This window comes from Ruegeria sp. YKSD163 (genome assembly GCF_059612905.1).
Window position 1 is genome coordinate 1 of record NZ_JBXWRM010000023.1, and the last position, 55320, is coordinate 55320.

57 protein-coding genes (1 of these 57 only partly in view) are annotated in these 55320 nt (G+C 63.2%); 28 read left to right on the forward strand and 29 right to left on the reverse strand.

Features of this window, described 5'->3' with window-relative positions:
* Nucleotides 1–611: 611 nt before the first annotated feature.
* Complete coding sequence (locus AC2FNA_RS20895; RefSeq protein ID WP_496829887.1) at nt 612–1121, forward strand: GAF domain-containing protein; 510 nt, start codon at nt 612–614, stop codon at nt 1119–1121.
* On the opposite strand, the gene AC2FNA_RS20900 is transcribed toward AC2FNA_RS20895, so the two are convergent.
* Nucleotides 1085–2119 (reverse strand): AraC family transcriptional regulator, encoded by a 1035-nt coding sequence (locus AC2FNA_RS20900; protein ID WP_496829889.1) that lies wholly within the window; start codon nt 2117–2119, stop codon nt 1085–1087. The two genes, AC2FNA_RS20895 and AC2FNA_RS20900, sit on opposite strands and share 37 nt — an antisense overlap.
* A 116-nt stretch (nt 2120–2235) precedes the next feature.
* Between AC2FNA_RS20900 and dmdC the strand changes: the two genes are divergently transcribed.
* The 3 genes from dmdC to smpB all read left to right on the forward strand — a co-directional run bounded on the left by dmdC (nt 2236) and on the right by smpB (nt 5406).
* On the forward strand, nt 2236–4002 hold the full coding sequence (gene dmdC / locus AC2FNA_RS20905; RefSeq protein ID WP_496829891.1) for a 3-methylmercaptopropionyl-CoA dehydrogenase: 1767 nt from the start codon (nt 2236–2238) through the stop codon (nt 4000–4002).
* A 58-nt stretch (nt 4003–4060) separates the two neighbouring features.
* The gene (dmdD, locus tag AC2FNA_RS20910; protein WP_496829893.1) at nt 4061–4864 is read left to right on the forward strand and encodes a methylthioacryloyl-CoA hydratase; all 804 of its coding nucleotides are present in this window, start codon (nt 4061–4063) and stop codon (nt 4862–4864) included.
* A 65-nt stretch (nt 4865–4929) separates the two neighbouring features.
* On the forward strand, nt 4930–5406 hold the full coding sequence (gene smpB, locus AC2FNA_RS20915) for an SsrA-binding protein SmpB (protein WP_496829895.1): 477 nt from the start codon (nt 4930–4932) through the stop codon (nt 5404–5406).
* Between the two features lie 84 nt (nt 5407–5490).
* Here the strand turns inward: smpB and AC2FNA_RS20920 are convergent, their stop codons facing one another.
* From AC2FNA_RS20920 to AC2FNA_RS20930, 3 genes are read right to left on the reverse strand one after another with little or no spacing between them, the layout of a single operon-like run.
* A complete protein-coding gene (locus AC2FNA_RS20920) occupies nt 5491–5841 on the reverse strand; it encodes a DUF2794 domain-containing protein (RefSeq protein WP_496829897.1) in 351 nt (116 codons plus the stop codon).
* A 30-nt stretch (nt 5842–5871) separates the two neighbouring features.
* A complete protein-coding gene (locus AC2FNA_RS20925; protein ID WP_496829899.1) occupies nt 5872–6360 on the reverse strand; it encodes a YqfO family protein in 489 nt (162 codons plus the stop codon).
* The gene (locus AC2FNA_RS20930; RefSeq protein ID WP_496829901.1) at nt 6345–7040 is read right to left on the reverse strand and encodes an ArsR/SmtB family transcription factor; all 696 of its coding nucleotides are present in this window, start codon (nt 7038–7040) and stop codon (nt 6345–6347) included. The genes AC2FNA_RS20925 and AC2FNA_RS20930 overlap by 16 nt, the downstream gene beginning before the upstream one ends.
* Nucleotides 7041–7242: 202 nt before the next feature.
* Between AC2FNA_RS20930 and AC2FNA_RS20935 the strand changes: the two genes are divergently transcribed.
* The 4 genes from AC2FNA_RS20935 to AC2FNA_RS20950 all read left to right on the forward strand — a co-directional run bounded on the left by AC2FNA_RS20935 (nt 7243) and on the right by AC2FNA_RS20950 (nt 11756).
* Nucleotides 7243–7683, forward strand: a complete 441-nt coding sequence (locus AC2FNA_RS20935) for a c-type cytochrome (RefSeq protein ID WP_496829903.1) — start codon at nt 7243–7245, stop codon at nt 7681–7683.
* An 84-nt stretch (nt 7684–7767) separates the two neighbouring features.
* On the forward strand, nt 7768–9285 hold the full coding sequence (gene gpmI, locus AC2FNA_RS20940; RefSeq protein ID WP_496829905.1) for a 2,3-bisphosphoglycerate-independent phosphoglycerate mutase: 1518 nt from the start codon (nt 7768–7770) through the stop codon (nt 9283–9285).
* Nucleotides 9282–10418: a murein hydrolase activator EnvC family protein gene (locus AC2FNA_RS20945; RefSeq protein ID WP_496829907.1), complete on the forward strand. Its 1137-nt coding sequence runs from the start codon at nt 9282–9284 to the stop codon at nt 10416–10418. The genes gpmI and AC2FNA_RS20945 overlap by 4 nt, the downstream gene beginning before the upstream one ends.
* A 6-nt stretch (nt 10419–10424) precedes the next feature.
* A complete protein-coding gene (locus AC2FNA_RS20950) occupies nt 10425–11756 on the forward strand; it encodes a S41 family peptidase (RefSeq protein WP_234139067.1) in 1332 nt (443 codons plus the stop codon).
* A gap of 94 nt (nt 11757–11850) precedes the next feature.
* Here AC2FNA_RS20950 and AC2FNA_RS20955 read toward each other — a convergent pair whose 3' ends face one another.
* Both AC2FNA_RS20955 and AC2FNA_RS20960 read right to left on the reverse strand, forming a co-directional pair.
* Nucleotides 11851–12228 carry a hypothetical protein gene (locus tag AC2FNA_RS20955; protein WP_496829909.1) on the reverse strand — a complete coding sequence of 126 codons (378 nt, stop codon included), beginning with the start codon at nt 12226–12228 and terminating at the stop codon, nt 11851–11853.
* A gap of 11 nt (nt 12229–12239) precedes the next feature.
* On the reverse strand, nt 12240–13001 hold the full coding sequence (locus tag AC2FNA_RS20960) for a DUF6478 family protein (protein ID WP_234139069.1): 762 nt from the start codon (nt 12999–13001) through the stop codon (nt 12240–12242).
* A 251-nt stretch (nt 13002–13252) separates the two neighbouring features.
* Between AC2FNA_RS20960 and AC2FNA_RS20965 the strand changes: the two genes are divergently transcribed.
* The 4 genes from AC2FNA_RS20965 to AC2FNA_RS20980 are packed head-to-tail and all read left to right on the forward strand — an operon-like array spanning nt 13253 to nt 19526.
* Nucleotides 13253–16369 (forward strand): ABC transporter transmembrane domain-containing protein, encoded by a 3117-nt coding sequence (locus AC2FNA_RS20965; RefSeq protein ID WP_496829911.1) that lies wholly within the window; start codon nt 13253–13255, stop codon nt 16367–16369.
* Nucleotides 16362–17252, forward strand: coding sequence for a CPBP family intramembrane glutamic endopeptidase (locus tag AC2FNA_RS20970; RefSeq protein ID WP_496829913.1), 891 nt, complete (start codon nt 16362–16364; stop codon nt 17250–17252). The genes AC2FNA_RS20965 and AC2FNA_RS20970 overlap by 8 nt, the downstream gene beginning before the upstream one ends.
* 58 nt (nt 17253–17310) lie before the next feature.
* Complete coding sequence (gene accD, locus AC2FNA_RS20975) at nt 17311–18255, forward strand: acetyl-CoA carboxylase, carboxyltransferase subunit beta (protein WP_234145806.1); 945 nt, start codon at nt 17311–17313, stop codon at nt 18253–18255.
* Nucleotides 18252–19526 carry a bifunctional folylpolyglutamate synthase/dihydrofolate synthase gene (locus AC2FNA_RS20980; RefSeq protein WP_496829916.1) on the forward strand — a complete coding sequence of 425 codons (1275 nt, stop codon included), beginning with the start codon at nt 18252–18254 and terminating at the stop codon, nt 19524–19526. The genes accD and AC2FNA_RS20980 overlap by 4 nt, the downstream gene beginning before the upstream one ends.
* A 79-nt stretch (nt 19527–19605) precedes the next feature.
* On the opposite strand, the gene AC2FNA_RS20985 is transcribed toward AC2FNA_RS20980, so the two are convergent.
* Together AC2FNA_RS20985 and zapE are read right to left on the reverse strand one after the other, a co-directional pair.
* A complete protein-coding gene (locus tag AC2FNA_RS20985; RefSeq protein ID WP_496829918.1) occupies nt 19606–20511 on the reverse strand; it encodes a bestrophin family protein in 906 nt (301 codons plus the stop codon).
* Nucleotides 20498–21577 (reverse strand): cell division protein ZapE, encoded by a 1080-nt coding sequence (gene zapE, locus AC2FNA_RS20990; RefSeq protein WP_496829920.1) that lies wholly within the window; start codon nt 21575–21577, stop codon nt 20498–20500. Before zapE ends, AC2FNA_RS20985 begins: the two co-directional genes overlap by 14 nt.
* A gap of 148 nt (nt 21578–21725) precedes the next feature.
* Between zapE and AC2FNA_RS20995 the strand changes: the two genes are divergently transcribed.
* Entirely contained in the window at nt 21726–22961 is a 1236-nt protein-coding gene (locus AC2FNA_RS20995; RefSeq protein WP_496829922.1) for an MFS transporter, read from the forward strand.
* 15 nt (nt 22962–22976) lie between these two features.
* Here AC2FNA_RS20995 and AC2FNA_RS21000 read toward each other — a convergent pair whose 3' ends face one another.
* The 9 genes from AC2FNA_RS21000 to fghA all read right to left on the reverse strand — a co-directional run bounded on the left by AC2FNA_RS21000 (nt 22977) and on the right by fghA (nt 29631).
* On the reverse strand, nt 22977–23885 hold the full coding sequence (locus AC2FNA_RS21000) for an ornithine cyclodeaminase family protein (RefSeq protein ID WP_496829924.1): 909 nt from the start codon (nt 23883–23885) through the stop codon (nt 22977–22979).
* Nucleotides 23882–24502, reverse strand: a complete 621-nt coding sequence (locus AC2FNA_RS21005; protein WP_496829926.1) for an HAD family hydrolase — start codon at nt 24500–24502, stop codon at nt 23882–23884. Before AC2FNA_RS21005 ends, AC2FNA_RS21000 begins: the two co-directional genes overlap by 4 nt.
* A 166-nt stretch (nt 24503–24668) precedes the next feature.
* On the reverse strand, nt 24669–24965 hold the full coding sequence (locus AC2FNA_RS21010; RefSeq protein WP_496829928.1) for a 50S ribosomal protein L23: 297 nt from the start codon (nt 24963–24965) through the stop codon (nt 24669–24671).
* Nucleotides 24962–25579 carry a 50S ribosomal protein L4 gene (rplD, locus tag AC2FNA_RS21015; RefSeq protein WP_496829930.1) on the reverse strand — a complete coding sequence of 206 codons (618 nt, stop codon included), beginning with the start codon at nt 25577–25579 and terminating at the stop codon, nt 24962–24964. Before rplD ends, AC2FNA_RS21010 begins: the two co-directional genes overlap by 4 nt.
* A complete protein-coding gene (gene rplC, locus AC2FNA_RS21020) occupies nt 25576–26301 on the reverse strand; it encodes a 50S ribosomal protein L3 (protein ID WP_011049497.1) in 726 nt (241 codons plus the stop codon). The genes rplD and rplC overlap by 4 nt, the downstream gene beginning before the upstream one ends.
* A gap of 16 nt (nt 26302–26317) precedes the next feature.
* Nucleotides 26318–26632, reverse strand: a complete 315-nt coding sequence (rpsJ, locus tag AC2FNA_RS21025) for a 30S ribosomal protein S10 (protein ID WP_005621947.1) — start codon at nt 26630–26632, stop codon at nt 26318–26320.
* A gap of 226 nt (nt 26633–26858) precedes the next feature.
* Nucleotides 26859–27323, reverse strand: coding sequence for a YaiI/YqxD family protein (locus tag AC2FNA_RS21030; protein WP_496829932.1), 465 nt, complete (start codon nt 27321–27323; stop codon nt 26859–26861).
* Nucleotides 27320–28789 (reverse strand): Si-specific NAD(P)(+) transhydrogenase, encoded by a 1470-nt coding sequence (sthA, locus tag AC2FNA_RS21035; protein WP_496829934.1) that lies wholly within the window; start codon nt 28787–28789, stop codon nt 27320–27322. The genes AC2FNA_RS21030 and sthA overlap by 4 nt, the downstream gene beginning before the upstream one ends.
* Nucleotides 28790–28797: 8 nt before the next feature.
* Nucleotides 28798–29631: an S-formylglutathione hydrolase gene (gene fghA / locus AC2FNA_RS21040; RefSeq protein WP_496829984.1), complete on the reverse strand. Its 834-nt coding sequence runs from the start codon at nt 29629–29631 to the stop codon at nt 28798–28800.
* Nucleotides 29632–29805: 174 nt separating this feature from the next.
* Here fghA and pepT point away from each other — a divergent pair, with 174 nt between their 5' ends.
* From pepT to AC2FNA_RS21060, 4 genes are all read left to right on the forward strand, one after another.
* Nucleotides 29806–31044 carry a peptidase T gene (gene pepT / locus AC2FNA_RS21045; protein ID WP_496829936.1) on the forward strand — a complete coding sequence of 413 codons (1239 nt, stop codon included), beginning with the start codon at nt 29806–29808 and terminating at the stop codon, nt 31042–31044.
* Nucleotides 31045–31053: 9 nt separating this feature from the next.
* The gene (locus tag AC2FNA_RS21050; RefSeq protein WP_496829938.1) at nt 31054–31908 is read left to right on the forward strand and encodes an alpha/beta fold hydrolase; all 855 of its coding nucleotides are present in this window, start codon (nt 31054–31056) and stop codon (nt 31906–31908) included.
* Nucleotides 31905–32852, forward strand: a complete 948-nt coding sequence (locus tag AC2FNA_RS21055; protein WP_496829940.1) for an ornithine cyclodeaminase family protein — start codon at nt 31905–31907, stop codon at nt 32850–32852. The genes AC2FNA_RS21050 and AC2FNA_RS21055 overlap by 4 nt, the downstream gene beginning before the upstream one ends.
* Nucleotides 32853–32989: 137 nt before the next feature.
* Nucleotides 32990–35221, forward strand: coding sequence for a DEAD/DEAH box helicase (locus AC2FNA_RS21060; RefSeq protein WP_496829942.1), 2232 nt, complete (start codon nt 32990–32992; stop codon nt 35219–35221).
* A gap of 33 nt (nt 35222–35254) precedes the next feature.
* On the opposite strand, the gene AC2FNA_RS21065 is transcribed toward AC2FNA_RS21060, so the two are convergent.
* From AC2FNA_RS21065 to dapB, 5 genes are all read right to left on the reverse strand, one after another.
* A complete protein-coding gene (locus AC2FNA_RS21065; protein ID WP_496829944.1) occupies nt 35255–35986 on the reverse strand; it encodes a proteasome-type protease in 732 nt (243 codons plus the stop codon).
* A 9-nt stretch (nt 35987–35995) separates the two neighbouring features.
* Nucleotides 35996–36796, reverse strand: a complete 801-nt coding sequence (locus tag AC2FNA_RS21070; RefSeq protein WP_234145796.1) for a transglutaminase family protein — start codon at nt 36794–36796, stop codon at nt 35996–35998.
* 3 nt (nt 36797–36799) lie between these two features.
* Nucleotides 36800–37744, reverse strand: a complete 945-nt coding sequence (locus AC2FNA_RS21075) for an alpha-E domain-containing protein (protein WP_496829946.1) — start codon at nt 37742–37744, stop codon at nt 36800–36802.
* A gap of 3 nt (nt 37745–37747) precedes the next feature.
* Nucleotides 37748–39169: a circularly permuted type 2 ATP-grasp protein gene (locus tag AC2FNA_RS21080; RefSeq protein WP_496829948.1), complete on the reverse strand. Its 1422-nt coding sequence runs from the start codon at nt 39167–39169 to the stop codon at nt 37748–37750.
* A gap of 107 nt (nt 39170–39276) precedes the next feature.
* Nucleotides 39277–40086 (reverse strand): 4-hydroxy-tetrahydrodipicolinate reductase, encoded by an 810-nt coding sequence (gene dapB, locus AC2FNA_RS21085; RefSeq protein ID WP_496829950.1) that lies wholly within the window; start codon nt 40084–40086, stop codon nt 39277–39279.
* A gap of 88 nt (nt 40087–40174) precedes the next feature.
* On the opposite strand from dapB, the gene rbfA reads away from it, so the two are divergent.
* From rbfA to rpsO, 6 genes are all read left to right on the forward strand, one after another.
* Nucleotides 40175–40570, forward strand: coding sequence for a 30S ribosome-binding factor RbfA (gene rbfA, locus AC2FNA_RS21090; protein ID WP_496829951.1), 396 nt, complete (start codon nt 40175–40177; stop codon nt 40568–40570).
* Nucleotides 40567–41304, forward strand: coding sequence for a phosphodiester glycosidase family protein (locus AC2FNA_RS21095; RefSeq protein ID WP_496829953.1), 738 nt, complete (start codon nt 40567–40569; stop codon nt 41302–41304). Before rbfA ends, AC2FNA_RS21095 begins: the two co-directional genes overlap by 4 nt.
* 78 nt (nt 41305–41382) lie before the next feature.
* A complete protein-coding gene (gene truB / locus AC2FNA_RS21100) occupies nt 41383–42294 on the forward strand; it encodes a tRNA pseudouridine(55) synthase TruB (protein WP_496829955.1) in 912 nt (303 codons plus the stop codon).
* Nucleotides 42295–42339: 45 nt separating this feature from the next.
* On the forward strand, nt 42340–42861 hold the full coding sequence (locus AC2FNA_RS21105; RefSeq protein ID WP_496829957.1) for a DUF1643 domain-containing protein: 522 nt from the start codon (nt 42340–42342) through the stop codon (nt 42859–42861).
* 84 nt (nt 42862–42945) lie between these two features.
* Nucleotides 42946–43974 carry a calcium-binding protein gene (locus AC2FNA_RS21110; protein WP_496829959.1) on the forward strand — a complete coding sequence of 343 codons (1029 nt, stop codon included), beginning with the start codon at nt 42946–42948 and terminating at the stop codon, nt 43972–43974.
* Nucleotides 43975–44128: 154 nt separating this feature from the next.
* Nucleotides 44129–44398: a 30S ribosomal protein S15 gene (gene rpsO, locus AC2FNA_RS21115; RefSeq protein WP_234145791.1), complete on the forward strand. Its 270-nt coding sequence runs from the start codon at nt 44129–44131 to the stop codon at nt 44396–44398.
* A gap of 72 nt (nt 44399–44470) precedes the next feature.
* Here the strand turns inward: rpsO and AC2FNA_RS21120 are convergent, their stop codons facing one another.
* Nucleotides 44471–45088 carry a TetR/AcrR family transcriptional regulator gene (locus tag AC2FNA_RS21120; RefSeq protein ID WP_496829962.1) on the reverse strand — a complete coding sequence of 206 codons (618 nt, stop codon included), beginning with the start codon at nt 45086–45088 and terminating at the stop codon, nt 44471–44473.
* Nucleotides 45089–45218: 130 nt separating this feature from the next.
* Between AC2FNA_RS21120 and mbfA the strand changes: the two genes are divergently transcribed.
* The 3 genes from mbfA to AC2FNA_RS21135 all read left to right on the forward strand — a co-directional run bounded on the left by mbfA (nt 45219) and on the right by AC2FNA_RS21135 (nt 47459).
* Complete coding sequence (gene mbfA, locus AC2FNA_RS21125) at nt 45219–46193, forward strand: iron exporter MbfA (protein WP_496829964.1); 975 nt, start codon at nt 45219–45221, stop codon at nt 46191–46193.
* 39 nt (nt 46194–46232) lie between these two features.
* Nucleotides 46233–47162, forward strand: coding sequence for an AEC family transporter (locus tag AC2FNA_RS21130; protein WP_234221965.1), 930 nt, complete (start codon nt 46233–46235; stop codon nt 47160–47162).
* Between the two features lie 66 nt (nt 47163–47228).
* Nucleotides 47229–47459: a DUF2798 domain-containing protein gene (locus AC2FNA_RS21135; RefSeq protein WP_234145787.1), complete on the forward strand. Its 231-nt coding sequence runs from the start codon at nt 47229–47231 to the stop codon at nt 47457–47459.
* A 52-nt stretch (nt 47460–47511) separates the two neighbouring features.
* On the opposite strand, the gene polA is transcribed toward AC2FNA_RS21135, so the two are convergent.
* From polA to AC2FNA_RS21150, 3 genes are read right to left on the reverse strand one after another with little or no spacing between them, the layout of a single operon-like run.
* Entirely contained in the window at nt 47512–50313 is a 2802-nt protein-coding gene (polA, locus tag AC2FNA_RS21140; RefSeq protein ID WP_496829967.1) for a DNA polymerase I, read from the reverse strand.
* 13 nt (nt 50314–50326) lie between these two features.
* Nucleotides 50327–50476, reverse strand: coding sequence for a hypothetical protein (locus AC2FNA_RS21145; protein WP_496829969.1), 150 nt, complete (start codon nt 50474–50476; stop codon nt 50327–50329).
* A 28-nt stretch (nt 50477–50504) separates the two neighbouring features.
* Entirely contained in the window at nt 50505–50681 is a 177-nt protein-coding gene (locus AC2FNA_RS21150; protein ID WP_496829971.1) for a zinc-finger domain-containing protein, read from the reverse strand.
* Between the two features lie 89 nt (nt 50682–50770).
* Here AC2FNA_RS21150 and AC2FNA_RS21155 point away from each other — a divergent pair, with 89 nt between their 5' ends.
* Nucleotides 50771–51700, forward strand: a complete 930-nt coding sequence (locus AC2FNA_RS21155) for an ABC transporter ATP-binding protein (RefSeq protein ID WP_496829973.1) — start codon at nt 50771–50773, stop codon at nt 51698–51700.
* Between the two features lie 10 nt (nt 51701–51710).
* Here AC2FNA_RS21155 and AC2FNA_RS21160 read toward each other — a convergent pair whose 3' ends face one another.
* The gene (locus tag AC2FNA_RS21160) at nt 51711–52178 is read right to left on the reverse strand and encodes a DUF1203 domain-containing protein (protein ID WP_496829975.1); all 468 of its coding nucleotides are present in this window, start codon (nt 52176–52178) and stop codon (nt 51711–51713) included.
* Nucleotides 52179–52250: 72 nt separating this feature from the next.
* Nucleotides 52251–52529, reverse strand: a complete 279-nt coding sequence (locus AC2FNA_RS21165) for an I78 family peptidase inhibitor (protein ID WP_496829977.1) — start codon at nt 52527–52529, stop codon at nt 52251–52253.
* A gap of 128 nt (nt 52530–52657) precedes the next feature.
* Here AC2FNA_RS21165 and AC2FNA_RS21170 point away from each other — a divergent pair, with 128 nt between their 5' ends.
* Entirely contained in the window at nt 52658–53770 is a 1113-nt protein-coding gene (locus AC2FNA_RS21170; protein WP_496829979.1) for an S-(hydroxymethyl)glutathione dehydrogenase/class III alcohol dehydrogenase, read from the forward strand.
* A gap of 90 nt (nt 53771–53860) precedes the next feature.
* On the opposite strand, the gene AC2FNA_RS21175 is transcribed toward AC2FNA_RS21170, so the two are convergent.
* Nucleotides 53861–55320 carry the 3' portion of a heme biosynthesis protein HemY gene (locus AC2FNA_RS21175; protein ID WP_496829981.1) on the reverse strand. 34 nt of this gene lie beyond the right edge of the window, so 1460 of the gene's 1494 nt are visible here — the last part of the coding sequence; its start codon lies beyond the right edge, outside the window — the gene reads right to left on this strand; the stop codon is at nt 53861–53863.

A 55320-nucleotide genomic window follows, 5' to 3' on the forward strand; every position in this document is an offset into this window, starting at 1 on the left:
CAACCCAAATACGAAACACAGCGCTAAGAGCGCGATATACAGACTTTCAATCCGTCGAAACGAACCAAACCGCCCACATATCTCTTCAGTCATCCATCAATGTCAAAGAGCGCGAGACAAAAAACCAACACGTAGCGCCAAATCCTTCTGGCGCAAACCGCGTCGACCTCATCTCATTTTTTTGTTCCGAAGTCAGTGGCCGAGGCCGCTCGCTCCGCCCAACCCTGCCTCAGCAGCGCCGGTGAAGGGCTATCTACGTTCTCCTCCCGGGACCCGCAACCCCAATTTCACAAAAATCTCACAAAACAGGCAAAAATCTTCATTTTTCATTTATTATCAATTATTTATATATTGGATTTGCAAGCTTGAAAGGAAGGTTGAACACGATCGCGAAGCCGCGAAGCCGCGGAAAACCGATCAAATTTTCAGGGCACCCCCTACATATAGTAGCCCTTTATGCGAGCGCCACCATTCACCTGCTGATCGACAGTGAATCGAGTCACCGCTTCCATTGGCCAAGCCGCGTGACTGGCGAAGGAATCGCACCTAACGTCGACACGGACACCAGCATTCCGCCCCACGAGGGAACACAGCAGACGGGATCGACCGACATGACAGACACGCCCCTGCTGACCTTTGCCAATCGGCTCGCCGTGGCCCTTGATGGGTCCCAGGCTCTGGACGCTCTTTGTGCTCTTGCGCGTGCGAGCGTTCCCGCCCGCCTGTTTACGGTCACGCTGATCGACCTCGATGCGGGGCAGGCGTTGCGTGTCTATTCCAACATGCCGGACAGCTACCCGGTTTCGGGTCGCAAGTCCGTGACGCGGGATAGCTGGTTCCGGCAGGTGATCGAGGAACAGCGCAGCTTTGTCGCCAACACTGCCACCGAGATTGCCGCTGTCTTCCCCGATCAGCCGTTGATTGCCCGCCTTGGATGCGACGCGGTGGTCAATCTGCCCATCGTGTTGGGTGGGCAGACGGTTGCAACGGTGAACCTGCTCGACCGGGCACGCAGCTATCCCGCCAAGGTACTGGATCGGATCGAAGGCACACTGCGCCTGCCGGCCATGGCGGCGCTTGCCGTCTATACCGTGTTGGAAGGTTCCGCCCCCGATTGGTAAGAGCGGGGGGTCGAACCGGTCCAGCGCCGAAAGGCCCGATGAAAATTCGCCGCCGAGGAAAACCCCACATCCTGCGATATCTCTTCGATGCTCTTGCGGCCCTCGCGCAGGTCTCGGATGGCAATGTCGCGACGCAGCGCGTCCTTGATCGCCTGAAAGCTGGTTCCGTCCTCTTCCATCCGCCGGGTCAGGGTACGCCTGCTCATCCCCAACGCCTGCGCCGTGTCGGACAGGGAACAGCCGACCCAGTCGGAACGAAACAGAAAGGCGCGCACCCGCAACGACTGGCTGTGCTCGTGATAGCTGGTAAAGATCCAGTCGCGCGGCGCCCGCGCCAGGAAGGCATCCATCTCGGCGCTGCTGCGTGTCTGTGGCGGCGACAGTTGCGCCAGATCAAAGGACAGGCCCGAGGCCGAAGCGTCGAAATGCACCGGTGCGGGAAAGATCACCGAATAATCCTGGGCAAAGGTGGGACGATCAAAGGCGAAATGCACCGCCCGCACCGGCACCTCATGCCCGGCCAGCCACGATAGCAGCCCGTGCGCCAGTTTCAGGATCAGCATGTGACCAAAGCGCTGCACTTGGTCATCGCCCTGCGGCAGCAACATCAGGTCGATCCGCTCACCCTCAGTGCGCAATTCGAACTGGAAATCATCCAGAAGCAGGTTCCAGAAGGTCGAAAACCGGTGCAGTGCCGAGGGCAGCGAGCCGCTTTCCCGCACCGTGGCCAGCAGATGCTGCAAGGTGCGATGGCGGATCGGGCGACTCCATAATCCGGTCATCTCATCGCCGGTCTCAACCGCAGCGATTTTATAAAGCCGCACGATCTGGTCCAGCGTCACCCGCGCGCCGGGCTGGTTATGGATCGCCCCCAGCCCCGACCGCTCCAGAAAACCGGCCATCTCGGCCTCGGCCGAGCAGCGGCGCAGCGCCGACAGCCAATCCTCGATAAACGGTTGCGAGACGGTCGCCAGGCTGGCGGTATCCGGTCTGCGCATGCTCCGGCCCCCTCATTGGTTTGGCGCGATTGGAAAGGAATTTGTCTCACAATGACGTTGATCGCAAGTTTCGGCTCCTCTAGCTGGCACATTGAAACAGGAATGGAGAATTGGGAATGACCTATCAGGCGCCGGTCCGTGACATCATGTTCGCCATCGAACACCTCTCGCAATGGCCGCAGGTCGAAGCGCTGCAACCCTATTCCGAGATCCAGCTGGACGATGCCCGCGCCGCGCTGGAGGAATTCGGCCGTTTCTGCGGCGAGATGATCGCCCCCCTTTCCACCATCGGCGACACCGAGGGCGCCCGGCTGGAAAACGGCCGGGTCGTCCTGCCCGAGGGCTACAAGACCGCCTATGACCAGTTCGTCGAAATGGGCTGGCAAAGCCTCAGCCACCCGACCGAACATGGCGGCATGGGCCTGCCCAAGGTGGTTGGCGCCGCCGCGACCGAGATTGTCAACAGCGCCGACATGAGCTTTGGCCTCTGCCCGCTGCTGACCAACGGCGCCATCGACGCGTTGTCGATCACCGGGTCCGAGGCACAAAAGGCATTCTATCTCGACAAGCTGATCACCGGGCGCTGGTCGGGTACCATGAACCTGACCGAGCCGCAGGCGGGCAGTGACCTGAGCCGGGTGCGCTGCAAGGCGGTGCCGCAAGATGATGGCACCTATGCAATCAGCGGCACCAAGATCTTCATCACCTTTGGCGAACATGACCTGTCGGAAAACATCGTGCATCTGGTACTGGCCCGCACCCCTGACGCGCCCGAAGGGGTGCGTGGGCTGAGCCTGTTCGTGGTGCCCAAACTGCTCGAAGGTGAGGGCGGCGAGACCGCACTGCGCAACACGCTGGGCTGCGTCAGCCTGGAGCACAAGCTGGGTGTGCGCGCCAGCCCGACGGCCGTGATGGAATACAACAACGCCACCGGCTATCTGGTGGGCGAGGAAAACAGCGGCCTGCGCTACATGTTTATCATGATGACCTCGGCCCGCTATGCGGTGGGCGTGCAGGGTGTGGCGATTGCCGAACGCGCCTATCAGCATGCGCTGTCCTATGCCCGTGACCGGGTACAAAGCCGACCCGTAGACGGATCGGTCCAGGATGCGGTGCCGATCATCCAGCACCCCGATGTGCGCCGGATGCTTCTGAGGATGCGCGCGCTGACCGAAGGCGGGCGGGCGCTTGCCATCGCCACGGGCGGTTGGCTCGACCTGGCCGAACATGGACCCGAAGAGGCGCGTGCCGAGGCGCAGTCCATGGCCGAATTCCTTGTGCCGCTGGTCAAGGGGTTCTGCACCGAGCGCGCGGTCGAGGTCGCCTCGCTGGGTGTCCAGATCCACGGCGGCATGGGTTTCATCGAGGAAACCGGCGTGGCGCAATTCTATCGCGATGCCCGCATCCTGCCGATCTACGAGGGTACCACCGCCATTCAGGCCAATGACCTGCTGGGTCGCAAGGTGCTGCGCGATGGCGGCCGTACCGCGCGCCGCTTTGCCGAGATGATCGCCGCAACCGAGGGTGAGCTGTCGAACGGTGGCGCGGCAGCACAACAGATCGCCCAGCGCCTAGCCGAGGCTCGCGTAGCCTTTACCACCAGCCTCGACCATCTGTTGGCAACCGCCGGGCAGGACCCCAACCGCGCCTATGCCGGCAGCGTGCCCTTCCTGATGCTGACCGGCAATCTGGCCACAGGCTGGCAGCTTGGCCTGTCGGCGCTGGCCGCCGAGGCCGAACTGGCCAAGGGCGGCGATGCCGAATTCCTACAGGCCAAGATCGCCACCGCCGATATCTTTGCCCAGCAGGTGCTGGTCGAATGCACGGCCGAGCACAGCCGTATCACCGATACCGGCGACAGCCTGCTGACCGCAACACTCTGATCCTGAACCCGATACCGGCCCGCAAATCGGGCCAGCCCCCATTCGAAAGGACATGCCCGTGACCCAGGATGTAACCTCTGGCTATACCAACCTCGATCTCGACCTGCGCGACAATGGCGTCTGCATCGTGACGCTGAACCGCCCGACCAAGCGCAACGCACTGGATGTCGCCACCATCGAGGAGCTGGTCACCTTCTTCAGCACGGCCCATCGCAAGGGCGTGCGCGCCGTGGTGCTGACCGGTGCAGGCGAACATTTCTGCGCGGGTCTCGACTTGGTCGAACACTGGAAGGCCGACCGCAGCGCGGACGATTTCATGCATGTCTGCCTGCGCTGGCACGAGGCGTTCAACAAGATGGAATATGGTGGCGTGCCGATCATCGCCGCGCTTCAGGGGGCGGTTGTCGGCGGCGGTCTTGAACTGGCCAGCGCCGCCCATATCCGGGTGATGGACCAGAGCACCTATTTCGCCCTGCCAGAGGGCCAGCGCGGTATCTTCACCGGAGGCGGCGCCACGATCCGCGTGTCGGACATGATCGGCAAATACCGGATGATCGACATGATCCTGACCGGCCGTGTCTATCAGGGACAAGAGGCCGCCGATCTGGGCCTGGCACAATACATTACCGAAGGGTCGAGCTTCGACATGGCGATGGAACTGGCCGACAAGATCGCCAGCAACCTGCCGCTGACCAACTTCGCCATCTGTTCGGCCATCAGCCATATGCAGAACATGTCGGGTCTGGACGCTGCCTATGCCGAAGCCTTTGTCGGCGGCATCGTCAACACCCAGCCCGCCGCCCGCGAACGGCTGGAGGCATTCGCCAACAAGACCGCTGCCCGCGTTCGCCCCAACAGCTGAAACCAGCCGCCCTTGCACACAGGCGTGCTTGCAAGGGCGGCGCAAGGCGCCTACATCTGCGCCCCATGGCCAAGAAGAACTCAGACCCCAATTACAAGGTGATCGCCGAAAACCGGCGGGCACGGTTCGATTACGCGATCGAGTCCGATCTGGAATGTGGCATCATTCTGGAGGGGTCCGAGGTCAAGGCGCTGCGCGCCGGTGGCAGCAATATCGCCGACAGCTATGCCGCTGTGGAAAACGGCGAACTGTGGCTGGTGAACGCCTATATCCCGCCCTACGAGCAGGCCAAAATGTTCAAGCACGAGGAACGGCGACGGCGCAAGCTGCTGGTCTCGCGCAAGGAACTGGCCAATCTGTGGAACGCCACCCAGCGCAAGGGCATGACGCTGGTGCCGCTGGTGCTCTATTTCAATCACAAGGGCATCGCCAAGATGAAGCTTGGCATCGCCAAGGGCAAGAAGATCCACGACAAGCGCGAGACCGAGGCCAAGCGCGATTGGAACCGCCAGAAACAGCGCCTGCTCAAAGACAACGCCTAGGCGCCACGCAGGCAAAAGCTGAGACACTTCTTTCTGGTCGCAAATACTCCCGCCGGAGGCATCCCCGGCTAGAATGCAGAATAATCAGTCCGGGTTGACCACCCGGATCAGCTTGCGCTCCAGCACCCGCAGTACCGATTTCAGGTCCTGCCCCCGTTTCAGCACCTGCCCGTCCATTCCGACCACCGCGTACATGCCCTGACGGTTGCGCAGGCGCGGACGTTTTTCGATCCGGTAAAGGGGATGTTCGGCAGTACGTCGAAAGACAGAGAATACGGCCATGTCGCTCAGCATCGAAATGCCGTAGTCGCGCCATTCTCCCGCAGCAACCATGCGCCCGTATAGACCAAGGATGACGGCCATTTCACGTCTGTCAAAGGCAACCTGCGCCGGGGCCTGACCGGCAGAGAACGGGCTGGGAGGCAACATGTTCATACTCCCAGCTTGCCGGAAATCGCGGGCAAATCAAGCCTGTCGCGATACAGTTCCGTGTGATTGGGGTGGCCCGGCCACATCGCGGCGATGTGTGTCCGGCACCCAGTCAGCCGCCTCGCGGTTCCAGAACCGGTTCGGATTATCCTCGTCCAAGCCCCGGATATGACAGGTTCGCAGAGCCGGCAACACCAGAACCACAGGCTCCTCATAGGGGTGGACATGATAGATCGCGTTCAGCACTGCGTCGAGCCGCGCGGCATCCTCCGACAGAAAGAACGAAAGCTCCAGACAGGGCACGCTCACCGCATCGGTGGTGGGCGCATTGACGCCGCCGGTCAGCGAGCGGAAGCGCTGTTGCCCTGGGGCGGCAAAGGTCACCCGGTCATAGTCGCCCCAGACCAGCGGGTCCTGGGCGATCACCGCCGCGATCACTCTAGGGCAATCCGGCTCGGGCACCTGCACCAGCACCCGCCAGCCTGTCTGGGTCGTGAAGCGGTCGGATGTCAGTACGGGCAGCATGTCCCACCCTCCCATCTGATGCCGAGGATCTGGCGCAACGCTGCTGCACCGGCGGGGGTCACATCCAACCCGCGCTCACCCCGGAGACGCCGAAGCCAATTCGCCGCCAGCGCATGAGACAGCATTTCGCGTCCCACCGGCCCTGCCACATGCGACAGCCGCTCGGTCCAGTCCAGACAGGGCCGCGCCAGCGGCGCGCGCCCGGTCAGGGTCACCCCTAGTTTGGCCCAGCGTTCGGAAGGAACCACCCGGTATTGCACCCCGTCCGGCACAAGATAGCCCTGATCCAGCAACGCCTGGGCGATGGCCACCCCCAGCCGTCCGGCCAAGTGGTCATAACAGCTGCGTGCCTCGAGCATCTTGAGCCGCGCTCCCTTGCGCTGCTGCGCGCGATAAAGGTGATCGCTGGGTGCCAGTGCCGAAAGGGTTTCCAGCGCTTCGGCCACGTCGGGCCCGGCGATGCGGTGATACAGGCAGCGCCCGCTGCGGGTGGCCTGGATCAGCCCCGACTGCTCCAGCCGGCGCAGATGCGCGGTGGCGGTCTGCGCGGTGACTCCGGCGGCGCTGGCCAGTTCCTTGTTGGTATAGGCGCGGCCATCCATAAGCTCGCACAACATCCGCGCGCGGCTGGAATCGGCAAGGGCAGCGCCAAGGATATCGAGACGGGGTGTAAGGGTCATGCGAGCAGACTAGCCGCAAGCACAGCAGGCCCAACAGCGAAAACGCTTCGCTGATGGGCTGAGTGAATTCGCCAGATTTAACCGCCCGGTAACCTGCTTCACAGATGCTGGACCAGCGAAAGAGCCAACCTCCAGAAAGGGCAGGCGCGTGCCCCGACCGATCCAGACCGACATGATACGCAGTCTTTTCACGCGGTTTTGCTTGCTGGGCGCTCTGCTGGTCTGCCTGACCGCTCTTTCAGCTTCGCCGCCTTTGGACGCCGATGAACCGGTGGTCCGGGACGAGGCGGTACTGGCGCGTCAGGCCACCATGCGCCAGGCCAAGGCTGCGCTAGGGGTGCTGATGGACATGATCGCCCAGCGCCGCCGTTTTGACCGGCCTACGGCCCGCTCGGCGCAGGCGGATCTGGTCGAAGTGCTCGATACGCTGCCCGAACGATTTTCGGAACCTCATATGGACAGGCACAGCCGCGCGCGCAGCCTGATCTGGCAGGACTGGGGCCAGTTTTCCGCCTTGGCCCAGGCCGCCGCCCGCGCCGCGCGCGATTTGCGCCCAAACACTCTTCCGGCGCTGCGCCGCAGCCTGCCGGATCTGATGGCCACCTGTCTGGCCTGCCACCGGCACTATCGCCGTGAACGCTAACGTCCCGCCTGCGCGGAAAAAGACGGTTCACCCCCCGCCGGGCACAGGATAGAAGGCAGCCAGAGCAGTTGCCGGAGTCCGAACATGAGCGCCCCCAAACCCGTCGTCCTGTGCATTCTCGATGGCTGGGGCCTTTCAGACGACAAGACCGCAAACGCGCCCTACCTGGCAAAGACCCCGACATTCGACACGATCATGACCGGGGGGCCTCATGCCCGGCTGATAACCCATGGGCCGGATGTGGGCCTGCCCAGCGGCCAGATGGGCAATTCCGAAGTGGGACACACCAATATCGGCGCGGGCCGGGTGGTAGCCATGGACCTTGGACAGATCGACCTGGCAATCGAGGATGGCTCGTTTTTTGACAATACCTCGCTGCGGGACTTCATCGCCAGGACCAAGGCCGCGGGCGGCACCGCGCATCTGATGGGGCTGGTTTCGGATGGCGGTGTACACGGACATCTGAACCATATCGTGGCCGCCGCGCAGGCGATTACCGAGGCCGGGGTACCGGTTGCGCTGCACGCCATCACGGACGGGCGCGACGTGGCCCCGAAATCTGCCTACGGCTATATGGCCGAACTGGAAGACCGCCTGCCCCAGGGCGCCCGCATCGTCACTGTTACCGGGCGCTATTTCGCGATGGATCGCGACAATCGCTGGGAGCGCGTGCAAGAAGCTTATGATGCCATCATCAAAGGCAAGGGGCGCCGCGTCACCTCTGCCCATTCGGCCATCGACCACGCCTATAACCAGTCGGAAACCGACGAATTTATCACCGCATCGATTCTAACCGGCTATGAGGGGGTACGGGATGGCGACAGCCTGTTCTGCCTCAATTTTCGCGCTGATCGGGCTCGCGAGATCCTGCGTGCCATCGGCGAGCCGGGCTTTGCCGATTTCGACACCGGCCCCCGCCCCGCCCTGTCGGCGCTGCTGGGGATGGTCGAGTATTCGGACGGCCACAATGCCTATATGACCACCGTGTTTCCCAAGCGCGACATCGTCAACACGCTGGGCGCCTGGGTGGCGCAACACGGCTTGCGCCAGTTCCGTCTGGCAGAAACCGAGAAATATCCGCATGTCACCTTCTTCCTCAACGGTGGAAAGGAAGAGGCCGAGCCGGGCGAGGACCGTTTCATGCCGAAATCGCCCAAGGTGGCGACCTATGACCTGCAACCCGAGATGAGCGCCCCCGAGGTGACCGAAAAATTCGTCGAGGCGATCGGCGCGGGCTATGACCTGATCGTCACCAATTACGCAAACCCCGACATGGTCGGCCATACCGGCGACCTGAAGGCCGCGATCAAGGCCTGCGAGGCGGTGGACCAGGGTCTGGCCCGGGTCATCGCCGCGCTGGAACAGGCCGGCGGCGCCATGATCGTCACCGCCGATCACGGCAATTGCGAGATGATGATCGACCCCGAAACCGGTGGACCCCATACGGCGCACACACTGAACCCGGTGCCGGTGGCACTGGTCGGCGGCCCGGAGGGCGCGACCCTGCGCGATGGGCGGCTGAGCGATCTGGCGCCCACAATCCTGGCGCTGATGGGCCTGCCGAAACCGCCCGAGATGACCGGAGAGAGCCTGATCACATGATCCGCCGAACCGCGCTTTTGCTGTCTCTAATGATCTGGTCCACCATGGCCCAGGCCGAAGGTGACCCAGCCGAGGCGGCGCAGGAGGCGGCGCGGATGCTCGAAGAGGCCTCGGTCGCGCTGGCCGAGGCGGAGAGCGCGCGCGACCGCGTACGCGCCCTGACCGGCACCGTGCAGGCATACGAGGCGGGGCTGGCCGCGATGCGCGACGGGTTGCGCCGAGCGTCGGTCCGCGAGGGGCAACTGGCCGCGGAACTGAATGCGCGCGAGGGCGAGGTGGCGCAGCTTCTCGGGGTACTCCAGACCATCGAAACCGCGCCGCCACCAGTGCTGATGCTGCACCCGTCGGGTCCTTTGGGTGCCGCGCGATCGGCGATGACCCTGGCCGAGATGACACCGGAATTGCAGGCCCGCGCGAACGCGCTGGCTCGTGATCTGACCGAGGTGCGGACCCTGCGCACACTGCAACAGAACGCCGCGCGCACCCTGCAAGAAGGGTTGACCGGCATTCAGCAGGCGCGGGCAGAGCTGAGCCAGGCCATCGCCGACCGCACCGATCTGCCGCGCCGGTTCACAGAGGATCCGGTTCGCACCGCCATCCTTGTCTCGTCCACCGAAACGCTCGAAGGATTCGCCAGCGGGCTGTCCGAGATCGCCGAAGGCGAGATCGCCGCCTCTTCGGCTGATATCTCGGCCCTGAAGGGCCAGCTTCCCTTGCCGGTGCAGGGGGTTTTGCTGCGCCGCGCCGGGCAGGCAGATGCAGCCGGTATCACGCGAGAGGGAATCATCGTGGCGGCCCGGCCCCGCGCTCTGGTCGCTGCGCCCACCGCCGCGACGATCCGCTATCGTGGCCCGCTTCTTGATCTCGGCAATGTCGTGATCCTTGAACCGCAGCCCGATCTGCTGATCGTGCTGTCCGGCCTGCAAGAGGTCTATGGCGCGGCGGGTGAGGTGGTTCCGGCGGGTACGCCTGTGGGCCTTATGGGCGGTGCAACTCAGGAAATCGGCGCGATTCTGTCAACAAGCGGTGATGGCTCTGGTACAGAGCGATCAGAAACGCTCTATATAGAGGTCAGAGAGGGCGACAGCCCGGTGGACCCGGAAACGTGGTTCCAAACCGACAAGGATGGATAGACGAGCATGAAAAAAGTCGTTTTGGCCGGACTGGCAGGGACTCTGGCGGGGATCATCGCCACAACCCAGGTTGCCGGACCGCTAGTCGCACAAGAGGCAAAGGCAAATTCCAACGTGTACGAACAGCTCGACCTGTTCGGTGATATTTTCGAACGTATCCGCGCGCAATATGTCGAAGAGGTCGATGCAGGCGAATTGATCGAGGCAGCCATTGACGGCATGCTCACCTCGCTCGACCCACATTCCAGCTATCTCTCGCCCGATGACGCGGCGCAGATGCGGGTGCAGACCCGAGGCGAATTCGGGGGCCTGGGCATCGAGGTCACTCAGGAAGAGGGCTTCGTCAAGGTCGTGTCGCCCATCGACGGCACCCCCGCCGATGAGGCCGGGATCGAGGCGGGCGATTTCATCACCCATGTGGATGGCGAAAGCGTTCTGGGTCTGACCCTGGACAAGGCGGTCGACCTGATGCGCGGCCCCGTGGGCAGCGAGATCGTGATCACCGTGGTGCGTGAGGGCGAGGACGAACCCTTCGACGTCTCGATCATCCGCGATACCATCAAGCTCACCGCCGTGCGCGCCCGGACCGAGGGCACCAGCGTGGTTCTACGCGTGACCACCTTCAACGACCAGACCTATCCCAACCTCGAAGAAGGGCTCGCCAAACAGGTCGAAGCCGCGGGCGGCATCGACAAGGTGAACGGCTTCGTGCTTGACCTGCGCAACAACCCCGGCGGTCTGCTGACGCAGGCGATCAAGGTATCGGATGCCTTCCTCGACAGCGGTGAAATCGTGTCTACGCGCGGTCGCAACCCCGAAGACGGCGAGCGGTTCAACGCAACACTTGGCGATCTGGCCCAAGGCAAGCCGGTCGTGGTGCTGATCAATGGCGGTTCGGCCTCGGCCTCGGAAATCGTGGCCGGCGCCTTGCAGGACCATCGCCGCGCCATCGTGGTAGGGACCAAGAGCTTTGGCAAGGGATCGGTGCAGACAGTGATGCCGCTGCGTGGTGACGGCGCCATGCGCCTGACCACCGCACGCTACTACACGCCGTCGGGACGGTCGATCCAGGCGCTGGGTGTCAGCCCCGACATCGTGGTCGAACAACCGCGCCGCCAACCCGAAGCCGAGGAAGAGCGGGTCACTCCGCGCTCGCGCTCGGAGGCCGATCTGCGCGGACGCCTGAACAATGACAGCCTGAGCGAGGATGAGATCCGCCAGATCGAGGAAGACCGCGCCAAGGCCGAGGCCACCGCCGAACTGCGGCAAGAGGACTATCAACTGGCCTATGCCATCGACATCCTCAAAGGTCTCTCGGCGTTCGCCCCGGCAGACTGATCCGAGCAGACCGGACCTCACGGCCGCATCACCTCACGGTGGTGCGGCCGTTTTCGGTTAGGCTCCTACCGAATGCGCAAGCTGTGTCCTGGGATCAACTTGTCTCCAGACAATGCCTGCGAAAGGCGCGCTTGAGCATGTCAAGCTCAGCACGCAGCAACTCCACCTCGGCACGCAGATCATCGGGAACGGATTCGCCCGCGATCAGGGTAAAATCGCCCAGCTTCGTCTCGGTTTCACCATCGGCAATCAGAAAGGTTTGCACCCCGTCGGCGACGGCATAGTCCGGCACCGGGATGGTCAGGGTCCAGAAGCTGCTGTCGGTGCCCTCCACCAGCTCCACATCCGGGACTGGCAGATCAAGATGGGTGACCAGGATGTTGGGGCGCTTGCCGGTTGTGGGGGCGCCGGTCAGCCGCCCCTCCCACACACCGTTGCGCAGGCGGATCTTGGTCAGGGTCAGGTCGCTCATTCTGTCACCTCTCACAGGGCCGCGCGCCGATGGCGGCAGAATGTCAGGTCGCGCAGAATGACCTGATTCATCTCGGGCGCTTCAAAGATCAGGTCCAGCCAGATCTTCTCGATCCGTTTCTCGTTCAGCCGCGAATAGGCCAGATCGAATTCCACCATCACATCCTGTTCGTGTAACGGCAATTCACGCACGATCTGTTCGGTATTGGGGCCGTGGCGGATGTTGAGACGGGCAAAGATCTCCAACGGTTTCTCGCTTTCGATGATGGTATCGACCCGCAGCAGATGCGCCCGCGTCATCCCCTCTGTTGCCGTATCAGGCAGGTCGATCACGAGCGAAAGGAACGAACCGTCGAACTTGAAAACATCCATGCGCAACCCGTAGGGCGCCAGGTCAGCCTCACGCAGGTTACGCAGCTGGCGCAGGGTCAGCTCGGAGAATTCGCAATCGTGAAACAGCGTCACCTCGCCCCCCAGGGTCGACCGCGTCGGTACCGAGGACAGACCCGGCGATGCCAGCGGCCCTCGCCACAGCTCAGGTCGCCAGGACCAGTCGGTCCCATGCGGCTTGGGAAAGAAGGACGAGCCGATCAGCGGCAGCGCCAGCCGCCCGTCGGCCACGTTGATCAGCCGGTCCAGATGGGTGCGCAGGTCGCGCGCCCGGTTACGCTGGCGACGCAGCTCGGACAATGGGGTGGACAGCGCATTGCGGGCAGCCCGGCGCCAGCGCCGCATCTCCCGCAGATGAAACAATCTGTCCAGAACCCTGCCCATTCCCGTCCGCCGCTATTGGTTTCGCGCTGTTTTCTCTGTTTAGCGAAAGGATGTTAACTAAATAAACCCAATAACTCGATCCCTTGGGAAAAATTCTTGTTATGGAAACAATCCGCCGCCCAACCGCGGCCCCCCCCCTCGCGGGGGCTACCTTGTAATCGGGCCAGTCAGCGCTTACCGTCCAAAGGGCGGCTAGGGTCGCACAGTCGGCATCAACGCCGTTCAGGGTCAGCCGCGGCAAGAGGTGGGTGATGGAGCCTAGTCTGTTTTCCTTCATCTGGAAACATTCAAAACGCCAGCAGATTGCGTTGCTGGCGCTGACGGTGATCTCGTTTCCCTTTCTTTACGCCTCGCTCGAACTGCCCAAGCGGATCATCAACGATGCCATCGGCGCACAGGTTGACCGGATCGACCTGTGGGGCGTCGAGCTGAGCCAGATCGAATACCTGTTCGCGCTCTGCCTCGCTTTTCTCGCGATGGTGGTCCTCAGCGGGCTGATGAAGATGAAGATCAACACCATGAAAGGGGTGTTGAGCGAGCGCATGCTGCGCCGTCTGCGCTATCAGCTGATCGCGCGGATGATGCGCTTTCCACGCACCTACTATACGACCACCAGTCAGGGAGAGCTGGTGTCGATGATCACCTCAGAGGCCGAGCCGATGGGTGGGTTGATGGGGGATGCGGTGGCGCAACCGGTGTTTCAGGCCGGACAGATGCTGACCATCGTCACCTTCCTGTTCATGCAGAATGTCTGGTTCGGACTGGCCTCGGTGGCGCTGATCCCGCTTCAGGCCTGGCTGATCCCGCGCCTGCAACGGCAGATCAACCTGCTGAACAAGGCGCGTATCCAGCAGGTGCGCCACCTGAGCTCGGAAATCGGTGAAAGTGCCGCGGGCATCGCCGATCTGCGCACCAATGGCGGCTGGCGCTATCGGCTGGCACAGATCACCGACCGGTTGGGGCGGCTCTACGAAATCCGTTTCCGGATCTATCAGAAGAAATTCTTCATGAAGTTCCTGAACAACCTGATTTCGCAGATGACACCGTTCCTGTTCTATTCGGTGGGCGGTTATCTGGCGATCAAGGGCCAGATCACGGTTGGTGCGCTGGTCGCGGCACTGGCGGCCTACAAGGATCTGTCCAGCCCGTGGAAAGAGTTGCTGACCTATTACAACCAGGTTCAGGACATGTCGCTGCGCTGGCAGGTGGTGACTGAACGCTTTGCCCCCCAGGGCATGATTCCCGCGGCACTCTTCGACGGCGAACCCGACGAGGTGCCACGTCTGACCGGCGCGATCGAGTTGCGCGACGTGACAGTGCATGATCAGGACGGCAACACCATCCTCGAAGACATCGACCTGACGATTCCGCCCGGTGCGCGGGTGGCGATCCGGTCGGACCGGCCCGCCGAGCGGGCGGCTCTTGCCCAGTTATTGACGCGCGAGATCTTGCCCAGCAGGGGCGAGGTGGTGATCTCGGGGCATCCACTCAGCACGCTGCACCAGACGGTGATCGCAGCCCGGATCGGCTATGCCCATTCGCGCCCATATCTGTTCGACGGCACACTGGGTGACAACCTGCTGATGCCGCTGCGCACCCGGCCGCAGATCGACCCCTTGGCGCCTGCCAGGCCGGACCGTCGGCTGGTCGAGGCGGTCCAGGCCGGCAACAGTGGCGATACGCTGGATGTCGACTGGATTGACCCGAGCCTCGCCGGGCTGACCGACGGTGACCAGATCCGCGATTGGTGGTTCCAGCTGGTCGAGGCGATGGGTCTGGACGAATACATGTTCCGCCGCACCCTGCGCAGCCGGATCGACCCACGCCTGCATGAGAGCCTCACCGCCGAGATTGTCGCCCAGCGCGACATCGTTGCGCGCCGCCTGTCTGAACGGGGGCTGGCCGCGATGGTACACCGGTTCGACCCGGACCGTTTCAACCCAGCGGTACCGCTGGGGGGCAACCTGCTTTTTGCCGCCCCGGCGCGCGAGATATCGCAAGAGCAACTGATCGGTGACGGACGCTTCATCCAGATGCTTCGGGACGAAGGGTTGGCCGACGAGGCAATGGAAATGGCGCTGGGTGTGGTCGCAACCCTGCGCCAAACCTTTGGGCGCGACGGGACCCAGCACCCGCTGTTCCGGCGCATGGGTATGGAGGACACGGTCTATCTGCGCCTGCTCGACATTGCGGACCGCCACGCATCCGGCGGCGTCGAGGCGTTGTCGGACGAGGAGCGCGCCCAGCTGATGACCGTGCCATTTCTGCTGACGGCCGAGCAGATCGGCCCCGCCTTCCCCGAGGAGTACAAGGACAAGATCCTTGCCATCCGCCGCGACCGTGCCAGCCGTCTGCGCACCCTGGTCGGCAGCGATTTCGTCGCCGTCGGTCCGCAAGTTTATATCCCCCGGCTCACCGTTCTGGAAAACGCGCTTTTTGGGCGGGTCTCGATTGTTGCGGGCGCCCAGGCCGAAGCAATCGAGGACACGGTCGCCGAAGTGCTGGCCGAGGCGGGACTGCGCCGCCGTATTGCCGCGCTGATCTATGATATGCCCGCCGGTCTGGGCGGCGCCAATCTGCCAACAGTCTTTCAGGAGCGCGCCGCGTTTTCCCGCGCCAGCATCAAGCGGCCCGATATCCTGATACTGGACAATGCGCTGGCCAGCCACGACTCCGAAAGCCGCCTACGGACAAGGCAGCGGCTGCGCGAGTTGTTGCCCCGTGCCATCATGATCTTCATGGAAGACAGTTTCGCCAATCCCGAAGCCTACGACCTCTTTGTCGAGATCAAGCACGGCCGTATCGACGGCGTGACCAGGGCCCAGCCAGACCTTGCCGCCGGTGCCACCGCCGATCTGGACCGCAAGCTGAAGATCATCACCGCGACACCGCTCTTTGCGCGGTTGGATGCCCGCAACCAGCGGTTACTGGCCTTTTCGGCGCAATGGTATCGGGCTCAGGCTGGACAGGTCATCTTTTCCAGCGGACAGACCGCCGACGCCGCATATCTTTGTCTGTCGGGTCGAGCTGCGCTGCGCTGGCCCGAGGATGCACCGGGCGAGCGGCCCATTACACTGATCGAACCGGGCCGACTGATCGGCGATCTGTCTATCATCACGCGCCAGCCGCGCCCGATGGACCTGATCGCCGAGACCGAAAGCCGGTTCCTGCGTATCGGTGCCGAGGAGTTTCGCGCCGTCATCGAACACGATGCCGGTGTCTCGCTGCATCTGTTGCAAACCGTGGCAGGACATCTGGTCGAAGCCGGCGACATCCTGCGCGCGGCACGGATCAATATCACCGACTTCACTGGCCAATCACTTCGCCCGGCACCGCTCCCGAACGGCGGAAAGGAGCCCGATGCCTGATCGCCGCACCTATGCCCCGCATGAACAACTGGTCGCGCCAGGGCGGGCCCGGCCCGAGCTGTGGCGACTGATCGCCGGGCTGATCGCCATCGGGGTCATCGTGATGGGCGCCAATATGGTGCTCTACGGGTTGGTCAACATGCTCGCCAGCCCGGAATGGTCCACCGGCTTCACCAGTGGCACCACGGCCGATGGGTTGTTGGTGCTGCTGGCCAGTTTCGGCTTTGTCATCCTGGGCGTTGGCATCGCCGCAAGGCTGTTTCAACACCGCGCACCGTTGGGTATCATCGGCCCGCCTCGTCTGGCGTTGCAACAATTCTGGCGAGTGTTTCGCCTGCTGCTGGTGCTGGGGGCGCTGCTCTTGATCCTGCCCCCCTATGACATGGGAGCGCCGCTGAAAGAAAACCTGCCGCCGGGGCGTTGGCTGTTATTGCTGCCGCTGTCGATCCTGGCGCTGCTGATCCAGACCGGAGCAGAGGAGGTCCTGTTTCGTGGCTATGTGCAACAGGCGCTGGCGGCACGCTTTCGTTCGGCGCTGGTCTGGATGGTGCTGCCCTCGGTCCTGTTCGCCCTCGGCCATTACCTGCCGCAAGAGGCGGGAGGCAACGCGCTGCCCATTGCGCTGTGGTCCGGGGTGTTCGGCATCCTGATGGCCGATATCACCGCTCGCGCCGGCACGCTGGGCCCGGCCATCGCGCTGCATCTGTTCAACAACATGATCGCGCTGCTGATCGTCTCGCTGCCCGACAACCTGTCGGGCCTGTCGCTGTATCTGCTGCCCTATTCGATGGCCGATACCGAACATCTGCGCGCCTGGCTGGCTGTCGATTTCGCCACCATGTTCGTCACCTGGCTGCTGGCTCGGCTCGCCTTGCGACGCTGATTGCATTTCCGCGCACATCACCTTATTTGACGCGGGTGCAGCATCACGGGGAGTCCACATGAACTGGATCACGAATTACGTCCGGCCGCGGATCAACTCGATCTTCTCCCGGCGCGAAGTGCCCGAAAACCTCTGGCAGAAATGCGACGAGTGCGGGACGATGCTGTTCCACCGGGAGTTGGCGGATAACCTGAATGTCTGCACCCAATGCGGCCACCACATGCAGATCACGCCGCGCGCGAGGTTCCAGGCGCTGTTTGACGGCGGCATCTTTACAGAGGTCGAGGTACCCGAGCCGGTCGCCGACCCGCTGCATTTCCGCGACCAGAAGAAATATCCCGAACGGATGAAGGCGGCCCAGAAGGGCACCGGCGAGAAAGAGGCGATGCTGGTCGCCACCGGCGAGATCGGTCGCACACCGATCGTGGCCGCGGCGCAGGATTTCTCGTTCATGGGCGGTTCCATGGGCATGTATGTGGGCAACGCGATCATCGCGGCGGCGCAAAAGGCGGTTGACCTGAAGCGCCCTCTGATCCTGTTCTCGGCAGCTGGCGGCGCCCGCATGCAAGAGGGCATTCTGAGCCTGATGCAGATGCCGCGCACCACCGTGGCGGTGCAGATGCTGAAAGAGGCGGGCCTGCCCTATATCGTTGTACTCACCCATCCGACCACGGGCGGGGTGACCGCGTCCTATGCCATGCTGGGTGATGTGCATATCGCCGAGCCCAACGCGCTGATCTGTTTTGCCGGACCGCGCGTGATCGAACAGACCATCCGCGAAACACTGCCCGAAGGATTTCAGCGCGCCGAGTACCTGCTGGATCACGGCATGCTGGACCGGGTGATCAAGCGCACCGACCTGCGCGAAGAGCTGATCACCGTCACCCGCATGTTGCTGAACCTGCCGCCCGCGGTGCGCGGCGACCTGCCTGCGCCCGAGACGGCCACGCCCGTCAAGGCCGAAGAACAGCCTGCCCAGACCGCGAAACCGTCCAAATCATGACCAATCCCGGTTCCGACCTCATCCTCCAGCGGATGATGGCGCTGCACCCCAAGATCATTGATCTGACGCTGGATCGGGTCTGGCGCCTCTTGGCCGCGCTGGACAACCCGCAGGACCGTCTGCCGCCGGTGATCCATATCGCCGGAACCAATGGCAAGGGCTCGACCCAGGCGATGATCCGCGCCGGGATCGAGGGCGCCGGGCTGAGCGCGCATGCCTATACCTCGCCGCATCTGGCACGGTTTCACGAACGCATCCGGGTGGCCGGAGAGTTGATTTCGGAACCCGACCTGGTGGCGGTTCTGGACGAATGTTATGCCGCCAATGGCGGCGAGACGATCACCTATTTCGAGATCACCACCTGCGCCGCGCTACTGGCCTTTGCCCGCACGCCCGCCGATTACACCCTGCTCGAGGTCGGTCTTGGCGGCCGTCTCGACGCGACCAATGTGATCGCGCGCCCGGCACTGTCGATCATCACCCCGATCTCGATGGATCACGAACAGTTCCTTGGCGACACGCTGGCCAAGATCGCCGGCGAAAAGGCCGGGATCATCAAGCGCGGCGTGCCGGTTGTGGTTGGCCCCCAGCCCGACGAGGTGTTGGAGGTGATCGAAGCCACCGCCGCCCGACTCGGCGCCTCAGTGCTGGCCCATGGCCAGCACTGGCATGTGCGGCAGGAACGCGACCGCCTGATCTTCGAGGACGAGACCGGCCTGTGTGATCTGCCGCTGCCCAACCTGCTGGGTGCACACCAGATCGAGAATGCCGGTGCGGCGCTGGCCGCGCTGCGCCACTTGAACCTGGACGAGGCGGCCTGCGAGGCGGCGGTGACCAAAGCCATTTGGCCCGCCCGGATGCAGCGACTGAAGACCGGCCCACTGGTTCAATCCGCGCCCCAGGCCGAGCTCTGGCTTGACGGCGGTCACAACCCGGCCGCCGGCATCGCGCTGGCTGACCTGCTGGCCAGCCGGCCCGGCCGCCCCACACATCTGATCTGCGGCATGCTGAACACCAAGGACGTAACCGGTTATCTGCGCCCGCTCAGCGCCCAGGCGGGTAGCCTCACCGCCGTGTCGATCCCCGGCGAAGCGAACACCCTGACCGCCGATCAGACCGCCGAAGCCGCCCGGTCGGTGGGCCTCGCCGCGAGCACCGCGCCGGATGTCGCCACCGCGCTTGCCCGCATCGTCGAAATCGAGCCCGAGGCCCGCGTTCTGATCTGCGGCTCGCTTTACCTGGCCGGGAACATCCTGCGCGAGAACGGCTGAGAGCCAAGACGCGGCGGGAGAGGCGCTCTTGCCCGTCGTCAGCACCCTTGCTGTTCAAGAGAGGGGGCTTGGTTCCAGCCTAGTCGAGAACGTAGTTTACCGGTTCAAGTTTCGGGGGCACATCGCGACCCAGTGCGTTACAGACCGAGATCTCCATCACCCGGCACATGGCGCTGAGCGGCACCGAATTCGCCTGCTTGCGGAACGGATGTTCCAGTTCATGCGTGACCTCGGCAAATCCGAAGAAAACATAAGCCACCACCGCAGCCACCAAGGGTTCGAACCAACCGGCATCGTCGAGCAGGGCAAAGGGCAGAAGCAAGCAGTAGAGATAGGTCGTGCGCCAGACCAGCAGCGAATAGACAAAGGGCAGCGGTGTGGTCAGCAGCCGCTCGTTCCCTGCTTGGGCGATGGGAAAAGCAGCCAGCCGTTCGGCCAGAGCGCGCTGACCGAAGCCATTGATGCGCCCGTCTTCCGCCATCTCGTTCAGGCGGGTTGCGATGTCCTGTAGCGCGGCATTAGGCGGATTTGCATTCCGCATCAGCACCTCGGCCGCCTCTGCGCCAACCCAGTGCTGCAAGGTTTCAGTCACCTCATCACCGCGCAGCTGGGCGCGATGCAGATGATGAAAGGCCAGTATACGGGTCAGGATGAATTCTTCATCCGCCCCTTTGCCCGCAAATATCCGCAGCTCCTGCGCAAGGCTCCGTACATCCGAGACCATCCGTCCCCAGATTCGCCGCGCCTCCCACCAACGTTCATAAGCGGCGTTGTTCCGAAAACCGAGAAAGAGCGACAACGACAGACCAAAGACCCCCATCGCAGCAATCGAGATCTGCGGCATCGCGACAACATACCGATGCAGCATAAGGACCAGAAGCGCCCAGAGCGCGGAGCCAATGATGTTGGGCAGAATGCGCGGCACCACTGACCCGCTCACGATCAGGAAAATCTCTCGTCGACGGGGTGTTTCACGGACGATCATCGCCTGCCTGCCCCCAATCCTTGTCCTGCATTTCGCGCAGGCGCGAGGCGGTGCGCTCGAACTCGAACGTTCCTTCGCCCTCGACATAGAGCATTTCCGGCTCGGCGGCGGCAGAGCAAATCAACCGTACCCGCGCCTCGTAGAGCGCGTCGATCAGGGTGACAAAGCGTTTGGCCTCGTTGAAGTTGTTACGGCTCAGACGCGGGATGTCCTCGAGCACCAGAACCTTGACCGCCCCGGCAATGGCCAGATAGTCGCCCGGCCCAAGCATCCGCCCGCACAGGTCATAGAAACTGGCCCGCCCGATACCGTTGCGAAAGGCCGGCAGTTCCACGTCGCGACCAGTGACCTTGAGGATCAGCGGCGTACTTGCGCCCCCGGTCAGGTCGCGCCAGATCGCCTCGATCTCGCCACGCGCCGCAGGTCCGATAGGCGTGAAATAGACGCGGCTCCCTTCCAGTCGGTTCTGCCGGTAATCGGTGGGCGAGATCATCTCCCACACCCGCATCCGCTCCTTGATCAGCTCGATGAAGGGCAGGAACAGCTGCCGGTTCAGCCCGTCCTTGTAGAGGTCGTCGGGGATCCGGTTCGAGGTGGTCACCACCACCACGCCCGCCGCGAACAGCGCCTCGAACAGGCGTCCCACGATCATCGCGTCGGTGATATCGGTGATCTGCATCTCGTCGAACGCCAGCACCTTGACCGAGCGGATTACCGCATCGGCGACAGGGGCCAGCGCATCGGCCACGCCCTTGGCGCGCGCCTCGTGCATGCCCGCATGGATCTCCTGCATGAAGGCGTGGAAATGCACCCGGCGCACCGGCACCGTATTGCCCAGCGCCTCGACAAACAGATCCATCAGCATCGACTTGCCGCGCCCGACCCCGCCCCACAGGTAGAGGCCTCGCGGCGGCAGCGGCGCCTTGCGGAAAAGCCCGCGCTTTACTGGGGCGCTCAGCGCTTCGAAAATCCGGTCGAACTCTGCCAACGCCGCTTCTTGCGCGGTATCGGCATGCAGGGCGCCCTCGGCCACACGGGTGGCGTAAAGATCGGAAACAGCGGTCATTTTGCAGCCATACCCAACCAGCCCCGCCTTGAAAAGCGGCCCGCCCGGCGCGGGTCATCAATTTCCGTGAATGATGCGTCAAAAACTCCTGAATTGACGCCGCCGCGATTGGGCTTAGGGTCCGCCGGACAATACCACGGAGACTGCCATGGACCGTTCGGCCCGCCTGATCAATCCGATCCTGATCGTCAGCTGCGTCATCATCACCGTCAGCTTTGCGGTCCGGGCCTCGTTCGGCGTGTTCCAGATCCCGATCGCTGAGGAGTTCGGCTGGCTGCGCTCGGATTTTTCACTGGCCATCGCCATTCAGAACCTCGCCTGGGGCATCGGCCAGCCAATCTTTGGCGCCATCTCGGAAAAGATCGGCGACCGCAAGGCGATCTTCCTCGGTGCGCTCCTTTATGCTGGCGGCATGGTGCTCAGCGCCTGGTCGACCACACCGCTTGAGCATCAGATCTATGCCTGGGCGGTGGGTTTCGGCATCGCGGGCACCGGCTTTGGCGTGATCCTTGCCGTGGTCGCGCGGGCGTCAAGCGACGAGAACCGCTCGATGAGCCTCGCCCTCATCACCGCCGCAGGCAGCGTCGGACAGGTGATCGGCGCGCCCACGGCGGAATGGCTGCTGACCTTCCTGCCTTGGCAACAGGTGTTCATCGTCTTTGCGGTGGCTATTCTGGCGCTGGTGCTGACGCTGCCGATGCTGCGCGCGCCCGAACCCGCCAGTAAGGCAGAGCTGCAAGAAAGCATGGGCCAGATCCTGTCCCGCGCCTTTCGCGATCCGTCCTATACGCTGATCTTTCTGGGCTTTTTCAGCTGCGGCTATCAGCTCTCGTTCATCACCGCGCATTTCCCCGCCTTCGTGACCGAGATGTGCGGGCCGATCTTGCCCGGCGGCGTACTGCATTCGATGGGGATCACCACCACCTCGGCGCTGGGTGCGGTGGCGATCTCGCTGGTGGGGCTGGCCAATATCGCAGGCACCTTGACGGCGGGCTGGGCGGGCAAGCATTTCCCCAAGAAATACCTGCTTGCCGGTATCTACACCGCCCGGACCGTGATCGGAGCCGCATTCATCCTGCTGCCGATCACGCCCCTGTCGGTGATCCTGTTCTCGGTGGCAATGGGCTCGCTCTGGCTGGCCACCGTGCCGCTGACCTCGGGCCTTGTCGCGCACCTCTACGGGCTGCGCTACATGGGCACGCTCTATGGCATCATCTTCCTCAGCCACCAGCTGGGCGGGTTCCTCGGCGTCTGGCTCGGCGGGCGGATGTACGACCTTTATGGCGATTACACCATGGTCTGGTGGATCGGGGTGGGCGTCGGCGCCTTCAGCGCCATCGTCCACCTACCGATCCGCGAGAACAGGGCGCCGCTGCCCGCCTGATGGCGAGTGGCAGGGTCAGCCCTGCCACTTGTCCAGGATATAGCGGCTGGTCATCAGGTCCAGATGCGCGCCGCCGCCATTCTTGAACACGGTTATGTCGTCGCGCGACGCTTTGAAAGCGTCAAGATCGTAGTAATCCGCCACCACATCGGCGCGGGTGATCACGCCATCGGCCAGCGGCATCATCAGCTCGCCTATGTGGTTCACGGTGGTGTCGAAACTGTCGACAAAGATGCGCGCACGGCGCATCGCCTCGTCGTCGGCCTCGCGCATGTCGGGCCGATAGGCGCCGATCAGGTTCAGGTGCTGACCGGGACGCAGCCACTCGCCGCGAATGACCGGTTCGCTCGACATGGTGGCAGTGACGATGATGTCGGCCCGGTTCACCGCCGCGGCCAGGTCATCGACCACCTCCAGCCCGTCATACCGCGCCGCTACCTCCTCGGCCTTGGACCGTGTGCGGTTCCACATCTTCAGGGCCGCTTTGGGGAACCCTGCCCCAAACGCCTCGCACAGCGACAGCCCCACGGTGCCAGCGCCCACCACCAGCAGCTCGCGCGCGTCAGGGTCGGCCAGCCGCAGCGCCGCCAGCAGGCTGTCGCCCGCCGTCTTCCACTTGGTCACCAGGTGGAAATCCACCAGAGCCGACAGCGCCCCGTCATGGTCGCTGTAAAGATTCACCGCCCCGTTGATCATCGGATCGCCACGCTCGGGGTTGCGGGGAAAGATATTGGCGGTCTTGACCGCGATGCCCAGCCCGTCGATCCAGGCCGACCGCGTCAGCATCGTATCAGGATCGCGATACAGAAACGTATCGCCGATCTTCGCCTTGGGCAGGGTATGGCCATCGGCCAACGCCCGCGTCAGCTCCAGCCAGTCCAGCTTGGCTTCGCCCTCGGCAAAGGGAATATGGGGTATGCTCATGCGGCCTCTCCTTCGGTCAACAGCCCCTCGGCCACCAGGCGTGCGGCCCAGCCCTGAGGCCCGGTGAAATGATGTACCTGCCAACCGCGCATTCGTGCGGCATCGATATTCTCGACCCGGTCATCGGCGAATAGCAAGGTCCCGGGCGCCAGCCCGCAATCATCCTCGACCGCAGCATAGATCGGCGCGTGCGGCTTCACCAACTGCATCCGACCCGAGACATAGGCCCGGTCGAACTCGGTCAGGAACGGATAGACCGTGCAGGCATAGTCGAAATTCTGTACCCCGAAATTGGTCAGCGCAAAGACCGGCACGCCCTTGTTTCTGAGTGCCCTGAGCAGGCGCACCGAATGCGGGATTTCAGGCGACGCCAGTTCGATCCAGTTGTCGTGCCAGTCCCTGATCTGATCGCGCCATTCGGGGTATTTCTCGGCCCAGGCATAGATCGTATCGGTGAAATGATGGCCCTGATCGACCAGATCGTTCATCCCGTGCAGATCAACCTCGGCAAACATCTGCCGCCGTCGTTCCTCGCCCAGAACACGGTCGTAATATCGCTCGGGCTTCCACTCGATCAGCACATTGCCGATGTCGAAAATCACCGCCTCGATTGTCATCTGAAATCTCACTTGCCCTGAATGCATGCGGACCGGAGGTCCTGCGTCGGACTGAACCAAGAGCAGGCCGGATGATCAACCCGAAACATCCGCCCCAACCCGTGAAACGAAAAACCCCGGCTGCGCATGGCAGCCGGGGTTCGATCTGTTACAAGAGCGAGGTCGCTCAGAGGCCGGTCGACACGTCGATCGTGTTGCCCTCTTCGAGGGTCACATAGGCCTTTTTCACGTCTTTCCGCTTGCCCAGCTGGCCGCGGAACCGCTTGACCTTGCCCTTGGTGATGGTGGTGTTGACCGCCTTCACCTTGACACCAAACAGCGATTCAACCGCTTCCTTGATCTGCGGCTTGTTGCTGTCCATCGACACTTCGAACACCACGGCGCCGTTTTCGGATGCCATGGTCGATTTCTCGGTGATGATCGGCTTGCGGATCACGTCGTAATGTTGTGCTTTCGCGCTCATTTCAGACGAGCCTCCAGTGCTTCGACAGCCGCTTTGGTGAGCACCAGGGTGTCACGCTTGAGGATGTCATAGACGTTTGCGCCCATCGACGGCAGGATATCCAGACCTTCGATGTTGCGCGCGGCGCGGGCGAACCCTTCGTTGACCGCGGCGCCGTCGATGACCAGCGCGCGCTTCCAGCCCAGGTTTGCAACCTGCTTGGCCAGAGCTGCGGTCTTGCCTTCGGCATCGGCGTTCTCGATCACGACCAGCTCACCTGCCTTGGCCTTGGCCGACAGCGCGTGGCGAAGACCCAGCTTGCGGAACTTCTTGGTCAGGTCGTGGCCGTGCGACCGCGGGGTCGGACCCTTGTAGACGCCACCGTGACGGAAGGTCGGCGATTTGCGCGAGCCATGGCGTGCGCCACCGGTGCCCTTCTGGCGGTAGATCTTCTTGGTCGAGTAGCTGACTTCCGACTTGGTCAGAACCTTGTGGGTGCCGGCCTGCGCATTGTTGCGCTGCCAACGGACCACGCGGTGCAGGATGTCCGCACGCGGTTCCAGCCCGAACAGGGCCTCGTCCAGGTCGATGTCACCGGCCTTGGAGCCGTCGAGTTTGATCACATCGAGTTTCATGCTTCACCCCCTTCGGCGGGCGCTTCGGCAACAGGTGCTTCGGTTGCGGCCGATTTCACAGCAGCCGGGAAGGGCAGGCCTTCCGGTGCTTTCTTCTTGACGGCATCCTTGACGGTGACCCAGCCGGACTTCGGACCGGGCACGGCGCCCTTGATGAAGACCAGACCACGCTCGGCGTCGGTTTTCACGACTTCGAGGTTCTGGGTGGTGACACGGGCAGCACCCATGTGACCGGCCATCTTTTTGCCCTTGAACACGCGGCCCGGGTCCTGACACTGACCGGTAGAGCCGTGCGAACGGTGGCTGATCGACACGCCGTGCGAGGCGCGCAGACCACCGAAGTTGTGGCGCTTCATGGCACCGGCGAAACCCTTACCGATCGAGGTCCCCGACACGTCGACCTTCTGGCCGGTCAGGAAATGCTCGGCCGAGATCTCGGCGCCAACTTCGATCAGCGCGTCTTCGGACACGCGGAACTCGGCCAGCTTGCGCTTGGGCTCGACCTTCTGTGCGGCGAAATGGCCGCGCATGGCCTTGGACACGCGCTTGATCTTGGGAGTGCCTGCACCCAGCTGAACGGCGGTATAGCCATCCTTCTCGGTGGTGCGCTGGGCGACGACCTGCAGGTTGTCCAGCTGAAGAACGGTCACAGGGATCTGCTTGCCGTCTTCCATGAACAGCCGGGTCATGCCGACTTTCTTTGCGATAATACCGGAACGCATTTTCTACCCTCCGATCTTACGACTGCAGCTTGATCTCGACGTCCACGCCGGCGGCGAGGTCGAGCTTCATCAGCGCGTCCACCGTCTGCGGGGTCGGATCAACGATATCCAGGAGCCGCTTGTGGGTGCGGATCTCGAACTGGTCACGGCTTTTCTTGTCGACGTGAGGGCCACGGAGAACCGTGAACTTCTCGATCTTGTTCGGCAGCGGGATCGGGCCGCGCACTTGCGCGCCGGTCCGCTTGGCAGTGTTGACGATCTCTTGCGTGCTGGCGTCCAGAACGCGATAGTCAAATGCCTTCAGCCGGATACGGATATTTTGGCTTTGCATTGTCATGCCTTTTTGTCAGGCGTTGGGGTTGAGAGGAGGATCCGCGCGCATCGCGAACCCTCGTCGAACCCAAACGGCGGGAATCACCCCGCCGCCAAATTCTCATCGAGAACCCGCGCGCTATACTAGGGGTCGGGATGGCTGACAAGGGGTTTTGGCCCCCGGCGGCGGGATGCGGACGCTTTTCCCCCAAATACCACCCGCCAAGGGGATTGCCGGCCGGATATCAGCCCTGTGCATCCCTTTGCGCCGCGCGAATCTCGCGCTCCAGCGCGTCCAGAAACCGCGCGCGGTCGGCCTTGGAAAAGGGTTTGCCGCCACCGCCCGCGCCCAGCGGGTTGGCGGCGCGCAGGTCGGCCATCAGGTCGCGCATCGCCAGTTGCTGGCCGATATTGGCGGGGGTGAAGGCCTCGCCGTTGTGACGCAGCACCCGGGCGCCCGCCTCGACGCATTTGGCGGCCAGCGGGATATCCGAGGTGATCACCACATCGCCGCGCCCGGCGCGCTCGGCGATCCACATGTCGGCCACGTCCGGCCCGTCGGGCACGATCACGGTTTCGACCAGCGGATTTTGCGATGGGCGTAGCCCCCCGTTCGACACCACGGCCATGCGCAGCCGGTGCCGGGTGGCAACCCGCTCGGCCTCGGCCTTCACCGGACAGGCATCGGCATCGATATAAAGCGTTGTCATTTCTCTTTGGCCGAGGGTTTCTTGTCGGCGGTCTCGGCTTTGCCGTTCTTGCGCCTTACCTTGAACTCCTCGGGGATCGGCATCCGGTTGAACGCATCCAGACCGGCGGTGCGATAGGCCTCGGCCAGAGTCGGATAGTTGAACGTGTTCTGCACGAAATAGTCCACCGTGCCTTTCAGGTTCATCACCGCCTGGCCGATATGGATCAGCTCGGTCGCGCCCTCGCCCACGATCTGCACCCCCAGCACGCGACGGGTCTTGAGGCTCAGCAGCATCTTCAGCATACCATGTTCCAGCCCCATGATATGCCCGCGCGAGGTCTCGCGGAATCGCGCCACGCCCACCTCGTAGGGGATGCCGCGTTCCTGCAACTCTTCCTCTGACATGCCGCAGGTGGACATCTCGGGCACCGAATAGATGCCATAGGGGAACCAGGGGCTTTCCGGCAGGGTCGGCGTTTCCAGCGCATGACAGGCCGCGACCCGCCCCTGCTGCATCGAAGTCGAGGCAAGCGAAGGATGCCCGATCACATCGCCGGTGGCATAGATATGGGGTACCGACGTCTGATAGGTCTTGCGATCAACCGTGATCCGGTTGCGGTGATCGGTTTCCAGCCCCACCGCATCCAGGTTCAGGGCCGAGGTCGCGCCCATCCGACCAGCGGCGAACAGCAGCATCTCGGCCCGGATATGGCGGCCATTGGCCAGGCTGATCTCGATATGGCTGCCAGTATCCTCGATCTTCTCCACCGCAGAACCCAGCCGCAGATCGACACCGTTCTCGCGGATCTGATGAGTGAATTCCTGGATCAGGGTGCGGTCGATGAAGTCGAGAAAGGTCTCGCGCGGTTCGATCAGCGTCACCCGCACATCCAGCGCCGAGAACATGCTGGCATATTCGACCCCGATCACCCCGGCGCCGATCACGGCCAGCGAACGCGGGATCCGCTCCATCTCCAGAAAGTCGTCGCCATCGACCACCGTCTTGCCGTTGAAAGGGACGTAATCGGGGCGATAGGTCTTGGTTCCGGTGGCGATCAGGAACTTGGCGGCGGTCAGGCGCGTGGTATCGCCCGCCTCGGTCGCGACCTCGATCTCGTGCGGGCCGACAAAGCGGGCCAGCCCGTTCAGCGTGTCGATATGGTTGCGGTTGAACTGGTGCTCCAGCACGTCGACCTCGTAATCGAGCGTCATGTGCAGCCGCGCCTTGAGATCCTCGGCGCTGATCCGGTCCTTGACCCGGTAGGAGCGCCCGTAAAAGCTGCGCTCGCGCCAGCCTGACAGGTTCAGCACCGTTTCGCGCAGCGTCTTGGACGGGATGGTGCCGGTATGGACCGAGACACCGCCCAGCCGGTCCTTGCGGTCGATCACCAGCACCCGGCGTTTCAGCTTGCCCGCCTGGATCGCTGCGGCCCGGCCCGAGGGGCCGGAACCGATGATGATCAGGTCATAGTCGAACGTACTCATGCCGCCGCTCAATCGCGATAAAGCGCTTCGGCGTGGAATGACACGTGGTCTTCCATGAAACTGGAGACGAAGAAATAGGAATGATCATACCCCGGTTGCAGCCGCACCGTCGCCTGCTGGCGGCGTTCGGCGATGGCGGCGGCCAGCGCCTCGGGGCGGAGCAGGTCGATGAACTGATCGCTGGTGCCGGTGTCGATCAGGATCGGGCCATCAAAACCCGCCTGTTGCATCATCAGCGATGCGTCATGTTTCGCCCAGGCCGCCTCGTCCGAGCCCAGATAGGCGGTCAGCTGCTTGCGGCCCCAATCGCTGCCCGTCGGGTTGGAAATCGGCGCAAAGGCCGAGACCGAGCGATAGCGGCCCGGCAGGTTCATCGCCAGCGTCAGCGCCCCGTGCCCGCCCATGGAATGACCGGTGATCGCCTGCCGGGCGGGGTCGATGGCGAAATGTTCGGTCAGCAGCGCGGGCAGTTCCTCGGCCACGTAATCCCACATGCGGAAATGCGGCGCCCAAGGCTCTTGCGTCGCGTTCACATAGAACCCGGCTCCCTGACCCAGATCGTAATCCTCGTGATCCGCAACACCTTCGCCGCGCGGCGAGGTATCGGGAAAAACAAGGGCAATTCCCTGCTCGGCGGCCCAGCCTTGGGCGCCCGCCTTGACCATGGCGTTTTCATGGGTGCAGGTCAGACCCGACAGGTACCACAGCACCGGCACCGGGCCGTCCTTGGCCTCGGCCGGCAGGAACAGGCCAAAGGTCATGTCACAGCCGGTGGCAGTCGAGGCATGGCGATAGACCCCCTGAACTCCCCCGAAACAGGCGTTTTCCGAGACGGCTTCGATCATGACACGGTCCTTTCCCTCTGGTTTCACGCAATGGCTAGCGGTCTGGGGCTCAGAGGTAAAGCATGCTGGCCGATCCGCCCCGTCTTTTTGCGGCACTCGGCGGTGTCGCAGCGGCCCGCTTGACTTGTTCCGGACCTGCGCCTTTGATCGCGATCAACCGCAGGAGGCGACATGCAAAACCAATTCGACAAGGAACTTCAGGATCGGCTCGTCCGCTATGCCGCCATCGACAGCCAGAGCGACGAGACCGCGACCACCTCGCCTAGCACCGCCTGCCAGTTCGACATGCTGCACCTGCTGCGCGACGAGTTGACCGAGATGGGCGCGCAGGATGTGGAACTGACCGAGTACGGCGTCGTTTTGGCGACGATTCCGGGCACCGCACCGGGGCCGACCGTTGGGTTCCTTGCCCATGTGGACACCGCGCCGCAGTTCAACGCCAGCGGGGTCAAGCCGCGCGTGATCAGCGGCTATAACGGCGGCGACATCACCTTTCCCGACGATCCCGCTTTGGTGCTGTCGCCCGCCGAACACCCCTATCTGGCGGAAAAGATCGGTTATGACCTGATCACCGCCTCGGGCACCACGCTGCTGGGCGCCGATGACAAGGCGGGCGTGGCCATCATCATGACCATGGCGCGGCATCTGCTGAACAACCCCGATATCGCGCGCGGTCCGATCCGCGTGGCCTTTACCCCCGATGAGGAAATCGGTCACGGGGTGAGCGAGCGCCTGCCCGGCGATCTGCGTGCCGATTTCGCCTATACGCTGGATGGCGGGCAAGTGGGCGAGATCGAGTATGAGAGCTTCTCTGCCGACCGCGCGGTGGTGACGGTGACGGGCGTGTCGATCCATCCCGGCTGGGCCAAGGAGAAGATGGTCAATGCGATCCACCTTGCCTCGAAGATTGTACAAACCCTGCCACAGGCAACGATGACCCCCGAAACCACCGACGGGCGCGACGGCTTCATCCACGCCACCGATATGGAGGGCGGCTCGTCGGAAATGGTGATCAAGTTCATCCTGCGCGATTTCGAGCGGGACGGGCTGGCCGCCAAGGGAGAGCTGCTGCGCCAGGTCTGCGCCGCCGTGCAGGCGGGCGAGCCGCGCGCGACAATCAAATGCGAGATCTATCCGCAATACCGCAATATGCGCTATTGGCTGGAAAAGGACATGACACCCGTCGAGCTGGCCCGCGCGGCGGCCGAGGCCGAAGGGGTCGCGCCAATATCGGTACCGATCCGGGGCGGCACCGACGGCTCTCGCCTGACCGAAATGGGGGTGCCGACACCCAATGTCTTTACCGGCATGCAATGTATCCACGGACCGCTGGAATGGATTTCGGTGCAGGACATGGCAACCGCTACCCGCACCTGCCTGAGACTGGCGCAGATGGCGGCAAAGGGCTGAGGGGTGGTCATGGCAAGCGAACTTGAAACCGAGCGCGACAGGTTCGCAGCCAGCCACCCGGAAACGCGCCAGATCGTCAATGGTCGCGACTGGGGTCTGATCCGGGTGGGGCAAAGCGGCCCTGCGCTGGTGCTGATCCCCGGCACGCTGGGCCGGGCCGATATCTTCTGGCAACAGATCACGGCGCTGTCGGATCAGGCGCGCATCCTTGCGGTCAGCTATCCTTCCTCGGGCGGGATCAGCGATTGGGCCGCGGATCTGGCGCAGATGATCGCGGATGCCGGAATACAGGGCGCGACCGTGCTCGGCTCGTCGCTGGGCGGCTATCTGGCACAGTATCTGACTGCCACCGAACCGGCGCTGTGCGGCGGGCTGGTGGCGGCCAACACGCTGGCCTCGGTTCGCGGGATCGACCAGGTGCCGCCCTATGCGCTGGACCTTGCCACCACGCCAATCGACGACCTGCGCGCGGGGTTCGAGGCCGGGCTGAGCACTTGGCAGGCACCCGACCACCCCTATCGCGATCTGGCGCCGCTCTTGCTGCAAGAGGTGCGCACACGCATTCCGGAAGGCGAATTGCGCGCGCGATTGCAGGCGCTGAAAACCGCACCCGACCTGCCCGCGCAAAGCCTGCCCCGCGACCGCATCTTTACGGTTCAAAGCGATGACGACCACCTGATCGCCCCACCAATGCGCGAGGGCCTGCGCGCCGCGCTGGATCCTGTTCGCGCCTACAGGTTCCGGGCGGCCAGCCACTTTCCCTATGTCACCCGTCCCGACGCCTATGCCGCGTTGCTGCGCGAGGTGCTGGGCCTGCCGGCTGGCCAAACGATCTGGCCCGCCGGAGAGGAGAGCCTGATATGAGGATCATATCCGCCGAAGAAATCCGCCAGCACCTGTCGATGCGCGACGCGATCGAGGTGGTGGAACAGACGATGATCCGGGTCTCGGCCGGGCAGGCCAACCTGCCGCTGCGCACGGTGATAGATATCGACGGCACCAACCGGCTGGGCGTGATGCCCGGCGCGCTGAGCGATCCGACGCTCTATGGCATCAAGGTCCTCAGCCTGTTTCCCGGCAACCCCGCCAAGGGGCTCAGCTCGCATATCGGTACGGTGCTGCTGTTCGATGCCGAGACCGGGAAGCCCCGCGCGGCACTGGATGCCGATGCGATCACCGCGATCCGCACCGCCGCCGCAACCGCGGTGGCAACGCGGGCGCTGGCCCGGTCTGACGCACGGGTGCTGGCGCTGATCGGCACGGGCGAACAGGCTGAAAGCCATATCGAGGCGCTGACGCTGGTTCGCGAGATTGCCGAGATCCGGGTTGCCGGGCGCAACCCCGAGCGCGCCGACGCATTTGCCCGGCGCATGGCCGATCATTATCCCGGCATCACGTTCACCGCTGCCACCGATGCCGAACAGGCGGTCAGCGGGGCCGATATCGTCTGCACGCTTACGTCTTCGCCCTCGGTGGTTCTGCATGGCGACTGGATCGGGCCGGGCGCGCATGTGAACGCGGTCGGCGCCTCGATCCCCTCGATGCAGGAAATCGACGAAACGCTGCTGCTGAAATCCGAGCTGTTCGTCGATTACCGCCCCTCGGCCTTTGCCCAGGCGCGCGAGATCAACTCGGCGCTGGAAACGGGCGCGATGACCGAGACGCATGTCAGGGGCGAGATCGGAGAAGTGCTCTCGGGCAAGGTTCCGGGGCGCTCCGGCGCCGATGCGATCACACTCTACCGTTCGCTTGGCATCGCGGCGCAGGATCTGGCCTGCGCCGATCATGTTTGCCGCGCCATCGGCTAGCAGACGCCCATCTGGCCGCGACATAGCCGGTATTCGCAGCATTCACGCCGTCAGGCATGGACAAATGCGCCTCTCTTCGTTAGATGGCCCAATCTTTGCGCCGGGGTGAGTCCCGCGCCCTATTGGACATTCCCCTGATGACTTCCCCCCTTCTCGATGCCCTCGCCGAGCGCGGCTTCGAAACGCTGACCGATGTACAACAGGCGGTCACCGACCCCGCGTTGGCCAGCGCCGACCTGCTTGTCTCGGCCCGGACCGGATCGGGCAAGACCGTGGGCTTTGGCCTGGCCATCGCCCCCACCCTGCTGGGTGAGGCCGAAACACTGGGCCCGCCTGCAGCACCGCTGGCGCTGGTCGTGGCCCCCACCCGCGAACTGGCCTTGCAGGTCAGCCGCGAGCTGACATGGCTCTTTGCCAAGACCGGCGGGCGCATCGCCACCTGTATCGGCGGCATGGATGCCCGCACCGAGCGCCGGGCGCTGGAACGCGGCGCCCATATCGTCGTCGGCACGCCGGGGCGCCTGCGCGACCACATCACGCGCGGCGCGCTTGATCTGGCCGATATCCGCGCCGTGGTGCTGGACGAGGCCGACGAGATGCTTGACCTCGGCTTTCGCGAGGACTTGGAATTCATGCTGGGTGAGGCGCCCGAAGACCGCCGCACCCTGCTGTTCTCGGCAACGGTCTCTCCCGCTATCGCGGAACTGGCCAAGACTTATCAGCGCCAGGCTGCGCGCATTTCGACCCTGGGCGGCGAACGCCAGCATGCCGATATCTCTTATCAGGCGGTGCAGGTTTCGGGCGGCGACGGTGAACACGCCATCATAAACCTGCTCAGGTTCCACGATGCGCCCACCGCCATAGTCTTTGCCAATACCCGTGCCGCCGTGGCGCGGCTGACCGCGCGTCTGGCCAATCGCGGCTTTGCCGTGGTCAGCCTGTCGGGAGAGCTGAGCCAGGACGAGCGCAGCCATGCGCTGCAGGCCATGCGCGACGGACGGGCCCGCGTCTGCGTTGCCACCGACGTGGCCGCGCGCGGCATCGACCTGCCCAACCTCGACCTGGTGATCCATGCCGATCTGCCGACCAACACCGAAGGGCTCTTGCACCGGTCGGGCCGCACCGGACGCGCCGGGCGCAAGGGGATCTCTGCGCTGATCGTGCCGGACAAGATTTCCAAAAAAGCGTCGCGCCTGCTGAAATGGGCCAAGATCGAGGCCGAATGGACCCAGGCCCCCACGCCCGAGGACATTCTTGCCAAGGACGAGGCGCGGCTCCTCTCCGATCCGCTCTGGACCGATCCGGTAGAGGACGAGGAAACCCGCATCGCCGCAGGCCTGATGGAACAATTCACGCCCGAACAGATCGCGGTGGCCTGTCTGCGTCTTTACCGTGCCGGGTTGACCGCGCCCGAGGAACTGAACCAGCCTCCCGCGCGCGGCGCTCCGTCGGCTGCGGCAAGTTTCGGCCCGTCGCGCTGGATCTCGCTCTCGGTCGGACGCGAACAGCGGGCCGAACCGCGCTGGCTGCTGCCGCTGTTGTGCCGGGCCGGCAATCTGGAGAAAAGCCAGATCGGCAAGATCACCATGCAGGCGCAGGAAACCCATGTGGAACTGGCCGAAGCGGCGGTTCAGGGGTTCCTCGACCAGATCGGCCCGTCCGGTGTTGTCGAGGGTGAGATCACCGCGCGACTGCTCGATAGCCCTCCCGCCGACACTCCGCGTGCACGCGCGCCCAAGAAGAGCCGAGACCGTGATTTCGAGCGGCCTGCTCCAAGAACACCGCGCGCGCCCAGAACGGAAACCGCATCTGAAGCTTCGCATGATGTCCGGGCCCAAGACTGGACGGAAGCGAAAAATCCTGTCTCCGAACCTGCGGCACCCCGGAGCAAGCCAAAGCCGGATACCGGGACCAGGGACAAGGGCGCGAGGCCTGCAAGGGCCGTGACATCCAAGCTATCGAAACCGGCGCACGCTCGACAAAAGCCGGCGGAAAAGACGGATCAAGCGCCCAAGCGTTCGTCCAAATTCAGCAGCCCCAAAGCGTTCCGCCCAGCGCGAACTGACGATGCGAAACCGCGCCAATCAGAGAGCAGTCAGGGTGAAAAACGCTATCGTGCAGATGCGCCCAAGGGCGCCAAACCCTTTCGTTCGGACAAGCCGCAGGGCGGTGGAGACAGACCCAATCGCTCGGACAAACCGCAGGGCGGCGTAAAGCCTTACCGGTCTGACAGATCGGATCCCGGCAAGTCGTTTCGCGCTAAGAAAACCGAAACAGGAAAGCCTGCCCGCCAAGGTAAACCGTTTGCACGTCCAGCGGGAAAGCCGTTGAACAAGGGTGGTGACGCACCGCCGCGCCGCAAGAAATGACGACAGCACCCGCCGACGACAGTCGGCGGGTGATCAGAGCTCTATGTCGGGAAGGCTGTCAAACGCCGATTTCAGGGCCGTACCCCAACCCGAGGAAATAGCCTGGAAATAAGGGTCGTCGGCGTCGATACGGCGGGACAGACCACGCACGCAGCTGCCTTCCTCGTAGAGTTGCAGGTCCAGCGGCAGACCCACCGAAAGGTTGGCCTTTATGGTCGAATCGAAACTTACCAGCAGCAGCTTGACCGCCGCCTCGAAACTCATGTCCGGCTCGTAGGCGCGCACCAGGATCGGGCGACCATACTTGGTCTCGCCGATCTGGAAATAGGGCGTGTCCTCGCCCGCTTCGATGAAATTCCCCTCGGGGTAGATCAGGAACAGGCGCGGCGGGCTACCTGCAATCTGCCCCCCTACGATCAGGGTCGCGTTGAAGGCCGCATCCGCCCGCTGCCCCTCTTCCGAATTCGAGGCAATCACCTCACGCAGGGTCTGACCGACCAGTTGCGCCACCTGGAACATGGTTGGCACCTCCATGATCGACGGTTTGCGATCGGCGGGTGCTTTGGTGCGTTCCTCTAGGATCGAAATCACCGACTGCGTGGTCGCCAGGTTGCCTGCGGTCAGGACGGTAATGCAGCGCTCGCCCGGGTTCTCGAAGGTGGACATCTTGCGAAAGGTCGAGATGTTGTCGACACCGGCATTGGTGCGCGTGTCTGACATGAAGAGAAGCCCGCGTTCGAGCCGCATCCCTACGCAATATGTCATCGCATGCCTTTACTGCTGCTGGACCTGAACCTGCACCGAAAGCGCCTCGCCTGCGGTGCCGAATCGTGTTCCAGATACCGGAGCAGCCTCGGCATAGTCCAGACCGGTCGCGGCCCTGACATATCGAGTGTCGGGGGAAATGCCGTTCGAGACATCAAAACCGACCCATCCAAGCCCTTCGATCCAGGCCTCGGCCCAGGCGTGGGTTGCTTCCTGGTCGATGCGATCGTTCATCATCAGGTAACCGGACACGTAGCGGGCCGGAACATCCAGATGCCGGCAGCAAGCGATGAAGACATGGGAATGGTCCTGACACACGCCATGCCCGGCATCCAGCACGTTTTCCGCGCTCCAGCCGACATCGGAACGTCCGGTCTCATAGGTCACCGCCGCGCGGATCGCTGCCGAAAGACCATGCAGCCAGGCAAGGCTTCCGGGTTCACCCTCGACACCGCTTGCCAGGCGACGCACCAGCGGCCCGGCACGGGTGACATCGGTCGAACGCAGAAACATCCACATCGGCATGAACCCACCATGCTGGCCGATCACGCCATGGTTGTCCTCTACCTCTACCGTCCCTTCGCAGTGCACCGTGATCTCGGTCGTGCCCGCGTCGAAACTGATCAGATCGACCGTATTGTGGTGCTGGTCCTCGAAGCTCAGCTGCTTCTGGCCACCCTCCACACGTACCGTCCAGTCAAGGACCGTCTGTCCATGCCCGGTCTTGGGTGTCAAGCGCAGCTGTTGCAGGGCATAGGGCACCGGCTCATCATATGTGTAGTGGGTGGTATGATTGATCTTGAGGCGCATGGGTCAGTTATAGAACCTGTAATCGATTTCCGTCTGGCCACCGAGAGCGGATAGCGACTTGAGGAAATCGGTGATGAACTCGTGCAGCCCCATTTCGATGATTTCATCGATGTCACGGGACATGGTGTGATCGGCCAGCTGGTCGCACATCGAATGACAGCGCAGCCGCACGCCGTAGTCGTCCGCCAGATAACCAAGGTTCGACCGTATCTTGTCGACGCAGAATGCGAGACTGCGCGGCATGCGGCGGTCAAGGATCAGGAACTGGGCGATCTCGCGCGGGCGAGGGTCTTGGCCAAAGGTCATGTGAAATCCGCCCTCGGCGGAAACAGACCGCAAGATCGTCTGCCATTGCACGTTGTCCAAAGAACTGCCCACCGAAACGACCGAAGGCAGCAGCACATAGTATTTCACATCAAGGATTCGCGCGGTGTTGTCCGCACGTTCGATGAAGGTGCCGATCCTGGCAAAATCGTAGATGTCATTGCGAAGCATCGTGCCGTGCATCGCCCCGCGCACAAAGGCCGAGCGTTGGCGGATCAGGGTCAGAACATCGGGCAGATCACGCTCAGGTACCTTGCGCTTCAGGGCCTCTTTCAACGTCATCCAGTTTTCGTTGACGCTTTCCCAGGCCTCTCGCGTCAATGCGGTCCGCACCGTCTTGCCGTTGTTGCGCGCGGCTTCGGCCATATTGAGCACAGACGAGGGGTTGTCCTTGTCCCGCAGCATCCAGTCTATGGCGCCGTCACGGGTGACCTCCGGGCCATGGGTTTCGACATAACCGGCATATGCGCCGGCCGATTGCAGCACACTGGTCCATTCGTCGTCGACCGAACCGGACCTGGTAAGCGCGATGCGCTGGCCTGCCTCGATCAGGCGCGCGGTATTCTCGGAGCGCTCGAGATAGCGGAACATCCAGAAGAGCCCGCCGGCGGTCTTTCCCAGCATGTTCTAGTCCTCCAGCACCCAGGTATCCTTGGTGCCGCCGCCCTGCGACGAGTTCACCACCAGACTGCCCCGTTTCAGCGCCACACGGGTCAGCCCACCGGGGGTGATATCGACCCCCTGCGGCGATACCAGCACGAAGGGGCGCAGATCGACATGGCGCGGCGCCAATCCCGCCTTGGTAAAGATCGGGACAGTCGACAGAGACAAGGTCGGCTGGGCGATATAGTTGCCCGGATTGGCTTTCAGCTTCTTTCGGAACTCGCTCACCTCGCGCTTGGAGGCGGTGGGACCGATCAGCATTCCATAGCCGCCCGACCCGTGCACTTCTTTCACCACCAGCTCGGTCAGGTTGTCCAGCACATAGGCCAGGCTGTCAGGTTCGTTGCAGCGCCACGTCGGCACATTCTTAAGCAGTGCCTTTTCCCCTGTATAGAACTCGACGATATCCGGCATGTATGAATAGATTGCCTTGTCATCGGCGATCCCTGTCCCCGGGGCATTGGCGATGGTTATGCCGCCAGCGCGGTAAACATCCATGATGCCAGGTATGCCCAAAGCCGAGTCGGGGCGGAAATTGAGAGGGTCGAGAAAATCGTCATCTACCCGTCGATACAAGACATCAATGGTCTTGTATCCACGGGTCGTGCGCATCGCCACGCGCCCGTCAATCACCCGCAGGTCGTGCCCCTCGACCAGTTCCACACCCATCTTGTCAGCAAGGAAGCTGTGTTCGTAATAGGCCGAGTTGTAGATGCCCGGCGTCAGCACCGCGACGGTGGGCTTTTCCGAGGCGGAGGCGGGCGCACATGCCGAGAGCGATCGGCGCAGTTGCCGGGGATAGTTCTGTACTGCTTGCACCCGGTTCTGCGAAAACAGCTCGGGAAACATGTGCAGCATGGTTTCCCGGTTCTCCAGCATATAGCTGACGCCCGAGGGGGTGCGCGCATTATCCTCAAGCACAAAGAACTCGTCCGGGCCCGTCCGCACCAAGTCTATACCGACGATATGGGTGTACACTCCGCCCGGTGGCGAGACCCCGATCATCTGCGGCAAGAATGCTTCATTGCGCGAGATCATCTCGGCTGGCAAACGGCCCGCCCGCACGATCTCCTGGCGGTGATAAATGTCATGCAGAAAGGCGTTGATCGCGCGGACCCGCTGTTCGATCCCGCGCGCCAGCCGCGACCATTCGCGACCAGAAATGATACGCGGAATGATATCGAAGGGGATCAATCGCTCTGCGGCCTCGGCACGTCCGTATACGTTGAAAGTGATGCCGGTCAGACGGAACAGCCGTTCAGCCTCTGCCTGTTTCTTGCGCAGGCGACCCGGATCCTCTTGCTCGAACCAGCCGTTGAAATCGGAATAGGCCTCGCGCAGCGCGCCGTCCCGACCCCACATTTCATCAAAGATCGCGTTTTCCATGCAAGCAAGTCTAGGCAGGTCAAGGGAAAACACAATCTCCGTTTTTCGGTCAATGGCACCGTCATGGGCGTCTGCCCAATAACAGTGCAATCTTACCGGCTCAGGGTTCAGAGCCCGAGCACATCGACCATGTCGTATTGGCCAGGGACCTTTCCCTGACCCCACAGCGCGGCCTTGAGCGCGCCGCGCGCGAACACAGCGCGGTCGGTGGCAACGTGGCGCAGCACGATCCGCTCGCCCGGCGCGGCGAAAAGCACATCATGTTCGCCCACGATGTCGCCGCCACGAATGGCGTGAAACCCGATATGGCCGCGCTGGCGCGCGCCGGTGATGCCATCGCGGGCGCGGTCGGCCACATCGTCCAGACGCACGCCGCGCCCTTCGGCGGCGGCCTCGCCCAGCATCAGCGCGGTCCCCGAAGGCGCATCGACCTTATGATGGTGATGCGCCTCGATTACCTCGATATCGAAATCCTCGTCCAGCGCGGCGGCCACCTTCTTGGTCAGCTGTACCAGCAGGTTGACGCCAAGGCTCATGTTGCCCGCCCGCACGATCACCGCATGACGCGCCGCCGGTTCCAGCGCCGCGATCTGTTCCGCCGTCATGCCGGTGGTGCCGATCACATGCACGCAACGCGCCTGCGCCGCGAGGGCGGCAAATTCCAGCGTCGCGGCGGGCGCGGTGAAGTCGATCACCGCCTGCGCCTGGGCAAATGCCTCGAGCGGGTCGTCGGTCACCGCAACGCCCAGCGCCTGACCGCCCATCGCCTCGCCCACATCGCGCCCGATCCAGTCGTGCCCGGGGCGTTCCAGCGCGCCCACCAGCCGCACCTTGTCGCTGTCGGTGACGATCCGTACCAGCATCTGGCCCATGCGTCCCGAGGCGCCGGTGATCACGATACCTGGAATATGAGTCATGGCATGGTCCTTCATTTCCTGCGCTTGATGCCTCCTACCGTGTTCGGCACCGCTTGGCAAAGCTTCGCTTTGCGCTTAGATCGAAGCCATGGCAAAGAACAAGTTCCACGATGGCCCCGGCCCGTCTCAGCGTCAGCTGCGTGTCGGCGAAGTGATCCGCCGCACACTTTCTGAGGTGCTGGCGCGCGGCGACGTGCATGACCCCGACCTGAACCGGATGTCGATCACCGTGGGCGAGGTGCGCACCTCTCCCGATCTCAAGATCGCCACCGCCTATGTGCTGCCGCTGGGCGGCAAGGGGCAAGAGGACGTGGTGCAGCTGCTCGCGCGCAACAAGGGAGAGTTGCGCCGGGTTGTCGGCAAGAAGCTGGGTCTGAAATTCACCCCCGAGCTGCGGTTCCGGCTGGACGAGACATTCGACCGGCTCGACGATACGCGGCGGATGTTCGATCAGGACGCGGTGCGCCGCGATCTGGACGAGTGATCCGGGCGGCGGCTGTCCTCGCCTTATTGACCGGCGCAGGTCAGGCAGCGGCGGTGGATTGCCGCGACCTGACCCATGACGGCAACCTTTATACCGTGTGCGAGGTGGATGCCCGCAGCGCGGATCTGCGGCTGTTTCTCAATGACGCGGACGGGACACTGCTGGGTCAGTTCTCGACCGTCGACCAGACGCTGCGGACCGAAGGCAAGCGGTTGGCCTTTGCCATGAACGCGGGCATGTATCACGACGACCGCTCGCCCGTCGGCCATTATGTCGAGGACGGGATCGAACAAAAGCGGGTGATCACCAATGCCGGGCCGGGCAATTTCGGCCTGCTGCCGAACGGGGTGTTCTGCCTGCGTACGGGCCGGGCGGATGTGATCGAAACGCTGGATTATCAGGCAGCGAAACCTGAATGCCGATTTGCCACCCAATCGGGGCCGATGCTGGTGATCGACGGGGCGCTGCATCCGCGGTTTCTGCCCGATTCGACCTCGCGCTATATCCGAAACGGGGTCGGCACCAGTGCCGACGGCGCGCGGGCGGTGTTTGCGATTTCGGGGAACTCGGTGACGTTTCACGAATTCGGAACCCTGTTCCGCGATGTACTGAAAACGCCAAACGCTCTCTATTTCGATGGCAACATCTCGCGCCTTTACGCGCCGTCGTTGAATCGTGCCGATCTGGGCTTTTCCATGGGCCCGATCGTTGGCGTCGCGGTCGACGATCGCTGAGCCAAATCCACGCAGCATAAATTGACAGCCCGGCCCGGATCAGATAGGTCGCGCGCCTCAGATCTGGACGAGGGCAGGATGGCACGCAAACGCAAGGGACGCGATATTTCGGGATGGCTGGTGGTGGACAAGCCCGCCGGCATGACCTCGACCGCCGTCGTAAACAAGGTCCGCTGGGCGCTGGGCGCCAACAAGGCTGGGCACGCCGGAACCCTCGACCCCGAGGCCACCGGCGTTCTGGCCATCGCGCTGGGCGAGGCGACAAAGACCGTTCCCTATATCACCGACGCGCTCAAGGCTTATGTCTTTACCGTGCGCCTGGGCCAAGCCACCAATACCGATGATGCCGAGGGCGAGGTGATCGCCTCCAGCGACTTGCGCCCCACTGATGAACAGATCAAGGAAGCGCTGGCACCGTTCCTGGGCGATATCATGCAGGTCCCACCCAAATTCTCGGCTGTCAAGATCGACGGCCAACGCGCCTATAAGCTGGCCCGCGACGGCGAAGATGTGGAACTGGCCGCCCGCCCACTCTGGGTCGAGGAACTGCTGATGGTGGACCGGCCCGACGCCGACCACGTTGTACTGGAAATGACCTGCGGCAAGGGCGGCTATGTCCGCTCGATCGCCCGCGACCTGGGTGTCGCGCTGGGCTGTCACGGCCATGTGCGCGGACTGCGCCGCATCTGGTCGGGCCCGTTCGAGGCCGAGGAGGGCATCACCATCGAGCAGATCGACGAGATGGCCAAGACGCCGGAACTTGACAGCTATCTGCGTCCGCTGGAGGAGGGTCTGGCCGACCTGCCCGAGCTCAAATGCAGCGCGGAAGGTGCCCAGCGCCTGCGTAACGGCAATCCCGGCATGGTCTATCCCGGTGACGCTGAATATGGCGACGAGGCCTGGGCCTCGTTCGAGGGGCGCGCGGTGGCGGTGGGAGTATACAAGTCCGGCGAGCTGCACCCGTCGCGCGTCTTCGCCTTGTCCGAGTAACCTCCGGGGCGTGACGCAAGGCGCAGCGCGTGCTAGGGCACGCCCATGATCACCCGTACCCATACCAAGGGCGACGCACCGTCGACCGCCATCTATTCCGACTGCGAGCGCTACCGCTACAGCCTGACCCGTGTCTGGGATCCAGCCGGGCGAAAGGCGCTGTTCGTGATGCTGAACCCTTCGACCGCGACCGAGGTGCAGAACGATCCAACGGTTGAACGCTGCGAGCGGCGGGCGCGCACACTGGGCTTTGGCGCCTTTCAGGTGACCAATATCTTTGCTTGGCGCGACACCGATCCCCGCAAAATGCGCGCTGCCGCCGATCCGGTCGGGCCAGAGAACGATGCGGCCATCCTGGCGGGCACCGAATGGGCAGATCAGATCGTCGCCGCCTGGGGCACGCATGGCGCCCATCTGGACCGGGGACCGGCAGTCGAACGCCTGCTGCGCGGCACCGGGCTGCCGCTGTTCCACCTGGGACTGACCAAGGACGGGCATCCCAAGCATCCGCTTTATATCGGCTATGCCCAGCAACCTGCGCTCTGGCCTGAACCCGGCACTCGTTAACCATCCATCCTGAACAGCTTTGACGAACCCCTTGCAATAGTGGGATATTTGCGGACAGGGGTGACGTGTGTCTGGAGTAGTGGGATGTTGATGCTCGCAGGTCTGTTGGGGCTGGCCGCTGTTGGCGGTGTCGTTCTCATGACGGGGGGAAGCGAAGAAAACGGTGATGACGAGCTTCTGCCGGAAGAGGACCAGCAGGAAAGCGAAAGCACCGAAACGCTGGGCATGATTTCCGGCGGCGCCGCGCCTGAACCTCTCTTGATGTCGGACGCCATCATCGGCGCTGACGGGCTTGTCCTGTCCGGCGGCAAGGCGGGCGACGTTCTGACCGGCGAAGACGGGGACGATCAGATCAACGGATATGACCTGAACGACACCATCGACGGGGTCGAAGGCAACGACACGCTGCATGGCGTCGACGGCGACGACGAGATCCGGGGCGGGGACGGGTTCGACCTGTTGCATGGCGAGGACGGCGATGACAGCCTGGATGGCGGCGCAGGCAATGACAACCTGTTCGGCCATTTCGGCGAGGACAAGATGCAAGGCGGCAGCGGCGACGACACCCTTTATGGCGGGCAGGATGACGACCTTCTGGATGGTGGCGACGACAACGACGCTTTGCATGGCGGATATGGCCACGACACCCTGTCCGGCGACGCGGGTCGGGACACCTTGTTCGGCGGTTTCGGCAATGATCTGATCCTCGGGGTCGAGGGACAAGATGGCACTCCGGCCGCGCCCGAAGACCAGGCGGTCGATTATCTCAATGGCGGGCAGGGCGACGACACGATCTGGGCCGGGGCAGGCGACATAGTCACCGGTGGCGACGGCGCCGACAACATCATCGCCGGCGACTGCTCGTCGGATGGCGCCCCCATCGAGGTCATGGATTTCGACTCTGACGAGGACCGCTTGATGGTGATCTGGGACGGCCCCGAGGGGCAAACCCCCGAGATCGAGATCAGCAGGGATGCCGAGAATCCCGACATCAGTCGAGTCACCGTGGACGGGCACGAGGTTGCGCTGCTGCGAGGTGGTGCACCAGACGGTGTCGGCGATATCGTGCTGGCACGTCCGGGCGACCTGCCTCTTGCCGGCACCGCCGCCTGAGCTGCACGCGCAGAAAGCCTTTGCTCTCTCTGACTATTCCGCGTATACGCGCGCATCCGCATCGGAATCGCTCTGATGCCGACCCTCTCCATGGGCCTGTGCTGGACGACATCCCGGCCTGCGCCATTCACTCTAACCTGACAAGGAGACCCCGATGTCGATCACTGCCGAAGAAAAAGCACGCGTGATGAAGGAATATGGCACCAAGGAAGGCGACACCGGTTCGCCCGAGGTCCAGGTTGCCATCCTCAGCTCGCGCATCTCGACCCTGACCGAGCATTTCAAGACCCACAAGAAAGACAACCACGGCCGCCGTGGTCTTCTCAAGCTCGTGGCTCAGCGCCGCAAGCTGCTGGACTATCTGAAAGGCAAGGACGAAGCCCGCTATCAGTCGCTGATCGAGCGTCTGGGCCTGCGCCGTTAATCGGGTCCGAAATCGGATTTGGGAAAGCGCCCGCCTCTGGCGGGCGTTTTTCGTTTCCCGATGCCGATCCGGTCAGGCCCCGTAGCGCGCCAGAAATGTATCGACGGCGGCCAAAGCCACCTCGTTGATCTCGGCCTGGGTGAACCGGGTCTGGATGCCAAATACGGCACGTGTCCACAGACGCGTCTTGCACAGTTCCAAGAGCTGCTCGGCGGCCATCGGAACATCGCGGATCACCAGTTCGCCCTTTTCCACCGCCTTTTCCAGATACTCACAAATCTGGCGCTGCCCGTTCTCGGGACCCGCCGCATAAAAGGCACGCGCCAGTTCGGGGAAACGTTCACGCTCGGCGAGGCAGATGCGGAACACCTGCTGCGCAAAATCCGACGTCAGAAATGCCACCAGTTGGGTCGCGGTGATGGTCAGCACCTCGCGCGCGGGGCGCGTTTCATCGACCATCGCCAGAATGCGCTCGGCCATCAGCTGACACTCGGTCTGCGCCACCTCGACGAACAGCAGCCGTTTGTCGGGAAAGTAGCTATAGAGCGTCGCTTTGGAGACCCCAGCCGCGCGGGCAATGTCATCGACATTGGCACCTTCGAACCCGTCGCTCATGAACACGTCGCGCGCACCCCTGAGCACCTGGTCGAATTTGCGTCCCGTGCGCAGGATGGTCGCAGCCTGGGTCATTCCATCTCCACTGATATTCGGTTTTTTCAACCTATTTTGCGACGGGTGGAATTTCAACGATTCGGGCGAAACGGGTTGCAACCGCGTTGGCCCGCGCTATCTTGGAATCATTCTAAAACAGAGGTCGAGCATGCGGTTTCTCTCCTATCGCAAACACTTCCGCGATCTGTCGGAACAAGAGGTTATCGCCTTGGCGATCTCGTCTGAAGAGGACGATGCTCGCATTTACCGGTCGTATGCCGAGATGTTGCGTGCCGACTACCCGGCCACGGCCAAGTTGTTCGACGGCATGGCCGCCGAAGAAGATCAGCACCGCGCCCAACTGATTGCCCTGCACGAACGACGCTTTGGCGCGGTGATCCCGCTGATCCGGCGCGAGCATGTCGCAGGCTACTATGCGCGGAGACCCGTCTGGCTGGTCGAAAACCTCGGGATCGAACGAATTCGCACCGAGGCGACCGCGATGGAGCGCGATGCGGAGCGGTTTTATCTGGCCGCTGCCGCCCGCTCGACCGATGCCGCCACCCGCAAGCTGCTGGGAGATCTGGCCGCTGCAGAGGCGGGGCATCAGGCCACCGCGTCCGACCTTGAGTCGACCCATCTCGACGACGAGACCCGCGCGACAGAAGAAGCAACCGCCCATCGCCAGTTCATCCTGACCTGGGTACAGCCGGGGCTGGCCGGGCTGATGGACGGGTCGGTGTCGACACTGGCACCGATCTTTGCCACCGCATTCGCCACCCAGGATACCTGGACAACCTTTCTGGTCGGTGTTGCCGCCTCGGTCGGGGCCGGCATCTCGATGGGCTTTACCGAGGCCGCCTCGGATGATGGCGAATTGTCGGGCCGGGGCTCTCCGATCAAGCGCGGCTTTGCCTCGGGCATCATGACGACGCTGGGCGGGCTGGGCCATGCCCTGCCCTATCTGATCCCCGATTTCTGGACCGCGACCAGCATCGCCATCTTCATCGTGTTTTTCGAGCTTTGGGCCATCGCCTGGATCCAGAACAAATATATGGAAACGCCGTTCTTCCGCGCGGCGTTCCAGGTGGTGGTGGGGGGTGCGCTGGTATTGGCCGCCGGGGTTCTGATCGGCAGCGGCTAGCGGCCTTGTCATCCGGTCAAATCATGTTACCAATTTCGAATGGTCGAGATCTTTCTGCGCACATTGCCGTTCTTCGTGATCATCGGCCTGGGATTCTGGGCCGGTCGCACGCGGTTTTTCACGCCCGAGGCGACCGCCTATCTGACCAAGTTCGTGTTCTTCTTTGCCCTGTCGGCGATGCTGTTCCGGTTTGCCGCCACCCTGCCCTTTGCCGAAATCTTCAACGGGCAATTGGTGATGGGCTATCTCTGGGGCACCGCCGGGGTCTATGGCATCGCCTCACTGGTCGCATTCCTGCGCAAGCTCGACGTGCCGACCGCAGCGGTCGAGGCGCAATGCGCAGCCATCGGCAATGTCGGCTTTTTGGGCCTGCCGATGCTGGCCATGCTGTTTGGTGAGGCGGCGATCGGCCCGGTGATGCTGGTCCTGTCGGTCGATCTGATCGTGTTTTCCTCGCTCATCGTGATCCTGATCAATGGCGGGCGTGACGGGCGGCTTAGTCTGGGGACGCTGCGCCTGATCGGTCTGGGGCTGCTCAAGAACCCGATGATCGTCAGCATCACCGCCGGACTGATCTGGTCGTCGCTGCGCTTGCCGATCCCCGGACCGCTGAACGATTTTCTGACCATTCTCGGTGGGGCGGCGACCCCCGGCGCGCTGTTCGCCATTGGCGCCTCGCTGGCTGGACGCTCGGCCGAACGGGTGCAGATCGCCGCCTGGCTGAGCCTGTGCAAGCTGATCATCCACCCGGTTCTGGTGGCACTGGCGGTCTTGTGGGTGTTCCCGGTCGATGCGTTCTCGGCCTCGGTCGCGATTGCCGCCGCAGCGCTGCCGGTGGCGGGCAATGTCTATATGCTGGCCGCCCATTACGGGGTGGCGCCACAACGCGCCTCTGCGGCGATCCTGCTGTCCACTGCCGTGTCGATCCTGACCGTACCCGCCTTTATCGCCTGGGTCAGTGCCGTCTGATCAGCAACGATTGCGGTTCGGATGATGATATTATATGCGGTGTTTTGAATGCATTAGGAGATCTCTATGTTTCCCGCCCGGTTCGCTCCCCTGCTCTCTGCCGCGATCATGTCCGGCCTGATGTCTTGTATCGTGACATGCGTGGCCACCGTCCGAGCTGTCGGAGTAGCTCCGGGCATGGCCGCCAAATGGATGAGCGCCTGGATGCTGGCCTGGCCCATCGCGCTGGTGGTGCTGCTGTTCGTGGCGCCGTTGACCCGTCGTCTGGTCGCCGCCCTGGTGCGCAGCGAAACCTGAACCCGGCCAGGTCAGGTTGACGGGGCGCCACGCGAACCGCGTGCAGCGGACGCTAATGTGCCTCGGCCCAGTTGGCGCCCCGGCCCGCATCCACCACCAGCCGCACATCCAGTCGCACCGCCGGATCAGCGGCGCCCTCCATCACGTCGCGAGCTGCGGCGATGGTGTCCTCGACAGCGTCCTCTGCCACTTCGAACAGAAGTTCGTCATGCACCTGAAGCAGCATTTTTGCCGGCAGGTCGCGAATGGCATCCGGCATCCGCACCATGGCGCGGCGGATCACGTCGGCCGCCGTGCCCTGAATCGGGGCGTTGATCGCGGCGCGGCGGGCAAAGCCTGCATGTGGCCCCTTGGCGTTGATCTCGGGCGTATGGATGCGCCGGCCGAACAGGGTCTGTACATAGCCATGCTCCTTGGCAAAGGCGATGGTGTCGTCCATGTAGGTCCGGATGCCGGGGAAACGCTCGAAATAGCGGTCGATGAATTCCTGCGCCTCGGCGCGCGGAATGCGCAGGTTGCGCGCCAGGCCAAAGCCCGAGATGCCGTAGATCACGCCGAAGTTGATCGCCTTGGCGCGACGGCGGATCTCAGGCGTCATTTCCGCAAGCGGCACGTCGAACATCTCGGACGCGGTCATTGAGTGGATGTCGAGCCCGTCGGCAAACGCCTGTTTCAACGCCGGGATATCGGCGATATGGGCGAGGATGCGCAACTCGATCTGGGAATAGTCGAGGCTGAGCAGAACATTGCCCGGCTCGGCCACAAAGGCCTCGCGGATGCGGCGGCCTTCTTCGGTGCGGACGGGGATGTTTTGCAGGTTCGGGTCGGTCGAGGCCAACCGCCCGGTATTGGCGCCAGTGATCGAATAAGAAGTATGGACCCGCCCGGTATCGGGGTTGATATGGGTCTGAAGCGCGTCGGTATAGGTCGATTTCAGCTTGCTCAGCTGCCGCCAGTCAAGGATGCGCGCGGGCAGCTCGTGTTCGGTCGCCAGATCCTCGAGCACATCCGCCGGGGTCGAATACTTGCCCGTCTTGCCCTTCTTGCCACCTTCGAGCGACATCTTGTCGAACAGGATCTCGCCCACCTGCGCGGGCGAGCCGACGTTGAACGGTTCGCCGGCCAGGTCGTGAATCTCGGCCTCGAGCCCCGCCATCTTTTGCGCAAATGCGTTCGACATCCGACTTAGAACATCGCGGTCGACCTTGATGCCATGCATCTCCATCTCGGCCAGCACCGGCACCAGCGGGCGTTCCAGCGTTTCATAGACTGTGGTGACCTGCGCGCGGTGCAGCTGCGGTTTGAACAGCTGCCAGAGCCGCAGGGTGATATCGGCATCCTCGGCGGCATAGGCGGTGGCCTCGTCTATCGGTACCTTGTCAAAGGTGATCGCCGATTTGCCCGAGCCCAGCAGCGGTTTGATCGGGATCGGCGTATGGCTGAGATAGCGTTCGCTGAGCGTATCCATCCCATGCCCATGCAGCCCGCCATGCATGGCGTATGACAGCAGCATAGTGTCATCGATCGGCGACACCGCAACGCCGTAGCGGGCAAAGATCTTGGCATCATATTTCATGTTCTGCCCGATCTTGAGGATCGCGGGATCCTCGAGCACCGGTTTCAGCAGATCGAGCGCCTCTTGCAGCGGCATCTGCTCATCGGCCAGCTTGTCCGAGCCAAAGAGATCACCCGCGTCGCCATCGCGATGGGTCAGCGGGATGTAACAGGCGGCACCCGGCTCAATCGCCAGCGAGATACCGACCAGATCGGCGGTCATCTCGTTCAGGCCAGTGGTTTCGGTATCGACCGCGACCCAGCCCCGCTCGCGGGCTTGGGCGATCCATTTTTCCAGTGTCGCCGCATCGCGCACGCATTCGTATTTTGACGCATTAAAGGGCGGCTGTTCGGGCGCGGGCGCATCCTCTGTCGCGGGGGCCGGGGCCTCGGTAATAACCGGCGCTTCGGCACCCAGCTTGTCGGCGATCCGCTTGGTCAGGGTGCGGAACTCCATCTCGGCCAGAAAGCCCAGAAGCGTATCGGGGTCCGGGTCGCGCAGTTCCAGATCGTCCAGCGTGAAATCGAGCGGGGTGTTGGCGTCGAGCGCGACCAGACGTTTCGACAGTTCGATCTGCGCGCGCATGTCGATCAGGGTCTGGCGGCGCTTGGGTTGTTTGATCTCTTCGGCGCGGTCCAAGAGGTCTTCGAGCGAGCCAAATTCGTTGATCAGCAGCGCCGCGGTCTTGACGCCGATGCCGGGGGCGCCGGGCACGTTGTCGACGCTGTCGCCTGCCAGCGCCTGCACATCGACAACGCGGTCAGGGAAGACGCCGAATTTCTCGAACACGCCGTCGCGGTCGATGCGCTTGTTCTTCATGGCGTCGAACATCTCGACCCCGTCGCCCACCAGCTGCATCAGGTCCTTGTCGGAACTGACGATGGTCACCCGTCCGCCCGCATCGCGAGCCTGATGCGACAGGGTGGCGATGATGTCGTCGGCCTCGTACCCTTCCAGCTCCTTGCAGGGGATGTTGAACGCCTCGGTCGCCTGGCGGGTCAGCGGGATCTGCGGACGCAGGTCCTCGGGCATCGCCTCGCGGTTGGCCTTGTAAAGGTCGTAGAGGTCGTTGCGGAACGTATGGCTGCCCTTGTCGAAGATCACCGCCAGATGGGTCGGCGCATCGGGACCATGATCACCATCGACATAGCGTTGCAGCATGTTGCAGAAGCCCGAGACCGCCCCGATGGGCAGGCCGTCGGATTTGCGCGTCAGCGGTGGCAGCGCGTGATAGGCACGAAAGATAAAGGCCGATCCGTCGATCAGATGCAGATGGCAACCCTTGCCGAAAGTGCTCATGCCCGTCTCTCCCTCATTCGCGCGACGCTCCTGTCCTGCCACGGAACGGAGCGGGTTTCCAGCAGCCAAAGGCAACACGGTCGTTTGGCGCGGTCAGGGTCATACGAGCGGTGACGGAATTTTGAAAAAATTCCGGTTCAGAAAATCCCATTTTCTGAATCATTTTCTTTGCAAGAAAATGATTGCGCCCGTCAGTTGGACTCGCGCCCCTTCAATACGTATTTGCAATCGCAATAGGGGCATTCGACCCAACCGTTATCCTCGGGGATCTGCAACCAGACGCGCGGGTGTCCCAAAGCGCCTTCGCCCCCGTCACAGGCAACGCGGCTTTTTTCAACGATCTTGGTTTCCGGCGCTTGGATGGTCATCGCGGGGGCCTTTCTTCAGGTTGTCGGCACTGCGGACATGGATTAGGTCCGTTTATGAGCGACAAGGCGAGCAGGAGCAAGAGCCGCGCATGACCGAAGACGCAATCCGGATCGAGGGTCTGACCAAGACCTATCGCGGCAGTCACGGACAGCCGGAAAAGCAGGCTCTGAAAGGGATCGACCTGAGCGTGCCGCGCGGCTCTGTCTTTGGCCTGCTGGGCCCGAATGGGGCGGGGAAATCCACTTTGATCAACATCCTTGCCGGGCTGGTCACCAAGACCTCTGGCAGGGTCACGATCTGGGGGTTTGACCAGGATCAGAACCCGCGCCAGTCGCGCGCCGCCATCGGGGTGATGCCACAAGAGTTGAACCTCGACCCGTTCTTCACCCCGCGTGCCGCGCTGGAAGTTCAGGCCGGTCTATACGGTGTGCCCAAGTCGCGGCGCTGGAGCGACGAAATCCTCGCCATGATCGGCCTGACAGACAAGGCCGAGGCCTATGCTCGTACCCTGTCTGGGGGCATGCGACGGCGGCTGTTGCTGGGCAAGGCGCTGGTGCACCGACCGCAGGTTCTTGTGCTGGACGAACCCACCGCCGGGGTCGATATCGAGTTGCGCCAGATGCTTTGGAGCAATGTGCGCAAACTGAACGACGAAGGCATGACCATCATCCTGACCACCCATTACCTGGAAGAGGCACAGGAGATGTGTGATCAGATTGCCATCATAAACCAAGGTCAGGTGGTGGCGCGGGACAGCACCGCCAACCTGCTCGACCGCCTCGACGCGCGCGCGATGATAATCTTGCCCGAGGGGCCATTGACCAACATGCCCAAGGGTCCGGGGATCGAGGCCGAAGCGCGCGCCGACGGCACTCTGGCATTGCGCTATCACAGCCAGAGCACCAGCGCGGAGGCTGTGCTGGAAGCGGTCCGCTCCGCTGGCATCCGCATTCGCGACGTGCGCACCGAACAGGCCGATCTCGAGGATGTTTTCCTGGCACTGACGTCATCAGCCTGACCTGCCCCGATCATACCCGGTCGATCCGTGCCTGGTAACAGTTGTTGCGGGCCGATCGCACATGCGCATAGGCAACATCAGGTCGTCTCAGCATCGTCTTTGCCGCCTCTAGCAAACCGTCCGCCAGCACCACCTGCCCTGTGCCATAGACGATGCGGTCGTCACGCCCATAGCCCTTGATCAGGTAGTCGGGCGAACTGGTCAGCACCTCGGGCAACGGGGTGTCCTCGGCATGGCGGTTACAGGGTTCGGCGCAGACAAAGATCGGCCCTGTCTCGGCATAGGGGTGCAGCCCGTCAAACGGGCGATGCGCCAGGATCAGCATCGGCGCCCCCTGCGGTATGTAGCGCAGGCAATGACGGCATGGGTTGCCAACCCCGTCTGATAGGGCGCGTTCGGGGTGGTTGCCATAGGCGTCGGTTGCGCCTTTCTGCCAGGCGCGGACGGTTTCAGTTGCCAATGCGGTGATGCGGATCATGAGGCTCTCCTGTCTGAACACAGCGCTGGTATCGCGCAACAAGCCTGTGACCGCGACCCGGTTCCTGCGGGTTCAGCCGCAGGACAGCCGGGTCACCATTCCCGTCTTGTCCGTCGAGACGTTCAGTCGATTGGGTCTGTAATCCTGCGTGACAAGACTATCGGGGCCGATCACGCGGGCGCCTTCGGGTAGAAGGTAACTGATTTCGGCAACCGGCTGTCCGACGATGTCCCCAAGTTCATCCCCCTTGCAAAAGCTGAGATCGACTGGCGCCGGCTCCTCTGTGAGAGGTTCCTCGACCTGAGCTGCACAGGCGACGATCAACAGAAAGATCGGGATAAATCGATACATTGGCGTTCCTTTTTTGACAAATGTCGGTTCCGTGTGGTCAGGTGCGGTCGGAACCTGACACGAAACCGGTATCAAAGAAAACCGGCTTCAGGGTCGGGACGCAAAGGATCGGGACAAGGAGAGACGAGATGCGGACGCGCGCGGCGGTAGCGATTGAGGCGGGCAAGCCCCTGGAAGTGATGGAGGTGAACCTCGAAGGGCCGAAGGCCGGCGAGGTTCTGGTGGAGATCAAGGCGACCGGCATCTGTCACACCGACGAATTCACCCTCTCGGGCGCCGATCCCGAGGGGCTGTTCCCGGCCATTCTGGGTCACGAGGGCGCGGGCGTGGTGCTCGAAGTCGGGCCCGGCGTCACCAGCCTGAAACCCGGCGACCACGTGATCCCGCTCTACACCCCCGAATGCCGCCAGTGCGAGTATTGCCTGTCGGGCAAGACCAACCTGTGCCAGGCCATTCGCACGACGCAAGGCAAGGGCCTGATGCCCGACGGCACCACCCGGTTTTCCATGCTCGATGGTACGCCGATCCTGCATTACATGGGCTGCTCAACCTTTTCCAACCACACTGTCCTGCCCGAGATCGCGCTGGCCAAGGTGCGCCCGGACGCGCCGTTCGACAAGATCTGCTATATCGGTTGTGGCGTCACCACCGGCATCGGCGCGGTGATCAACACCGCCAAGGCCGAGATCGGCTGCCGCGCGGTGGTGTTCGGCCTGGGCGGCATCGGTCTGAACGTGATCCAGGGCCTGCGGCTGGCGGGCGCCGACCAGATCGTGGGCGTCGACCTGAACCCCGACAAGGTGGAAATGGCCAAGCGCTTTGGCATGACCGATTTCGTCAACCCGACCGAGGTCGAGGGCGATATGGTGGCGCATCTGGTCGAGCTGACCAAAGGCGGCGCCGATTACTCGTTCGATGCGACCGGCAATGTGCAGGTGATGCGCACCGCGCTGGAATGCGCGCACAAGGGCTGGGGCGAGAGCATCATCATCGGCGTGGCGCCGGCGGGGGCCGAGATCTCGACCCGTCCGTTCCAGCTGGTCACGGGCCGGGTGTGGAAGGGCACCGCATTCGGCGGCGCCAAGGGCCGGACGGATGTGCCCAAGATCGTGGACTGGTACATGGACGGCAAGATCGAGATCGACCCGATGATCACCCACACGCTGAGCCTCGACGAGATCAACAAGGGCTTTGACCTGATGCATGCCGGCGAAAGCATCCGCTCCGTCGTCGTCTACTGAACCCATACCGGCGCCCAAAAAGGGCGCCGGTCACGAGGGGTGCGGGCTCATCATATGGATGGCGCCATCGGCATCGGGTCTGTGAGACGCTTACCGGGCGGTTGATTCGCTGGCCTCTTTAACTTCTTCGGCCACCGCCTCAACCGCGTCTTCGGTGGCGACCTCCGACTCGAACTCGACTTCATCAGCCTCGGGCGCCTTCTGTTCGATGGCGCCAACAATCAGCGGCAGCATGTTCGCCGTTGTTGTCGCGCTGATATCGGTATCCTGTGGCGCCCGCCAGCTAAGCGTATCGAAGCTGTTGCAGTTCCCGCAAACCGGTGCCCATGCGGCATGGATATGCTGGCAGCTGTCGCAGACCCATTGCGGCCCGCGCGGCGCGGTCAACGCACGCGCCAGCCAGCCCTGCACCACCGCGTCCGAGGCGCCCTCGCCCCGCTCGATCGCGGCCATCAACGTATAGGCGCGCGCATCGGGGGAGTGTTCCAGCAGATCGCCCAGCGCCCGGCGCGCCTCGGGGAAATCCTCGGCGACGATGTTCAGCTCGGCCATCATCAGCCGGGTTTCTGCGTGCTGCGGATGTGCCTTGGCCAAGGCGGCGAAACGCTTGATCCGCGCGGCGGGCATCTCATCCGGTGCGATCTCGGCAAAAGCATGGGCCAGATCGGGATGCGGCTGTACCTGCCAGGCCTTGGTCAGGATCTTGGCCGCGTATTTTGGTTTGCCCTTGGCAATATGGGCGCGGGCCGCCATGGCCGCCGCCGGGATCAGGTCGGGGGACAGGCGATTGGCCTCGATGGCGCGTTCCTGTTGGTCGACACTTGCGGTCTCGGACAGAAGATCGCGCGCCTCGGAGAGCGCCAGCACCGCATCGCGACGCTTGTACACGTCGCGCGGCAGCGTGCCGGACTTCAGCTTCGAGGTCAGCGTTGCCCGCGCGCCGGCCCAGTCCTGGGCCCGGGTTTGCAGCGTCAGCAGAACGTCCTGGGTTTCTTCGTGGCGAGGCTTCAACGCCAGCGCCTTTTCGGCCAGCTTGCGGGCGGTCTCGTCATCGCCCTCGGCCAGTTTCTGCTTCATGATCCCGCGCACCCCGACAAACCGAGTGCTCTGATCGGTGACCAGCTTGCGATAGGTTTCTGCCGCCTTCTTGGTGTCGCCAGTCATCTCGGCGGCCTGCGCCACCAGCAGATTGGTCAGTTCCGGTTTCTGCAACAGCTTCTCGGCGCGCGCGGCCTTGGCCATGGCGATCCGCCCCTCGCCCGAGGCCAGCGCCATCAGCCCCTCGGTCAGCGCCTGATAGCCGCGTCGTTCACGCCCCCGGTCGAAATAGCGCGACAGGGCGGTTTCATCCCCGTTGAGGAATTTCAGCGTGGCGATCAGCAGCGTCAGCAGTTTGAAGAACAGCCAGACCGCCACCACCAGCAGACCGAAACCGATCACCGATTGCAGCGGCCCCAGCGTGTATTCGGTGCCTGCGACGGTGATCTGAACACCGCCGCTTGCCTCCATCAGGAAACCGGCGCCCAGTGCCAGCAATGCGATGATCGCGA

Excerpts from the sequence above, each read along its gene's own strand:
- AC2FNA_RS20900 (WP_496829889.1), bottom strand. The coding sequence starts at position 2,119 with ATGCGCAGACCGGATACCGCCAGCCTGGCGACCGTCTCGCAACCGTTT.
- AC2FNA_RS21120 (WP_496829962.1), bottom strand. The coding sequence starts at position 45,088 with ATGACCCAGGCTGCGACCATCCTGCGCACGGGACGCAAATTCGACCAG.
- AC2FNA_RS21030 (WP_496829932.1), bottom strand. The coding sequence starts at position 27,323 with ATGACAACGCTTTATATCGATGCCGATGCCTGTCCGGTGAAGGCCGAG.
- rplD (WP_496829930.1), bottom strand. The coding sequence starts at position 25,579 with ATGAAACTCGATGTGATCAAACTCGACGGCTCCAAGGCCGGTGACATC.
- AC2FNA_RS20995 (WP_496829922.1), top strand. The coding sequence starts at position 21,726 with ATGGACCGTTCGGCCCGCCTGATCAATCCGATCCTGATCGTCAGCTGC.
- AC2FNA_RS21155 (WP_496829973.1), top strand. The coding sequence starts at position 50,771 with ATGACCGAAGACGCAATCCGGATCGAGGGTCTGACCAAGACCTATCGC.
- AC2FNA_RS20955 (WP_496829909.1), bottom strand. The coding sequence starts at position 12,228 with ATGAGCGACCTGACCCTGACCAAGATCCGCCTGCGCAACGGTGTGTGG.
- AC2FNA_RS21060 (WP_496829942.1), top strand. The coding sequence starts at position 32,990 with ATGACTTCCCCCCTTCTCGATGCCCTCGCCGAGCGCGGCTTCGAAACG.
- AC2FNA_RS21080 (WP_496829948.1), bottom strand. The coding sequence starts at position 39,169 with ATGGAAAACGCGATCTTTGATGAAATGTGGGGTCGGGACGGCGCGCTG.
- AC2FNA_RS21005 (WP_496829926.1), bottom strand. The coding sequence starts at position 24,502 with ATGACAATCGAGGCGGTGATTTTCGACATCGGCAATGTGCTGATCGAG.
- AC2FNA_RS21110 (WP_496829959.1), top strand. The coding sequence starts at position 42,946 with ATGTTGATGCTCGCAGGTCTGTTGGGGCTGGCCGCTGTTGGCGGTGTC.
- zapE (WP_496829920.1), bottom strand. The coding sequence starts at position 21,577 with ATGACCGCTGTTTCCGATCTTTACGCCACCCGTGTGGCCGAGGGCGCC.
- AC2FNA_RS21050 (WP_496829938.1), top strand. The coding sequence starts at position 31,054 with ATGGCAAGCGAACTTGAAACCGAGCGCGACAGGTTCGCAGCCAGCCAC.
- AC2FNA_RS20950 (WP_234139067.1), top strand. The coding sequence starts at position 10,425 with ATGAAAAAAGTCGTTTTGGCCGGACTGGCAGGGACTCTGGCGGGGATC.
- AC2FNA_RS20930 (WP_496829901.1), bottom strand. The coding sequence starts at position 7,040 with ATGACCCTTACACCCCGTCTCGATATCCTTGGCGCTGCCCTTGCCGAT.
- AC2FNA_RS21075 (WP_496829946.1), bottom strand. The coding sequence starts at position 37,744 with ATGCTGGGAAAGACCGCCGGCGGGCTCTTCTGGATGTTCCGCTATCTC.
- AC2FNA_RS20920 (WP_496829897.1), bottom strand. The coding sequence starts at position 5,841 with ATGAACATGTTGCCTCCCAGCCCGTTCTCTGCCGGTCAGGCCCCGGCG.
- AC2FNA_RS21150 (WP_496829971.1), bottom strand. The coding sequence starts at position 50,681 with ATGACCATCCAAGCGCCGGAAACCAAGATCGTTGAAAAAAGCCGCGTT.
- AC2FNA_RS20985 (WP_496829918.1), bottom strand. The coding sequence starts at position 20,511 with ATGATCGTCCGTGAAACACCCCGTCGACGAGAGATTTTCCTGATCGTG.
- AC2FNA_RS21070 (WP_234145796.1), bottom strand. The coding sequence starts at position 36,796 with ATGCGCCTCAAGATCAATCATACCACCCACTACACATATGATGAGCCG.
- rplC (WP_011049497.1), bottom strand. The coding sequence starts at position 26,301 with ATGCGTTCCGGTATTATCGCAAAGAAAGTCGGCATGACCCGGCTGTTC.
- AC2FNA_RS21055 (WP_496829940.1), top strand. The coding sequence starts at position 31,905 with ATGAGGATCATATCCGCCGAAGAAATCCGCCAGCACCTGTCGATGCGC.
- AC2FNA_RS20965 (WP_496829911.1), top strand. The coding sequence starts at position 13,253 with ATGGAGCCTAGTCTGTTTTCCTTCATCTGGAAACATTCAAAACGCCAG.
- sthA (WP_496829934.1), bottom strand. The coding sequence starts at position 28,789 with ATGAGTACGTTCGACTATGACCTGATCATCATCGGTTCCGGCCCCTCG.
- AC2FNA_RS20895 (WP_496829887.1), top strand. The coding sequence starts at position 612 with ATGACAGACACGCCCCTGCTGACCTTTGCCAATCGGCTCGCCGTGGCC.
- gpmI (WP_496829905.1), top strand. The coding sequence starts at position 7,768 with ATGAGCGCCCCCAAACCCGTCGTCCTGTGCATTCTCGATGGCTGGGGC.
- AC2FNA_RS21105 (WP_496829957.1), top strand. The coding sequence starts at position 42,340 with ATGATCACCCGTACCCATACCAAGGGCGACGCACCGTCGACCGCCATC.
- AC2FNA_RS20960 (WP_234139069.1), bottom strand. The coding sequence starts at position 13,001 with ATGGGCAGGGTTCTGGACAGATTGTTTCATCTGCGGGAGATGCGGCGC.
- truB (WP_496829955.1), top strand. The coding sequence starts at position 41,383 with ATGGCACGCAAACGCAAGGGACGCGATATTTCGGGATGGCTGGTGGTG.
- mbfA (WP_496829964.1), top strand. The coding sequence starts at position 45,219 with ATGCGGTTTCTCTCCTATCGCAAACACTTCCGCGATCTGTCGGAACAA.
- AC2FNA_RS21170 (WP_496829979.1), top strand. The coding sequence starts at position 52,658 with ATGCGGACGCGCGCGGCGGTAGCGATTGAGGCGGGCAAGCCCCTGGAA.
- accD (WP_234145806.1), top strand. The coding sequence starts at position 17,311 with ATGAACTGGATCACGAATTACGTCCGGCCGCGGATCAACTCGATCTTC.
- AC2FNA_RS20980 (WP_496829916.1), top strand. The coding sequence starts at position 18,252 with ATGACCAATCCCGGTTCCGACCTCATCCTCCAGCGGATGATGGCGCTG.
- rpsO (WP_234145791.1), top strand. The coding sequence starts at position 44,129 with ATGTCGATCACTGCCGAAGAAAAAGCACGCGTGATGAAGGAATATGGC.
- smpB (WP_496829895.1), top strand. The coding sequence starts at position 4,930 with ATGGCCAAGAAGAACTCAGACCCCAATTACAAGGTGATCGCCGAAAAC.
- polA (WP_496829967.1), bottom strand. The coding sequence starts at position 50,313 with ATGAGCACTTTCGGCAAGGGTTGCCATCTGCATCTGATCGACGGATCG.
- AC2FNA_RS20925 (WP_496829899.1), bottom strand. The coding sequence starts at position 6,360 with ATGCTGCCCGTACTGACATCCGACCGCTTCACGACCCAGACAGGCTGG.
- AC2FNA_RS21135 (WP_234145787.1), top strand. The coding sequence starts at position 47,229 with ATGTTTCCCGCCCGGTTCGCTCCCCTGCTCTCTGCCGCGATCATGTCC.
- AC2FNA_RS21130 (WP_234221965.1), top strand. The coding sequence starts at position 46,233 with ATGGTCGAGATCTTTCTGCGCACATTGCCGTTCTTCGTGATCATCGGC.
- AC2FNA_RS20945 (WP_496829907.1), top strand. The coding sequence starts at position 9,282 with ATGATCCGCCGAACCGCGCTTTTGCTGTCTCTAATGATCTGGTCCACC.
- AC2FNA_RS21010 (WP_496829928.1), bottom strand. The coding sequence starts at position 24,965 with ATGAGCGCGAAAGCACAACATTACGACGTGATCCGCAAGCCGATCATC.
- AC2FNA_RS21160 (WP_496829975.1), bottom strand. The coding sequence starts at position 52,178 with ATGATCCGCATCACCGCATTGGCAACTGAAACCGTCCGCGCCTGGCAG.
- rpsJ (WP_005621947.1), bottom strand. The coding sequence starts at position 26,632 with ATGCAAAGCCAAAATATCCGTATCCGGCTGAAGGCATTTGACTATCGC.
- dapB (WP_496829950.1), bottom strand. The coding sequence starts at position 40,086 with ATGACTCATATTCCAGGTATCGTGATCACCGGCGCCTCGGGACGCATG.
- AC2FNA_RS21065 (WP_496829944.1), bottom strand. The coding sequence starts at position 35,986 with ATGACATATTGCGTAGGGATGCGGCTCGAACGCGGGCTTCTCTTCATG.
- AC2FNA_RS21145 (WP_496829969.1), bottom strand. The coding sequence starts at position 50,476 with ATGATTCAGAAAATGGGATTTTCTGAACCGGAATTTTTTCAAAATTCC.
- rbfA (WP_496829951.1), top strand. The coding sequence starts at position 40,175 with ATGGCAAAGAACAAGTTCCACGATGGCCCCGGCCCGTCTCAGCGTCAG.
- AC2FNA_RS20970 (WP_496829913.1), top strand. The coding sequence starts at position 16,362 with ATGCCTGATCGCCGCACCTATGCCCCGCATGAACAACTGGTCGCGCCA.
- AC2FNA_RS21000 (WP_496829924.1), bottom strand. The coding sequence starts at position 23,885 with ATGAGCATACCCCATATTCCCTTTGCCGAGGGCGAAGCCAAGCTGGAC.
- pepT (WP_496829936.1), top strand. The coding sequence starts at position 29,806 with ATGCAAAACCAATTCGACAAGGAACTTCAGGATCGGCTCGTCCGCTAT.
- dmdC (WP_496829891.1), top strand. The coding sequence starts at position 2,236 with ATGACCTATCAGGCGCCGGTCCGTGACATCATGTTCGCCATCGAACAC.
- AC2FNA_RS21165 (WP_496829977.1), bottom strand. The coding sequence starts at position 52,529 with ATGTATCGATTTATCCCGATCTTTCTGTTGATCGTCGCCTGTGCAGCT.